The sequence below is a fragment of the Sphingobium agrisoli genome (assembly GCF_041877245.1).
Lineage (GTDB): Bacteria > Pseudomonadota > Alphaproteobacteria > Sphingomonadales > Sphingomonadaceae > Sphingobium.
Map to the genome: position 1 here is coordinate 276,796 of NZ_JBHDJI010000004.1, position 54,635 is coordinate 331,430.

General features: G+C 66.4%; 56 protein-coding genes (2 of these 56 only partly in view). 17 read left to right on the forward strand and 39 right to left on the reverse strand.

Annotated elements, in window-relative coordinates:
• A protein-coding gene (locus tag ACETPF_RS09605) for a helix-turn-helix transcriptional regulator (RefSeq protein ID WP_373934221.1) crosses the window boundary here: on the forward strand, positions 1-6 show its 3' portion. The gene continues 1,056 nt to the left of window position 1, outside the view; 6 of the gene's 1,062 nt are visible here — the last part of the coding sequence; the start codon falls outside the window, past its left edge; the stop codon is at positions 4-6.
• Between the two features lies 1 nt (position 7).
• On the opposite strand, the gene ACETPF_RS09610 is transcribed toward ACETPF_RS09605, so the two are convergent.
• Both ACETPF_RS09610 and pabB read right to left on the reverse strand, forming a co-directional pair.
• The gene (locus ACETPF_RS09610; RefSeq protein WP_373934222.1) at positions 8-631 is read right to left on the reverse strand and encodes an aminotransferase class IV; all 624 of its coding nucleotides are present in this window, start codon (positions 629-631) and stop codon (positions 8-10) included.
• A 26-nt stretch (positions 632-657) separates the two neighbouring features.
• Complete coding sequence (gene pabB, locus ACETPF_RS09615; RefSeq protein WP_373934223.1) at positions 658-1,830, reverse strand: aminodeoxychorismate synthase component I; 1,173 nt, start codon at positions 1,828-1,830, stop codon at positions 658-660.
• A gap of 138 nt (positions 1,831-1,968) precedes the next feature.
• Between pabB and ACETPF_RS09620 the strand changes: the two genes are divergently transcribed.
• Complete coding sequence (locus ACETPF_RS09620) at positions 1,969-2,340, forward strand: DUF983 domain-containing protein (protein WP_373934224.1); 372 nt, start codon at positions 1,969-1,971, stop codon at positions 2,338-2,340.
• A 3-nt stretch (positions 2,341-2,343) separates the two neighbouring features.
• Here ACETPF_RS09620 and ACETPF_RS09625 read toward each other — a convergent pair whose 3' ends face one another.
• Complete coding sequence (locus ACETPF_RS09625; protein ID WP_373934225.1) at positions 2,344-2,781, reverse strand: acyl-CoA thioesterase; 438 nt, start codon at positions 2,779-2,781, stop codon at positions 2,344-2,346.
• 207 nt (positions 2,782-2,988) lie between these two features.
• On the opposite strand from ACETPF_RS09625, the gene ACETPF_RS09630 reads away from it, so the two are divergent.
• From ACETPF_RS09630 to ACETPF_RS09640, 3 genes are all read left to right on the forward strand, one after another.
• Positions 2,989-4,221 carry a YceI family protein gene (locus ACETPF_RS09630; protein ID WP_373934226.1) on the forward strand — a complete coding sequence of 411 codons (1,233 nt, stop codon included), beginning with the start codon at positions 2,989-2,991 and terminating at the stop codon, positions 4,219-4,221.
• Complete coding sequence (locus ACETPF_RS09635) at positions 4,218-4,568, forward strand: Rap1a/Tai family immunity protein (RefSeq protein WP_373934227.1); 351 nt, start codon at positions 4,218-4,220, stop codon at positions 4,566-4,568. The genes ACETPF_RS09630 and ACETPF_RS09635 overlap by 4 nt, the downstream gene beginning before the upstream one ends.
• A gap of 98 nt (positions 4,569-4,666) precedes the next feature.
• Positions 4,667-6,037 carry a class II 3-deoxy-7-phosphoheptulonate synthase gene (locus tag ACETPF_RS09640; RefSeq protein WP_373934228.1) on the forward strand — a complete coding sequence of 457 codons (1,371 nt, stop codon included), beginning with the start codon at positions 4,667-4,669 and terminating at the stop codon, positions 6,035-6,037.
• Between the two features lie 179 nt (positions 6,038-6,216).
• Here the strand turns inward: ACETPF_RS09640 and ACETPF_RS09645 are convergent, their stop codons facing one another.
• Both ACETPF_RS09645 and ACETPF_RS09650 read right to left on the reverse strand, forming a co-directional pair.
• Positions 6,217-6,993 carry a TerC family protein gene (locus ACETPF_RS09645; RefSeq protein ID WP_373934229.1) on the reverse strand — a complete coding sequence of 259 codons (777 nt, stop codon included), beginning with the start codon at positions 6,991-6,993 and terminating at the stop codon, positions 6,217-6,219.
• 168 nt (positions 6,994-7,161) lie between these two features.
• Positions 7,162-8,400, reverse strand: coding sequence for a phospholipase D-like domain-containing protein (locus tag ACETPF_RS09650; protein WP_373934230.1), 1,239 nt, complete (start codon positions 8,398-8,400; stop codon positions 7,162-7,164).
• An 88-nt stretch (positions 8,401-8,488) separates the two neighbouring features.
• Here ACETPF_RS09650 and rpoZ point away from each other — a divergent pair, with 88 nt between their 5' ends.
• Entirely contained in the window at positions 8,489-8,833 is a 345-nt protein-coding gene (gene rpoZ, locus ACETPF_RS09655; protein WP_328276546.1) for a DNA-directed RNA polymerase subunit omega, read from the forward strand.
• Positions 8,834-8,918: 85 nt separating this feature from the next.
• Here the strand turns inward: rpoZ and ACETPF_RS09660 are convergent, their stop codons facing one another.
• From ACETPF_RS09660 to ACETPF_RS09690, 7 genes are all read right to left on the reverse strand, one after another.
• Positions 8,919-9,602 (reverse strand): Fe2+-dependent dioxygenase, encoded by a 684-nt coding sequence (locus tag ACETPF_RS09660; protein WP_373934231.1) that lies wholly within the window; start codon positions 9,600-9,602, stop codon positions 8,919-8,921.
• A gap of 58 nt (positions 9,603-9,660) precedes the next feature.
• On the reverse strand, positions 9,661-12,030 hold the full coding sequence (locus ACETPF_RS09665) for a TonB-dependent receptor (protein ID WP_373934232.1): 2,370 nt from the start codon (positions 12,028-12,030) through the stop codon (positions 9,661-9,663).
• A 77-nt stretch (positions 12,031-12,107) separates the two neighbouring features.
• The gene (locus ACETPF_RS09670; RefSeq protein WP_373934233.1) at positions 12,108-12,374 is read right to left on the reverse strand and encodes a ribbon-helix-helix domain-containing protein; all 267 of its coding nucleotides are present in this window, start codon (positions 12,372-12,374) and stop codon (positions 12,108-12,110) included.
• Entirely contained in the window at positions 12,374-13,096 is a 723-nt protein-coding gene (phbB, locus tag ACETPF_RS09675; RefSeq protein WP_373934234.1) for an acetoacetyl-CoA reductase, read from the reverse strand. The genes ACETPF_RS09670 and phbB overlap by 1 nt, the downstream gene beginning before the upstream one ends.
• Positions 13,097-13,117: 21 nt before the next feature.
• Positions 13,118-14,125, reverse strand: coding sequence for a ferrochelatase (gene hemH / locus ACETPF_RS09680; RefSeq protein WP_373934235.1), 1,008 nt, complete (start codon positions 14,123-14,125; stop codon positions 13,118-13,120).
• Entirely contained in the window at positions 14,122-16,389 is a 2,268-nt protein-coding gene (locus tag ACETPF_RS09685) for a molybdopterin cofactor-binding domain-containing protein (protein ID WP_373934236.1), read from the reverse strand. Before ACETPF_RS09685 ends, hemH begins: the two co-directional genes overlap by 4 nt.
• Positions 16,390-16,428: 39 nt before the next feature.
• The gene (locus ACETPF_RS09690) at positions 16,429-16,863 is read right to left on the reverse strand and encodes a CoA-binding protein (protein ID WP_373934237.1); all 435 of its coding nucleotides are present in this window, start codon (positions 16,861-16,863) and stop codon (positions 16,429-16,431) included.
• A gap of 154 nt (positions 16,864-17,017) precedes the next feature.
• Between ACETPF_RS09690 and ACETPF_RS09695 the strand changes: the two genes are divergently transcribed.
• From ACETPF_RS09695 to argC, 3 genes are read left to right on the forward strand one after another with little or no spacing between them, the layout of a single operon-like run.
• On the forward strand, positions 17,018-17,425 hold the full coding sequence (locus ACETPF_RS09695; protein WP_373934238.1) for a MarR family transcriptional regulator: 408 nt from the start codon (positions 17,018-17,020) through the stop codon (positions 17,423-17,425).
• The gene (locus ACETPF_RS09700) at positions 17,385-18,293 is read left to right on the forward strand and encodes a C40 family peptidase (RefSeq protein ID WP_373934239.1); all 909 of its coding nucleotides are present in this window, start codon (positions 17,385-17,387) and stop codon (positions 18,291-18,293) included. Before ACETPF_RS09695 ends, ACETPF_RS09700 begins: the two co-directional genes overlap by 41 nt.
• Positions 18,290-19,234 (forward strand): N-acetyl-gamma-glutamyl-phosphate reductase, encoded by a 945-nt coding sequence (gene argC / locus ACETPF_RS09705; RefSeq protein ID WP_373934240.1) that lies wholly within the window; start codon positions 18,290-18,292, stop codon positions 19,232-19,234. Before ACETPF_RS09700 ends, argC begins: the two co-directional genes overlap by 4 nt.
• A 4-nt stretch (positions 19,235-19,238) precedes the next feature.
• Here argC and ACETPF_RS09710 read toward each other — a convergent pair whose 3' ends face one another.
• On the reverse strand, positions 19,239-19,448 hold the full coding sequence (locus ACETPF_RS09710; RefSeq protein WP_373934241.1) for a hypothetical protein: 210 nt from the start codon (positions 19,446-19,448) through the stop codon (positions 19,239-19,241).
• 233 nt (positions 19,449-19,681) lie between these two features.
• Here ACETPF_RS09710 and ACETPF_RS09715 point away from each other — a divergent pair, with 233 nt between their 5' ends.
• Both ACETPF_RS09715 and ACETPF_RS09720 read left to right on the forward strand, forming a co-directional pair.
• Positions 19,682-19,849, forward strand: coding sequence for a hypothetical protein (locus tag ACETPF_RS09715; protein ID WP_373934242.1), 168 nt, complete (start codon positions 19,682-19,684; stop codon positions 19,847-19,849).
• Positions 19,850-19,892: 43 nt separating this feature from the next.
• The gene (locus ACETPF_RS09720) at positions 19,893-21,218 is read left to right on the forward strand and encodes a PQQ-dependent sugar dehydrogenase (protein ID WP_373934243.1); all 1,326 of its coding nucleotides are present in this window, start codon (positions 19,893-19,895) and stop codon (positions 21,216-21,218) included.
• A gap of 3 nt (positions 21,219-21,221) precedes the next feature.
• On the opposite strand, the gene ACETPF_RS09725 is transcribed toward ACETPF_RS09720, so the two are convergent.
• Positions 21,222-22,040, reverse strand: coding sequence for an ATP-binding protein (locus ACETPF_RS09725; RefSeq protein ID WP_373934244.1), 819 nt, complete (start codon positions 22,038-22,040; stop codon positions 21,222-21,224).
• Between the two features lie 99 nt (positions 22,041-22,139).
• Here ACETPF_RS09725 and ACETPF_RS09730 point away from each other — a divergent pair, with 99 nt between their 5' ends.
• Entirely contained in the window at positions 22,140-23,093 is a 954-nt protein-coding gene (locus ACETPF_RS09730; protein WP_373934245.1) for an L-threonylcarbamoyladenylate synthase, read from the forward strand.
• 3 nt (positions 23,094-23,096) lie between these two features.
• Here the strand turns inward: ACETPF_RS09730 and ACETPF_RS09735 are convergent, their stop codons facing one another.
• Both ACETPF_RS09735 and ACETPF_RS09740 read right to left on the reverse strand, forming a co-directional pair.
• Positions 23,097-23,360: a hypothetical protein gene (locus ACETPF_RS09735; RefSeq protein ID WP_373934246.1), complete on the reverse strand. Its 264-nt coding sequence runs from the start codon at positions 23,358-23,360 to the stop codon at positions 23,097-23,099.
• A 70-nt stretch (positions 23,361-23,430) separates the two neighbouring features.
• A complete protein-coding gene (locus tag ACETPF_RS09740; protein ID WP_373934310.1) occupies positions 23,431-25,374 on the reverse strand; it encodes a putative bifunctional diguanylate cyclase/phosphodiesterase in 1,944 nt (647 codons plus the stop codon).
• Positions 25,375-25,542: 168 nt separating this feature from the next.
• On the opposite strand from ACETPF_RS09740, the gene ACETPF_RS09745 reads away from it, so the two are divergent.
• Positions 25,543-26,229, forward strand: a complete 687-nt coding sequence (locus ACETPF_RS09745) for a GNAT family N-acetyltransferase (RefSeq protein ID WP_373934247.1) — start codon at positions 25,543-25,545, stop codon at positions 26,227-26,229.
• On the opposite strand, the gene ACETPF_RS09750 is transcribed toward ACETPF_RS09745, so the two are convergent.
• The 3 genes from ACETPF_RS09750 to groES all read right to left on the reverse strand — a co-directional run bounded on the left by ACETPF_RS09750 (position 26,219) and on the right by groES (position 28,792).
• The gene (locus ACETPF_RS09750) at positions 26,219-26,611 is read right to left on the reverse strand and encodes a DoxX family protein (protein ID WP_373934248.1); all 393 of its coding nucleotides are present in this window, start codon (positions 26,609-26,611) and stop codon (positions 26,219-26,221) included. The two genes, ACETPF_RS09745 and ACETPF_RS09750, sit on opposite strands and share 11 nt — an antisense overlap.
• Positions 26,612-26,760: 149 nt before the next feature.
• Positions 26,761-28,404 carry a chaperonin GroEL gene (gene groL / locus ACETPF_RS09755; protein WP_373934249.1) on the reverse strand — a complete coding sequence of 548 codons (1,644 nt, stop codon included), beginning with the start codon at positions 28,402-28,404 and terminating at the stop codon, positions 26,761-26,763.
• 100 nt (positions 28,405-28,504) lie between these two features.
• Entirely contained in the window at positions 28,505-28,792 is a 288-nt protein-coding gene (gene groES, locus ACETPF_RS09760) for a co-chaperone GroES (RefSeq protein ID WP_021243753.1), read from the reverse strand.
• A 302-nt stretch (positions 28,793-29,094) separates the two neighbouring features.
• On the opposite strand from groES, the gene yghU reads away from it, so the two are divergent.
• Entirely contained in the window at positions 29,095-29,979 is an 885-nt protein-coding gene (gene yghU, locus ACETPF_RS09765) for a glutathione-dependent disulfide-bond oxidoreductase (RefSeq protein ID WP_373934250.1), read from the forward strand.
• Positions 29,980-30,096: 117 nt separating this feature from the next.
• Here yghU and ligA read toward each other — a convergent pair whose 3' ends face one another.
• The 9 genes from ligA to truB form a co-directional block, all read right to left on the reverse strand.
• Positions 30,097-32,208 (reverse strand): NAD-dependent DNA ligase LigA, encoded by a 2,112-nt coding sequence (ligA, locus tag ACETPF_RS09770; protein WP_373934251.1) that lies wholly within the window; start codon positions 32,206-32,208, stop codon positions 30,097-30,099.
• Positions 32,205-32,396 carry a hypothetical protein gene (locus ACETPF_RS09775; RefSeq protein ID WP_373934252.1) on the reverse strand — a complete coding sequence of 64 codons (192 nt, stop codon included), beginning with the start codon at positions 32,394-32,396 and terminating at the stop codon, positions 32,205-32,207. Before ACETPF_RS09775 ends, ligA begins: the two co-directional genes overlap by 4 nt.
• A gap of 48 nt (positions 32,397-32,444) precedes the next feature.
• Positions 32,445-32,819 carry a putative quinol monooxygenase gene (locus tag ACETPF_RS09780; protein WP_373934253.1) on the reverse strand — a complete coding sequence of 125 codons (375 nt, stop codon included), beginning with the start codon at positions 32,817-32,819 and terminating at the stop codon, positions 32,445-32,447.
• Between the two features lie 140 nt (positions 32,820-32,959).
• The gene (gene recN / locus ACETPF_RS09785) at positions 32,960-34,624 is read right to left on the reverse strand and encodes a DNA repair protein RecN (protein WP_373934311.1); all 1,665 of its coding nucleotides are present in this window, start codon (positions 34,622-34,624) and stop codon (positions 32,960-32,962) included.
• 111 nt (positions 34,625-34,735) lie between these two features.
• Positions 34,736-35,521, reverse strand: coding sequence for an outer membrane protein assembly factor BamD (locus ACETPF_RS09790; RefSeq protein ID WP_373934254.1), 786 nt, complete (start codon positions 35,519-35,521; stop codon positions 34,736-34,738).
• A 55-nt stretch (positions 35,522-35,576) separates the two neighbouring features.
• On the reverse strand, positions 35,577-36,599 hold the full coding sequence (locus ACETPF_RS09795; RefSeq protein WP_373934255.1) for a sensor histidine kinase: 1,023 nt from the start codon (positions 36,597-36,599) through the stop codon (positions 35,577-35,579).
• 150 nt (positions 36,600-36,749) lie between these two features.
• The gene (gene pnp, locus ACETPF_RS09800) at positions 36,750-39,083 is read right to left on the reverse strand and encodes a polyribonucleotide nucleotidyltransferase (RefSeq protein ID WP_373934256.1); all 2,334 of its coding nucleotides are present in this window, start codon (positions 39,081-39,083) and stop codon (positions 36,750-36,752) included.
• A 308-nt stretch (positions 39,084-39,391) separates the two neighbouring features.
• A complete protein-coding gene (gene rpsO, locus ACETPF_RS09805) occupies positions 39,392-39,661 on the reverse strand; it encodes a 30S ribosomal protein S15 (RefSeq protein ID WP_373934257.1) in 270 nt (89 codons plus the stop codon).
• Positions 39,662-39,678: 17 nt separating this feature from the next.
• A complete protein-coding gene (gene truB / locus ACETPF_RS09810) occupies positions 39,679-40,632 on the reverse strand; it encodes a tRNA pseudouridine(55) synthase TruB (protein ID WP_373934258.1) in 954 nt (317 codons plus the stop codon).
• A 62-nt stretch (positions 40,633-40,694) separates the two neighbouring features.
• Here truB and ACETPF_RS09815 point away from each other — a divergent pair, with 62 nt between their 5' ends.
• Positions 40,695-41,390: an HAD family hydrolase gene (locus ACETPF_RS09815; RefSeq protein ID WP_373934259.1), complete on the forward strand. Its 696-nt coding sequence runs from the start codon at positions 40,695-40,697 to the stop codon at positions 41,388-41,390.
• A gap of 4 nt (positions 41,391-41,394) precedes the next feature.
• Here ACETPF_RS09815 and ACETPF_RS09820 read toward each other — a convergent pair whose 3' ends face one another.
• The 8 genes from ACETPF_RS09820 to rimP all read right to left on the reverse strand — a co-directional run bounded on the left by ACETPF_RS09820 (position 41,395) and on the right by rimP (position 49,291).
• Complete coding sequence (locus tag ACETPF_RS09820; RefSeq protein ID WP_373934260.1) at positions 41,395-41,973, reverse strand: thymidine kinase; 579 nt, start codon at positions 41,971-41,973, stop codon at positions 41,395-41,397.
• Between the two features lie 4 nt (positions 41,974-41,977).
• The gene (locus ACETPF_RS09825; protein WP_373934312.1) at positions 41,978-42,841 is read right to left on the reverse strand and encodes an alpha/beta hydrolase family protein; all 864 of its coding nucleotides are present in this window, start codon (positions 42,839-42,841) and stop codon (positions 41,978-41,980) included.
• Between the two features lie 97 nt (positions 42,842-42,938).
• Positions 42,939-43,337: a 30S ribosome-binding factor RbfA gene (gene rbfA, locus ACETPF_RS09830; protein WP_373934261.1), complete on the reverse strand. Its 399-nt coding sequence runs from the start codon at positions 43,335-43,337 to the stop codon at positions 42,939-42,941.
• A gap of 152 nt (positions 43,338-43,489) precedes the next feature.
• Complete coding sequence (infB, locus tag ACETPF_RS09835) at positions 43,490-46,060, reverse strand: translation initiation factor IF-2 (RefSeq protein WP_373934262.1); 2,571 nt, start codon at positions 46,058-46,060, stop codon at positions 43,490-43,492.
• A 67-nt stretch (positions 46,061-46,127) separates the two neighbouring features.
• Positions 46,128-46,790, reverse strand: a complete 663-nt coding sequence (locus ACETPF_RS09840; protein WP_373934263.1) for a DUF448 domain-containing protein — start codon at positions 46,788-46,790, stop codon at positions 46,128-46,130.
• 147 nt (positions 46,791-46,937) lie between these two features.
• Positions 46,938-47,171 carry an isomerase gene (locus tag ACETPF_RS09845; protein WP_373934264.1) on the reverse strand — a complete coding sequence of 78 codons (234 nt, stop codon included), beginning with the start codon at positions 47,169-47,171 and terminating at the stop codon, positions 46,938-46,940.
• 7 nt (positions 47,172-47,178) lie between these two features.
• Positions 47,179-48,753, reverse strand: a complete 1,575-nt coding sequence (nusA, locus tag ACETPF_RS09850) for a transcription termination factor NusA (protein ID WP_373934265.1) — start codon at positions 48,751-48,753, stop codon at positions 47,179-47,181.
• Positions 48,754-48,766: 13 nt separating this feature from the next.
• Positions 48,767-49,291: a ribosome maturation protein RimP gene (rimP, locus tag ACETPF_RS09855; protein ID WP_373934266.1), complete on the reverse strand. Its 525-nt coding sequence runs from the start codon at positions 49,289-49,291 to the stop codon at positions 48,767-48,769.
• Between the two features lie 234 nt (positions 49,292-49,525).
• On the opposite strand from rimP, the gene ACETPF_RS09860 reads away from it, so the two are divergent.
• Positions 49,526-50,662 (forward strand): PQQ-dependent sugar dehydrogenase, encoded by a 1,137-nt coding sequence (locus tag ACETPF_RS09860; RefSeq protein ID WP_373934267.1) that lies wholly within the window; start codon positions 49,526-49,528, stop codon positions 50,660-50,662.
• Between the two features lie 61 nt (positions 50,663-50,723).
• Complete coding sequence (locus ACETPF_RS09865) at positions 50,724-51,836, forward strand: NADH:flavin oxidoreductase/NADH oxidase (protein WP_373934268.1); 1,113 nt, start codon at positions 50,724-50,726, stop codon at positions 51,834-51,836.
• Between the two features lie 27 nt (positions 51,837-51,863).
• Here ACETPF_RS09865 and pyrG read toward each other — a convergent pair whose 3' ends face one another.
• The 3 genes from pyrG to tpiA all read right to left on the reverse strand — a co-directional run.
• On the reverse strand, positions 51,864-53,498 hold the full coding sequence (gene pyrG, locus ACETPF_RS09870; RefSeq protein ID WP_373934269.1) for a CTP synthase: 1,635 nt from the start codon (positions 53,496-53,498) through the stop codon (positions 51,864-51,866).
• Between the two features lie 85 nt (positions 53,499-53,583).
• On the reverse strand, positions 53,584-53,958 hold the full coding sequence (gene secG, locus ACETPF_RS09875; protein WP_373934270.1) for a preprotein translocase subunit SecG: 375 nt from the start codon (positions 53,956-53,958) through the stop codon (positions 53,584-53,586).
• Between the two features lie 146 nt (positions 53,959-54,104).
• Positions 54,105-54,635, reverse strand: the 3' portion of a protein-coding gene (tpiA, locus tag ACETPF_RS09880; protein ID WP_373934271.1) for a triose-phosphate isomerase. Its footprint extends 231 nt past the window's final position; the window shows 531 of its 762 coding nt (coding positions 232-762); the start codon falls outside the window, past its right edge — the gene reads right to left on this strand; the stop codon is at positions 54,105-54,107.

Below are 54,635 nucleotides of genomic sequence, written 5' to 3' on the forward strand. Positions count from 1 at the left end.
GGCTGAGCTACCGCGCCAACGTCGCGGCCACCATGCCGCGCGCCGCATTGCCGATGAAGAAGCCGCGCTCCAGGTCGGCGACGCGCAGATCGCCCTCGATCGCCTCGCCCATGTCGATCAGGCTCTGCCGCAGGATGCCGGGCAGCACCCCGCGCGACAGTGGCGGCGTCACCAGCTTGTCGCCGCGCTCGACGAAGAGGGAGGAGAAACATCCCTCGGTCAGATAACCGTCCGCGTCCTTCAGCAGCACCTCATAGGTGCCGCCGCGCTTCAGCGCGTCGCGATAGAGCGAGCGGTCGGTGGTCTTGTGCCGCAACCGGCCGTCGTCGGCGGGCGCATGGCGCGGCACCACGGCGACGGGCATGATCGCCTGTGGCCAGGTGCGATGATCGCGCACCTCGATCGCGATCGCCCCGCCGCGCGAGGCGAGCAGCCGAACCCGGCTCTTCGCGCGCAGGCGGAAGGTCGCAGCCTGAAGCTCGTTCCGCACCCCGTGCCGGTCGAACTGGAACCCCAGCGCATCGGCGCTCGCCTTCAGCCGAGTCAGATGCAGGTCGAGCAGCCTGATCCCCTCCAGGGGATCGAAGGCCATGGTTTCCAGCAGGTCGAACCGTCCGTCGGCAAAGGGCATGGGCCTTCCTTCCCGCCCCGCCGCGCTCAAGTCAAGCCGGTGAGGAAACGCGCCTTCGCCAGGCATTCGCGCCATTCGGCCTCGCCGACCGAATCCGCGACGATGCCGGAGCCGAGGCCGAGGCGCGCTTCCCCCTGCCCGTCGCGCAGCGTCAGCGTGCGGATCGCGACGTTGAAGGCCGCGTCCCCTTCCGGGTCGATCCAGCCCATGGCCCCTGTATAGACGCCGCGCGGAAACGGCTCGACCGCGTCGATAATTTCCATCGCCCGGACCTTGGGCGCGCCGGTGATCGACCCGCAGGGGAACAGCACGCGCAGCACGTCGACCGGCGCCAGCCCCGGCAGCAGCCGCGCGCGCACCGTCGACACGAGTTGGTGCACGGTCGGGAAGGTCTCGACCCGGAACAGGTCGGGCACCGTCACGCTGCCCGCGCGCGACACGCGCGAGAGGTCGTTGCGCAGCAAGTCGACGATCATCAGATTTTCGGCGCGCTGCTTGGCGTCGCTCTCCAGCCAACGGGCGATCGCTGCGTCGTCGTTCGCGTCTGCCCCGCGCGTCGCCGTTCCCTTCATCGGCCGCGCGGTGAGCTGCCCGCGCACCAGCGTGAAGAAGAGTTCGGGCGAAAAGGACAGGATCGTCTCGGCCCCGGTGCGGATGATTCCGCCATAGCCCGCCGCCGCGCGCGGCCGAAACGTGGCGTAGAGCGCGACGGGATTGCCCGCCAGTTCGACAGCGCAGGGAAAGGTCAGATTGACCTGATAGATGTCGCCCGCGCGGATATAGTCCTGCACCTGGGCGAAGGCGGCCCGATACTCGTCCTCATTCAGCGCCGGGCGCAGCGCGCCGACCCGCGCGCCGGCCGGATCGGGCAGCATCGGCGCAAGGTCGCCGGGCGGAATGAAACGCACCCCTTCATAAAGGCCGAACCACAGCAGCGGTCCTCCCGCTCCTTCGCGGCGCCGCGCTATCGGGGCAAGCCGCTCTTCCAGCGCCAGTCCGGCTTCATAGGCCATGTAGCCCGCCGCATGGAGCCCATGTTCGGCCGCCTCGGCCAGCCGGTCCAGCGCCGGCTGCACCTCCGCCATCGTCCTCGCGCTTACCACCCCCACCGGATCGCGATACAGCCGCGCGGGCGCGGGCGCATGGGCGCGCGCATCATCGAACAGGCAGTAGGGCTCGTCGCCGCCGGGCAGGTACATGGCGCTGTCTTAGAGAGGCGCGCGCGCCGGGGAAAGGGGTGACGCTTGCCTTACGCGCGCGCTATTCCTAGACGCTCCGTGTTCCGGCGAAAGCCGGAACCCAGTCCCGCCCTCACCCTCTTGCAGGACGCCTGCACCATGACCCAAGGCCGCCCCGACCGCCCGATCCGCCCCGCGATCCTGCTCGGCCTGCGCGGCCGCTGTCCGCGCTGCGGCGAGGGGCGGATGTTTGCGCGCTTCCTGAAGCCCGCGCCCTCCTGCGCCGCCTGCGGTCAGCCGCTCGACGTGCACCAGGCCGACGATCTGCCCGCCTATCTCGTCATCCTGCTGCTCGGCCACATCATCGTGCCGCTGATGATCGAGGTGAACGCCGCTTTCTCCGTGCCTCTGCTCTGGCAGGCGGCGATCTGGCCGGCGCTTGCGGGGGTTCTTGCCCTGGCGCTGATCCAGCCGGTGAAGGGCGCGGTCATCGCATTTCAGTGGAGCCGGCGCTTGGCGGGCTTCGCCTGACTCCTATCCGGGACGTCGCAGGAAGTTCAGCTCCATCGCCTCGCGCAGCGTCTCGTCGATCACGCGGCGCCCTTCCGGCCCATGGGTCACGACCGTCGTGTCGGCGGTGGCGACGCAGACGCCTTTCTGAAACCCGGCAGAGCTGATCGTCCAACTGGTCCGCCCGATATGCCCGATCGCGCAATGCACCTCGAACGGATAGGGGAAATGGGATTCCTCGATGAAGTTCAGGGACACCGCCGCCACGAGCCAGCGCACCCCCTGTTCCTGCGGATGGCGGCCGAGATGATGGTGGAACCGGATACGCGCGGTCTCGAAAATACCCGAGATCGCGACATTGTTGATATGGCCCATCGTGTCCAGGTCTTGAAACCGCGTGTCGATGCTGGTGACGAAGCTGTAGGCGTTCGGATCGAACCGCCAGGCGTCGGGTTTGGCCATGTCTCGTCCCTTTTTGTGGGGGTAATCCGAAACTCTTAGCCCGGTCGGAACGGGATGCAATCACATCGGCAATTATGCCGCGCTTCTGCGTCCTTTTCGCCACAGCATGGATTGCATTTGGCACCGCGACCTTTTCCGCGCGGTCGATGGACTTCGGCGTCGGCAAGGCATAGTTTCGCCGCCGACACAACATGCGAAGGATCGCCCATGCACCGCTACAGCCGCACCGCCATATTGCTGCACTGGGTGATCGCTGCATTGCTGGCATTCCAGATCGCGGTGGGATGGGCGTTGGAGGACCTGGGCGCGCGCGGCTTTGCCCTGTTCCAACTGCACAAGTCGGTCGGGATGGCGGTGCTGGCGCTGACCCTGCTGCGGATCGCGGTCCGCTATTGGAAACCGCGCCCGCCCAAGTTGGAAGGCGGCTGGCAGGGGACACTCGCCAGCGCCGTACATGCCGGCCTCTACGCCTTCATGCTGGGCGCGCCGCTGACCGGTTGGGCGCTCGTGTCGACCGCGAAGGTCAAGGTGCCAACCCTGATCTTCGGCGTCCTGCCCCTGCCCCACCTGCCGCTTTCCGCCGCCGCGCATGAGATTGCCGAGAATGGGCATGGCCTGCTCGCCTGGATCGGCATCGCCCTGCTCGCGCTCCACGTCGCGGGCGCGCTGCGCCACCATCTGCTGATGCGCGACGGCCTGCTCTGGCGGATGGTGCCGGGGCGATCGTCCTTGCTGCTGGTTGCCCTGCCCGCCTTGCTTCTTGTCGGCTTCGCCGCCGGCCGCGCCATCCTGCCCGGCGCTCAGCCGGCGCCTGCTGCCCCCGCGCCGATCGAAGCCGACGCGCCGGAAAATATCGCCGAAGCCGAGCCCGCCAACCTCGCCGTCGCCGACAATGCCGCCGCCAACGCCGCCGAACCGGCCGCCGAGGAAGAGGAGCCCGCCGGCCCGCCCCCGGCCTGGACCATTCAGCCCGGCGGCCGCGTCGGCTTTTCGGTCGGCAATGATGGCGAAACGATCAGCGGCACCTTTTCGAAATGGACCGCCGCGATCGTCATGGACCCCGACCATCCCGAAAGCACGGACATCAAGGTGACGATCGACGTCGGATCGGCCAGCGTCGGCGACGCCTACAAGGACGGGATGCTGCCGGGCGACGAGTTTTTCGCCGCCGCCGCTCACCCGACCGCGACCTTCGTCGCCAAGGGCGCGCAGGCGGCTGGCCCCGGTCGCTATCGCGCCAGCGGCACGCTGACGCTGAAAGGCGTGTCGAAGCCGCAGACGATCCGCTTCACCCTGGCGGGCAAGGACGCCACCCGCACCGTCTCCGGAAGCGCCACCGTCGCCCGCGCATCCTTCGGCGTCGGCAATGGCGACAGCAGCAAGGGGCTTGGCCCGCAGGTCGCCGTCACCTTCGCCTTCACCGCAAAGAAAAAGGAATGACCCGCACGCTCCTCTTCTGCGCGCTGCTCGCGGCCGCCACGCCCGCCCCCGCGCCGGCGCAGACCTACATGTTCGAGACCGGCGACACGCTGCGCGCCAAATGCCGCAACAAGGCGCCCGAATATGCGCTTGCCTGCACCGCCTATATCGTCGGCGTGGTCGACGGCATCCGCAAGGACATGTTCATCGGCCGCGCCCGCCCGGTGTGCTGGCCCGACCGCATGGGCGCGGACGAAGCGCGCGCGACCGTCCTTGCCTATCTCGACCGCTGGCCCGACCAGCGCAAGGCGCCTGCCTCCGTCCTCGTCAGCGTCGCCCTCAACGAACGCTGGCCCTGTCAAAAATAGCCGATCGTTTCGCTCGATCGCGGGCCAACCGCTATAAACTTGCCTAACGCCCATCGAAAGCGTAGGTGCGCCCCCTATTTTCGTGAAGGAGACTCGACGTGGCGGCGAAGTGGACGCCGGATAGCTGGCGCAGCCATAAGGGCATTCAGATGCCCTTCTATCGGGATGCCGACGCGCTCGCGTCGGTGGAGGCCCAGCTCAGCCAGTTTCCGCCGCTCGTCTTCGCGGGCGAGGCGCGGCATCTGAAGGCCGACCTTGCCAAGGTCGCGGCCGGCGACGCCTTCCTGCTCCAGGGCGGCGACTGCGCCGAAAGCTTTGCCGAGTTCCACCCGAACAACATCCGCGACACGTTCCGCGTGCTGCTCCAGATGGCGGTGGTGCTGACCTTCGCGTCGAAGCTGCCGGTGGTGAAGGTCGGCCGCATGGCGGGCCAGTTCGCCAAGCCGCGATCGGCCGACACCGAGACGATCGGCGGGGTGGAGCTGCCCAGCTATCGCGGCGATAACGTCAACGATATCGCCTTCACGCCGGAAGCGCGCGAACCGGACCCGGAGCGGATGGTTCGCGCCTACAACCAGTCGGCCGCGACGCTCAACCTGCTGCGCGCCTTCTCGACCGGCGGCTATGCGTCGCTCGACCGGGTGCATGGCTGGATGCTCGACTTCATGGGCCGATCGCCCTGGGCCGCCAAGTTCGAACAAATGGCCGACCAGATCGGCCAGGCGCTTGACTTCATGCGCGCCTGCGGCCTCGATGCCGACAGCGTGCCGCAGCTGGGCGGCACCAGCTTCTACACCAGCCACGAAGCGCTGCTGCTCCCCTTCGAGCAGGCGCTGACCCGGCAGGACAGCCTGACCGGCGACTGGTTCGACACCAGCGCGCACATGCTCTGGATCGGCGACCGTACCCGGTTCGAGGGCTCCGCTCATATCGAATATCTGCGCGGCATCGGCAATCCCATCGGCATGAAGTGCGGCCCTTCGCTGGAGCCGGACGCGCTGATCCGCCTGCTCGACGTGCTGAACCCGTCACGCGAAGCCGGCCGCATCACCCTCATCACCCGATATGGCCATGACAAGATCGAGGCGGGCCTGCCGAAACTTGTTCGCGCGGTGCTGCGCGAAGGGCATCCGGTGGTCTGGTCGTGCGACCCGATGCACGGCAACGTCATCAAGGCCGCTAACGGCTACAAGACCCGCCCGTTCGACCGCATCCTGGCCGAAGTACGCGGCTTCTTCGCGGTGCACCGCGCCGAGGGAAGCTTTGGTGGCGGCATCCATGCGGAAATGACCGGCCAGAACGTGACCGAATGCACCGGCGGCGCGATCGCCATCACCGACGAGGGGCTGGCCGACCGCTACCACACCCATTGCGACCCGCGCCTCAACGCCGCGCAGTCGCTGGAACTGGCCTTCCTTCTCGCCGAAATGCTGAACGAGGAACTGAAGGAACGCCGCGCCGCGGCATGACGCCTGATCCCTCTCCCTTGACGGGAGAGGGCTGCGAAGACTTGGCAGCGTGCTGCCTAGTCGTAGCTGGGTGAGGGTGAAGCCACGTCACGGCGGCGTCCCAACGTCCCCTCATCCAGCTCCGCCTAGCCGCTGCGCGGCAAGGCTCCATGTCCTTCTCCCCCAAGGGGAGAAGGACGCTACCTCCCCCCCGTCGCCCGCCGGGCAAAGATATTCAGCACCTCGACCAGCGTCGAGAATGCCATGGCCGCGTAGATATAGCCCTTTGGCACATGCACGCCGAAGCCGTCGGCGATCAGCACCGCGCCGATCATCAGCAGGAAGCCCAGCGCCAGCATCACGACTGTCGGATTGCGCGCGATGAAGTTGGCAAGCGGGTCGGCGGCGATCAGCATAACCGTCACCGCCACGATCACGGCGATATACATGACCGCCAGGTTATCGGTCATCCCCACCGCCGTCAGGATCGAATCGAGCGAAAAGATCATGTCGAGCAGGATGATCTGCACGATCGCGCTGCCGAAGGTCAGCGTGGCGACGCTTTTCTTGTCCAGCACATCGTCGTCGCCATGCGGATCGACATTGTGATGGATCTCCTTGGTCGCCTTCCAGATCAGGAACAGTCCGCCCGCGATCAGGATGAGGTCGCGCCAGGAAAAGTCGGTCTCGAACGTCGGCGCGCCATGCTGGTCGGGCGGCCCGCTGAACCCCAGGTCGAACACCGGCTGGGTCAGCCCCACGATCCACGCGATCATCGACAGCAGCACCAGCCGCATCGCCAGCGCGAGACCGATGCCGATCTTCCGCGCCTTGGGCCGCTGCGCCTCGGGCAGCTTGTTGGTCAGGATCGAGATGAAGACCAGATTGTCGATCCCCAGCACCACCTCCATCACCACCAGTGCGACAAGCGCGGCAATGGCGGCCGGATCGGTGAAGGCGGCGATAAGGCTGTCCATATGTCTCCCCTGCATATGCCGGCAAATCGGCACGGCATCGAAACGGAAATCGTGCATCCCGGTTCCGCCCGGCCCTCAGCCAGACATGCTTTGTCACATGATGCCAGATCGCTTCGTCCGAAATGCGGCCGTCACCCTCCTTCGCCGATGCCTCGAAATACTTCGGCGTCAGTCCGCGTCCGGATTGCGGAAGTTCAATCGCCGCGTGACCGTATAGTCGAGCACGCCGACCAGCAGATAGCTGATCCATTGCTTGACGAGGGTCGGGAACGAGCGGTCGGCGCGATAGGTGGCCAGATCGATGGCGCGGCTGTGCGCGGCTTCGGTAGCGACAAAAGCGCGGACCTGTGCCGCGAAGTCAGAATCGTCGATCCGCAGCATGAGTTCGAGATTGAGGAACAGGCTTCGCATGTCGAAATTGGCCGAGCCGACATAGACGGCGTCGTCGATGACGAGCAGCTTCATGTGGAGCTTGCACGGCTGATATTCGTGGATTTCCACGCCGCGCTTGAGCAACGGGCCATAGAGCAGCCGCGCCGCCGAAACCGTCGCGAAATTGTCGGATTTCGCCGGAAGGACGAGCCGCGCGCCATCCCGCTGCGCGGCGCGGGCGATGCGCTTCAGCATCCCGCGCCCCGGCGAGAAATAGGCGGCGATCATGTCGACCCGGCGCGCCTGTTCCAGGTCGTGCTTGACCAGCTTGGCCCAGGGGCTGAAGTGTCGGGTCGGGCCGCCGATCAGCCAGCGGAAGGGGCTTGCCGGGTCGCGCGGCCGGGGCGGACGCCAGCGGCGGACCAGACGCCGCAGCGCGCGGAAGCCCTGGCGTTTGGAGGAGACCCAGCGCCACATATGTCCGAACCAGTTGCTCATCGCGCGCACCTCCGCCCCCTGCAACAGGAGACCGAGATCGCGCCAGCAATCGTCGGGCGGGATGCCGAAATAGCCGTCCTCGACATTGAAGCCGCCGATCAGCAGCGTCGCGTCATCAGCGATGGCCATCTTCTGATGGTTGCGGATGAGGTAACGGGTCGAGCGGCGGGTTCCGAAGCGGCCGAAATGCGCGCCGGCCTCGACCAGCGGCGCGAAGAAGCTGGCGGGCGTGTCCGCCGAGCCGAAGCCGTCAATCATCAGGGTGACGGCGACGCCGCGTCGCCGCGCCGCGATCAGGGCGTCGCGGATGCGGGCGCCGCTGTCGTCGGCGGCGAAGATGTAATAATAGAGTTTGAGGCTGACCCGCGCGCCGTCGATCAGGGCGAGAAGCGCGTCGCGCAACGCTTCGCCCCGCACGATCAGCCGCAGAGCGTGGCCGGCGATGTCAGCGCATATATCGGCGGCGTCGGCGTTGCCGGACTGTGGCTGGAGGGTCGCCATGGGGCCTAACTGCCGCATAAGCGTGCGCCATGCCATCGCTTTATGGCCTTTTATTGACTCCCGCCGGGCCGGCTGCTAGGCGGCGCTTTCACGATTTTCCATCCGCAATATCAGGAGGCCCTGTTTGGCCCGCGTTACCGTCGAAGATTGCGTCGACAAGGTTACCAACCGTTTTGACCTCGTCCTTCTCGCCGCCCAGCGCGCGCGGGAGATTTCCGGCGGCGCCGAACTGACGATCGATCGCGACCGCGACAAAAACCCGGTCGTGGCGTTGCGCGAGATCGCCGAGGAAACGGTGTTGCCGGACGAACTGCATGATTCGCTCGTCGGATCGCTGCAGAAGGTGCAGATCGACGATGACGACACGCCGGACGAGATCGGGTCGATCGCCCAGTCGGCCGAAGCGCTGCGCCTGACGGCCGCCGCGCCGCCGCGCAACCAGAATATCGGTGGCGACTACGACGGCTGACGGTCCACGCGCCTGACGAGCTTGGAGAGGGAAAGAGGCCCGGCCCGCGCGAGTGGGACCGGGCCTCGACCGTTTTGAGGCAGGATCACGCCTCCGCCCAGCGGCGCAGGAGATTGTGATAGACGCCGGTGAGGCGGATCACGTCGGCATGATCCTGGCCGAGTTGCGCCGCGAGGCCCTGCACGCTGCGGTCCAGGTCGAACAGCATCTGGCGCGCGGCGTCGTCGCGGATCATCGACTGGAGCCAGAAGAAGCTGGCGACCCGCCGCCCGCGCGTCACCGGCTCGACCCGGTGCAGCGAGGAGGACGGGTACAGGACCGCATGGCCAGCGGGGAGCTTCACCTGCTGCACGCCGAACTGGGTTTCGACGGTCAGTTCGCCGCCGTCATAGGCTCGCGGATCTTCGAGGAATACGGTCATCGACAGGTCTGAGCGGACCCGGAAGCCGGTGCCAGGCTGGATGCGGACGGCATTGTCGACATGGACGCCGAACGCTTGCCCCCCGGCATAGCTGTTGAACAGTGGCGGGTAGATTTTGAGCGGCAACGCAGCGGCGATGAACAGCGGGGACCGTCCCAGCGCGTCGAGCACGATCTGGCCGGCCTGTTTCGCGGCGGCGCTGTCTTCGGGCAATTGCAGGTTGCGCTTGGCAAGCGCGGACTGCGGGCCGGAGGTTGCGTTGCCGTCGATCCAGTCGGCCGCGTCGACCAGCTCACGGACGGAGGACACCCCGGCGGGGTCGAGCAGGTCGGGGATGGCGATCAGCATGAGCGAGGAATAAGCGAGCGGGGGAGGACGGGCAACCGCCCTGCCCCCGCCCCCAAAATCAGAAGCTGTAGAAGAGGCTGAGCCGGGCGGCGCGCCCTTCGCCCGGAGCGGCCCAGCCGCCCGAGACGACGCCGTTGGTCGCGCTGATATTGTTACGGATGCCGGTGTAGTAGGTCTTGTCGAACAGGTTCTGGACGTTGATCTGCGCGGTCAGGCCGTTGTCGAAGGCCCAGGACAGGAAGGCGCGGTGGACCCAATAGTCGTCCGACCGATATTGCGTCCGGTTGAAGAGGTTGGACTGGTTGAGCGCGAAGCTGCCCTGATAGGTGACGCCATAACCGAGTTCGAGGCCGAAGGGCAGGCGGTAGCTGGTATAGAGGCTGCCCGAATGTTTCGGCGTCTGGATGAGAGCGTCGCCCTTCGATGGATCGGGCAGCGCGGCGCTGTTGGAACAGGCGGCGCGGGGATTGGCGATGCAGCTGTCCGACGTACCCTGCACGATCTTGCCGTCAAGATAGGTGTAGTTGGCGAAGATCAGCCATTGCGGCGTGATATTGCCGGTGAGGCCGAGCGCGACGCCATCCACCCGAGACCGGCCGTCGAGAACCTGGAAAGTCGCGTTGGTGGCGGGATCGTTGGTGGGTATGCGGTAATTGGTGCGTTCGTTGCGGAAGAGCGCGGCGGTGGCGAGCAGCTTGCCGCCCATCAGGTTCGCCTTTGCGCCGATTTCGTAGCTGCGCGCGGTTTCCGGCGCGACGTCGCAGAAATTGACGAAGGTCGCGCCCGATCCGGTCGTGCAGCCGGCGCGCACGGTCGCTGACGAAGGCGTCTTGCTGTTGGCGAAGGCGGCGTAGAGGCTGACATCCTGTGTCGGCTTGAACACCCCGCCGACGCGGTAGGAGAAAAGGCTTTCCTTGCTGCGCTGGACGATGCCGGGCGTCGTGCCGCCGCCGGCCGCAGGCAGCGCGACGGTGTCGGCGCGGAAGATGTTGCGGACATCTTCGTAGCGCAGGCCGCCGTTCAGCTCGAACTGGCCCAGCTCGATGGTGTCGAAGGCGTAGATGGCGAGATTGCGGCTGTCGCCATAGCTATGACCCGAGACGATCCGATTCACCGCGCCGGTCCAGTTGGTGTTGGGGCTGGCGAGGCTGATGTCGGGCTCCGCCACGGTCGCGCCGGCGGCGGTGCGGAGAAGGTTCGCGCTGGTCAGGCGATAATCCTCCTGCGTTGCCGATGCGCCGACGACGAGCGTGTTGCGGATGCCGCCCGCGTCGCCGCTGACGATGCGGAGGTCGGTCTGGGCATAGAAAAGGTCATTGAGTTGGTCGCGGACGAGCCCGCGCGGACCGGAAGGGCGATAGGTGCCGGCCGCCATGCCCGCCGAACAGGCGAGCGGGGTCGTCAGATCGGTGGCGGTCACCGGTTGCACCCCGCTGGCGAGGCAATAGGTGCCCTGCGGCGCGCTGGTGATGCTGTCCTGGCGCACGCGCTGCCAGCGGCCCAGCGTTCGGAGCGAGACGGCGTCGCTGAACTGATGCGCGAAGATCGCGGTGAAGCGGTCGATGTCGATATCCTGCCGGTCGAGATTGGCGATGCCGAAATAATCGCTGTCATCGACACCGGGCAGCGGGCCGTCATTGATCGCGTTCTTGAAGAAGGGCACCCCATAGACCGGCGTGTTGCGGTCCTCCTGATGGAAATAGGAGAGGCTGAGGCTGGTCGGGCCGTCCATGCCGAGCTTGACGGAAGGAGCAACGGCCCAGCGCTTGAAGCGCTCGACATCGCGTCCCGGCAGGTCGTTGCGGTGGACCATGGCGTTCAGGCGGATGCCGATGAAGTCCGACGCGCGGATATTGCTGTCCACCGTGGCGCGATAATAATCATCGGTGCCAACACCTGCTTCGAGGATGGTCAGGTTTTCCGCCTGCGGCGCCTTCGACACGAGGTTGATCGTGCCGCCGACCGAGCCCGAGCCGTTGTAGACCGAGTTGGCGCCATTATAGACCTCCACCTGCTGCATGTTGAACGGGTCGGTGCGGCTATATTGGGCGCTGTCGCGCACGCCATCCTGGGTGATGTCGTTATTGGCCGAATAGCCGCGCAGGTTGATGCTGTCGCCATAGCCGCCGCCACCCTCGCCCGCGCCGAAGGTGATGCCGGGGACGGTCGTCAACACGTCGCGCAGGGTGAGCAAATTCTGCTTCTTGATCGTCTGGTCGGAAATGATCGTGATGGTCTGCGGCGTGTCGAGCACAGGGGCGGTATTTTTGGGGTTCACCGTCTGGTCGGCGTAGATCTGTCCGGTCACGACGATGGAATCCTGCGCCGTCACTGCTGCGGGCGCATCGGCGGCCAGGGCAGGCCCGCTCGTCAGTGCACCGACGCAGCTGAGCGCGAGGAAGGATGCGGATTTTGCGGTAACGGCCATGATGGTCCCCCTGTTCGGTTGGTGGGACCGCTATTGCGAATCGTTCTTACTGTCAATGCTAATGCGAATAATTCCTATCAGCGATAGCCGCACGCTCGATCGAAGAGCCAGCAGCGGATCGCACTTGCGAGATTGGGGGTGGGGTCGACGGCAAGACGCGCGACATCGATGCGCGCTATCAGTGCGTTGGTCGGGAGGTTTTCCGCCGCCGCCGCGGCGCGCAGCGCGTCCCAGAATATGGGTTCGAGGCTGATCGCGGTCTGATGACCTGCGATGGTGACGCTGCGCTTGACCGGCGGCGCAAGGGACGGCCCCGAGGGCTGGTCGGAGCCGTCCCTGTTCATCAATACATATGCTGGCCGCCGTTGATCGACAGCGTGCTGCCGGTCACGAAGCCGCCATCCTCGCTGCAGAAGAAGGCGACGCCTCGCGCGATTTCATGCGCCTGGCCGAGACGGCCGACCGGGATTTTGGCAACGATCTTCTCCAGCACTGGCGCGGGCACGGCGGCAACCATGTCGGTGTCGATATAGCCGGGCGCGATGGCGTTGACGGTCACACCCGATTTTGCGCCCTCCTGCGCCAGCGCCTTGGTGAAGCCATGGATGCCCGATTTGGCGGCGGCATAGTTGACCTGGCCGTACTGGCCCGCCTGACCGTTGATCGAGCCGATATTGACGATCCGGCCCCAGCCACGCTCGCGCATTCCGCCGAAGGTCGCCTTCGCCATGTTGAAGCAACCGCCCAGGTTGATCCGCATCACCTCGTTCCAGTCGTCGAAGCTCATCTTCGCAAGCACGCCGTCGCGGGTGATGCCGGCATTGTTGACGACGATATCGATCGGGCCGAGCTGTTCGGCGACCTGCGCGCAGCCGTCGAGGCAAGCCTGATGATCGCCGACATCCCATTTGAACGCCGCGATGCCGGTTTCGTCGGAGAAGGCCTTCGCCTTCGCGTCATTACCGGCATAATTGGCCGCGACGGTGTAGCCCATGTCCTTCAGCGCCAGGCTGATCGCCTCGCCAATGCCCCGCGTCCCGCCGGTTACGATCGCCACTCTCGACATTCGGCTTCCTCCTTCAAAGGGTCAGTCGATCCAACCCGAAAGTTCACGGCTGATTAGCCTGTGATAGAGGGTGATAGCTTCGCCCGAGGCATTTAGACAGGGCAAATAGGCGAATTTCTCTCCGCCTTTTGCCAGAAACACCTCTTTCGCCCGCAACGCGATTTCCTCCAGCGTTTCAAGGCAGTCGGCGGAAAAGCCTGGTGTCACAACGGCAACATTCCTGACACCTTCGTCCACCATCCGGGCCAGGGTCGATTCCGTCTCCGGCTCCAGCCATTTGGCGCGGCCGAAGCGCGACTGGAAGCTCATATGGACGGGAAGCGCCAGCGCCTCGCGCAGCAGGCGGACGGTCTTGACCGACTGGCAATGATAGGGATCGCCGAGGCGCAATGTCCGCTCCGGCATCCCGTGGAAGCTGGCGAGAAGCGCTTGCGGCGCGAAGTCCAGCGCGGCGATGCTGCGCTTGATCGAGGCCTTGAGCGCGGCGATATAGGCCGGGTCGTCATGGTAGGGCGGCAGGGTGCGGATGGCGGGCTGCCAGCGCATCGCGGCGAGCGCGGCGAAGGCGGCGTCGTTGGCGGTGGCCGTCGTGGCGGCGCTATATTGCGGATAGAGCGGCGCGAGCAGGATGCGGTCGCATCCTGCCGCCTTCATCGCGGCGAGCCGGCTGGCGATGCCGGGATTGCCATAGCGCATCGCCCAATCGACCACGACCCCCTCCCCCATCGCGGCTTGCATCGCCTGCGCGGTGACGCGGGTGTGGACGGCGAGCGGGGAGCCTTCGTCGGTCCAGACCTGCCTGTAGGCATGGGCGGACTTTTTCGGGCGGGTGGTGAGAATGACGCCGCGCAGGATCGGCTGCCATAGGAGCGGCGGAATTTCCACCACGCGGCGGTCGGACAGGAATTCGGCCAGGTAACGCCGCACCGATTTGGGATCGGGGCCATCGGGCGTGCCGAGATTGATGAGCAGCACCCCGACCTTGGGCGACGGGATGGCGGGGTGATCGGCGGGCTTGGCGGTGGTCATGCGCTTCCCACTAGAGGCAGGCTGCGCAGGCGCTGACCTGTCCATGTGTACAGGGCGTTGGCGACGGCCGGGGCGACCAGCGGCGCGGCGAGATCGGTGACGCCCGCCGCATCGGCGGTGCTGCGGATCAGTTCGACCGTGACCTCCCCGATGTCGGCAAGGCGCGGCAGGTTCATGCGGCCAAGGATGGCGCGGGTGGGCAGGCCGCGTTCGTAGGGGACGGACGCGCCCATGGCGAAGGCGAGGCCGTAAAGCAGCCCGCCCTCGATCTGTTGTCGGGCGATGTCGGGATTGACCTGATCACCGGCGTCGACCGCCGCGACGATCCGCCCGACGCTGAGCGCGTCGCCGTTCATCGCAGCTTCGACCATGACGGCGGCATACGCCCCGCCCATCTGGTGCGCGGCGATCCCCTGCCCGCTTCCGGCCACCCCGCCCTGCCATCCGCCCATCGCCGCCGCCGTCGAAAGGCAATGGGCGAGGCGCGGATTGCCGCCGAGCATCTGGATGCGGAAGGACATGGCCTCCATCCCCGCGAGATGCGCGAGTTCATCGACGAAGCTTTCGGTGAAGAATGCGCCGTGGAGATGCGCGTTGCCACGGGTGAAGCCGAGGGGGAGGCCGACATCGCAAGGGTAATGGTCGATCGCCCAGTTGGGAATGGCGTAGGGCGGCGCCATGCCGGCGACGGCGAGGCGCGACGGGGTATCGGCGGCGGCGGCCGCAGCTTCATACGGCAGCTTGCGATCCGCGATCCGACCCCATGTCTGCGTCATCGCGCAGGGGGTGGCGACCTTCGCCAACCACCCTTCGATCGCGCCGTTTCGGCCGAGCTTGGCGGCCATGCGGGCATGGGCGGGCGCGCCGGGGCGGTCCTGAACCACATCCTCCAGCCGCGACCAGAGGAGTTGCACCGGGCGGCCCATGTCGCGGCTGATGAGCGCGGCCTGCACGCCCGCCTCCCAGTCCATTTTACGGCCGAAGGAGCCGCCGGCATGAAGCGGATAGAGGGTGACGGCGCTTTCGGGCAGACCGAGCGCGGCGGCGATGGCGTCCCGCGCCAGCGCAGGGGCCTGGGTGGCCAGCCAGACTTCCGCGCCATCTTCGGTGACCCGCGCGGTGGCGCAGAGCGGTTCAAGCGCGAGATGGAGACCGGGGTCGACCTGATATTCGCTGGCAAGGATGGTCGCGCCCTCGAACACCGGAGCCAAGTCGCCCTGGGAATAAACCCGGCGGCCGGCGGTGCTGGAGAAGGCCGCCTCCAACGCGGCATCGATGCTCTCGCTGCTGACCGGGGTTCCGCGCAGGGTGAAGACGGGATCGGCGAGGTCGAGCGCCTTGTTCGCCGCCCACCAGTTGCTGGCGACGGCGGCGACCCAACGCTCCTGCTTCACGAGCTTGAGGAATCCGGTGACGGTGGCGGGCGCGCGATCGTCGAGACCGCCAAGCGTCGCGTCGCCGATCGGCCCCTGCCGTATCGAGGCATAGACCATGTCGGGCAGGCGGATGTCGGCGGCGAAATTATGGCTGCCGTCGATCTTCGACGGGGTGTCGAGCCGGGGGAGATCCTGGCCGGCCAGGCGGTTCTCCTGCCCCTGGCGGTAGGGCAATATATCGGGCAGGACGAAGGTCATGGCCTCGCCGGCGACCTCGCCGATCCTCATCCGGCGCGCCGCGCCATCGGTGACGATGCCGCCTTGTATGTCGCAGCTTTCCCAGGGAATGCCCCAGCGCGCTGCGGCGGCCTTGCACAGCAGCACCCGCGCCGCCGCGCCCGCATCGCGATAGGCGTCGTGGAACATGGGGACGGAGGTGCCCCCGCCCGTCAGCATCAACGCGCCGCGCGTCGCATATTGCTCGATCGCCCAGTCCCCCGCGCCAACGATCAGCCGGGTCCAGTCGCTCGCCAGCCACTCGCGCGCCAGCAGCGTGTTGGCGTAGAGCGGGCTGACCGGCGCGCTCTGGACCGCCACCGTGCGCCAGTCAGCGCCGAGTTCGTCGGCCAATATCTGTGGCAGAAGCGTGGTGACGCCCTGCCCCGTTTCGGTCTGCGGCACGATGACGATGATCTGGCCGGAACGGTCGATCTTGAGGAAGGCGTTGACGATCGTCTCGTCGGGACCGGCATTGAGGTTCGGCTGGTAGCTACGCGGCCACGCGCCCCAGGCGAGCAGCAGACCCGCCGTCGCGCCGCCGCCGATGAGCAGGGTCCGGCGGTCGATGCCTTTCCGGCCTGTCGCACGTAGTCGCGGTGAACGCCCCATGGCTGCCCTGATAGGGACGGGCAGCCGCGATGCCTAGCGCTAATCGGCGGCGACGGGCGCGACGCCAAGACGCGGAACCTCGATCGCGGGGCAGCGGTCCATCACCACCTTAAGCCCGGCGGCTTCGGCGCGAGCGGCGGCGGCTTCGTTGACGACGCCGATCTGCATCCAGACCGATTTCGCGCCGACGGCAATGGCGTCGTCCACCGCCTTACCGGCGGCCTCGCTGCGGCGGAAGATATCCACCATGTCGATGGGCACGCCGATGTCGGACAGGCGGCCCCAGACGAATTCGCCATGGACATGCTCACCCGCGATCTGCGGGTTGACCGGCAGGACGCGATAGCCATGGCCCTGAAGGAAGGCCATGACCGAATAGCTGGCGCGGTCGGGCCGGTCGGATATGCCGACCAGCGCAATGGTGCGGGTTTGGGCAAGCAGGTCGGCAATGTCCGGGGCGGCGGTGAGCGGCATGGCGTGTCTCCTTTGTCCGTCAGATGGGGATGACGCGGGCGCGCGCAAAGCGTTCCCCTGCGCGCTTTGATGCGGCATCCGCTGGACCGGCTGGCACCGCGACTAGTGCCGCATCCGTTACGCAACCGGATTGTCAATCGTGCGTTAAGGCGGCATGAACGCGCACGCAGCCAATGGTCACGCCATCGAAGTCGAACGCCCGGGCATCCAGCCGCTCGGCCAATGGATGCGAACGCTTGTCGATTATGTCCGGTCAGGCAAGCCCGATCTGACCAACCGCCAGATGGCGCTGATGATGACCGTCTATATCGGCCAAGGGCCGCACACCGTACGGGGCCTTGCCGAAGCGCTGCATGTGTCCAAACCGGTCATCACCCGCGCGCTCAACAAATTGTCGGCGCTCGGCTATCTGCGGCGCGAGCGCGATGCGGCGGACCGGCGCAATATTTTCATCACCCGGACGCCCAAGGGGGCGGAATTTCTTGACGCCTTTCACCATTTCATCGCAGGAACCGCGCGCGATGAAAGGCACTCTCATATCTCAGCCGAACGGACCGTCTGAAAGAACCCGCTTCAAACTGGATGGCCGGTCGGTAGCGCTCGACCGCCGCGTCCATGCCGCGCGGGGCGACCTCGCCGACCTGTCGCTCGCCGGGATATTATTTTCCGCCCATTATGCGCGCGCGGTGCCGCTGACCTGCGTGGCGCCGGGCGCGGCGATCCTGGCGGCGGCCTCCCCCACGGCCGAAGCGGTGAGCCAGTTGCTGCGCGGCGAGGCGTTTCACGCGCTCGACGTCACCACCGACTGGGCCTGGGGCTTTTGCGGGCATGACGGCTATGTCGGCTATGTCCGGCGCGACGCGCTGGACGTCGCCGAAACGCCCACTCACCGGATCGCGGCGCGGGTCGCGCCTCTGTTCAGCGCCGCCGACATCAAGAGCCCGATCGCCGACTATTGGCCGGGGGGCGCGCAGTTCCTGGGCGAGGAGCAGGGTGACTTCATCGCCTGCGCCGAGGGCTTCGTTCATCGGCGCCATGCCGAGCCGGCCAATTTCCGGCCCGACGATTGGGTCGCGGTCGCGCAACGCTATCTGGGCCAGCCCTATGTCTGGGGCGGGCGTGGGCATCGCGGGATCGACTGTTCGGGGCTGGTGCAGGTGGCGCTGGGCCAGGCCGGCATCGCCGCGCCGCGCGACACCGACCTGCAATGCGAAGGGATCGGCAGCCCGATCGACAGCGAGGCGAAGTTGCGGCGCGGCGACCTCATCTTCTTCCCCGGCCATGTCGGCATCATGACCGATGAACGGACGTTGCTCCACGCCAACGCGCACTGGATGGCGGTGGTCGAGGAGCCGCTGGCCGATGTCGTCGCGCGGCTGGCTGCCCTGCACGAGCATCCCATCATCGCGCGGCGGAGGATCGAGGCATGAGCAGCCGGGTTTTCATCGACGGGGGCCATGGCACCACCGGCATCGAGATCGCCGAGCGGCTGGCCGGGCGGCCGGAACTGACGCTGCTGACGGTCGATGAGAAAGACCGCAGGGATGCCGGCGCGCGGCGCGAGGCGCTGAATGCCGCGGACATCGTCATCCTGTGCCTGCCCGACGAGGCGGCACGCGAGGCGGTGGCGCTGATCGACAATGACCGCACCCGCGTGATCGACGCATCGACGGCGCATCGCGTCGCCGACGGATGGACCTACGGCTTTCCCGAACTGGAGCCGGGGCATCGGGCGCAGCTGGCGGAGAGCCGCTTCGTCGCCAATCCGGGCTGCTGGCCTACCGGCTTTCTGGCTTTGGTCAGGCCGCTGGTGCTGGCGGGGCTGCTGCCTGCCGACTGGCCCGTGACGATATCGGGCGCGACCGGCTATTCGGGCGGCGGCAAGGCGATGATCGCGGAATATGAAGGCGCGGCGGGAGTCCCGAGCGCCTATCGCCCCTATGGTCTGTCACTGACGCACAAGCATCTGCCGGAAATGACGCGCTATTCGGGGCTGGCGCAGACGCCGATCTTTGCGCCGGGGGTAGCGAATGCCTATCGCGGCATGATCGTGGAGGTGCCGCTGCACCTGAACGCGCTGCCCGGCGCGCCGTCGGTTGGCGATGTTCATGCGACGCTCGCCGCCGCCTATGAAGGATCGCCGATCGTCAGCGTCGCGGCGCTGGAGGAGAGCGCTGCGATGACTGGCCTTGCGCTGGAGCATGTCGGCGCGACCGACCGTCTGGCGTTGTTCGTCTTCGCCAACGAAGCGACGGGGCAAATTCGGCTGGCGGCGGCGCTCGACAATCTGGGCAAGGGCGCGGCCGGCGCGGCGGTGCAGAACCTCAATATCCTTGCAGGGTTGCCGGAGACGGCGGGGCTGCGGCTTTAGCGCGTCAGTGGATCGTGCCCAGCGGCTGGTCGTAGGTCAGCAGTACGATCAGCCGCTCGATCTGCCGCCAGTGGCAGAAATGGATGTGATTGCCCTGATCGAGGCTGCGGTCGGCGCGCGCGGCGGCTTCATAGCCCGCGTTCGCGCCAAACGCCGCCATAAGTTCGGCGGCATCGTCATAGCTCTTGCGATTGGCAAGATATGGCAACTGCATGTGTGCGACCCCCCGCTTCTTATCCGGCGTGTTTGTGGGCAGACAGGTTCAACCGCCGTGCCATTTTCGCGCGATGGCGCAGGTGGCGGGCGACGAGGGTGAACGCTCCATTAGGCAAGTCCCGAACCGGGTCATTCGTGCCGGAACGGGACGGCGCGGTCCCTCTGCGGGGCACGCAAGGCCGCGGCGCAAAGAGGCTGGCATCGGTGGCGGGATGATGGCAAGGCGGGGCGATGACCAAAGGCAGCAAGACTCCGACCGGCGCGGGCGCGATTATCGCTCTGCTCATTCTGGGCGGCACGATCATCGGCGGATTGCTGGGGCAGCCGAGCATCGGATTGCTCACCGGACTGGCGCTGGGGATCGTCATCGCGCTGCTGCTCTATCTGCGCGAACGCTGATCGCCGCCTTGTCGCTGAACCGGCGGCGGCATAGATAGGCGGCATGAACAAACATATCATCGTCCTGCCGCTCGTCGCCCTGGCCCTTGCCGGCGGCGCTTTCCTCTATTTCGCGCAGGGCGACACCGCCCGGCTCCCCGCCGGGGCCGACACCGGGCGCGAGCCGGTCTTCACCAGCGCGCGCAGCGAGATGCTGCCCACCATCAATATCGCCGAGGTGAAGCCATGGGCCGCCGGCGCGAAGCCGGTGGCGGCGAAGGGGCTTGCCGTCGCGCGCTTCGCCGAGGGACTGGCGCATCCGCGATCGCTGCTGCGCCTGCCCAATGGCGACATATTGGTGGCCGAAACCAACAGCCCGCCCCGGCCCAAGGAAGGCATCGTCGACCGGGTCATGGCCTATTTCATGGACAAGGCGGGCGCGGGCGTGCCGTCTGCCAACCGCATCACCCTGCTGCGCGACGCCGATGGCGACGGGCGGGCGGAAACCAAGACCGCGTTCCTGACGGGGCTTCACTCGCCCTATGGCATGGCGCTGGTCGGCGACACGCTCTATGTCGCCAACACCGACGCCCTGATGGCTTTCCCCTATAAGGAAGGCGAGACCAGGATCAGCGGGAGGGGGCGCAAGATCGTCGATCTGCCAGCGCAGGGGCCGAATTATCACTGGACCAAGAGCCTGGCCGCCGGGCCCAATGGACTGCTCTATGTCGGCGTCGGCTCCAACAGCAATATCGGCGAGAAGGGGCTGGACCAGGAGAAGAACCGCGCGGCGGTGTGGGAGGTCAATCCCAAGACCGGATATAAGCGGGTGTTCGCGTCCGGCCTGCGCAACCCGGTGGGCCTGGCGTTCGAGCCGGAGAGCGGCGCGCTGTGGGGCGTGGTCAACGAGCGCGACATGCTGGGCAGCGACCTGGTGCCCGATTATCTGAGCCGGATCGAGTTCGGCGCATTCTACGGCTGGCCGTGGAATTATTGGGGCGGTTACGAGGACCGGCGGGTGCAGCCGCAGCGGCCGGAACTGCGCGAATATACCAAGCGGCCCGACTATGCGCTGGGCAACCATGTCGCGCCGCTGGGCCTGGCCTTTGCTGACGCGGTGAAGCTGGGCGCACCCTATGCGGAGGGGGCGTTTGTCGGGCTGCACGGAAGCTGGAACCGCAAACCAGCCGCCGGATATAAGGTCGTGTTCGTGGGCTTTGCCGATGGGGAAGCGGGCAAGGGCAAGCCGGTCGATGTGCTGACGGGCTTTCTGGACCGCGATGGCAACGCGCAGGGCCGGCCGGTCGACGTGACCGGCGACAAAAGCGGCGCGCTGCTGGTCAGCGACGATGTCGGCGGCGTGGTGTGGCGGGTGACGGCGGCCAAGTAGCGCTCAGAGCGCCAACCCGTTGCGGCCGGCCAGTTCGACCACATATTGCCAGGCGACACGGCCCGACCGGCTACCCCGCTGGGTCGCCCACTGGATCGCCTCCAGCGGATCGACATCAAGGCCCAGCGTTGCCGCATAGCCGCGCACGATCGCGACATAGGCGTCCTGGTCGATCGCGTGGAAGCCGAGGCTAAGCCCGAAACGGTCGGACAGCGCCATCTTGTCATCCACCACGTCGCGCGGGTTGATCGGATCGTCCTGCTCGGCGAGGTGGCGGGGGATGATGTGCCGGCGGTTGGAGGTGACGTAAAGACGGACATTGGCCGGGCGCGCCGCCGTACCGCCCTGAAGCAGCGAACGGAGCGCCCGCGCGTCCCCCGCTCCATGATCGTCGAAGCCGAGATCATCGAGGAAAAGGATGAAGGGGCGTGTTGTCGGGCGCAGCAGCGAAAAGAGCGCGGGCAGGCTCGCCAGTTCATCGACCGCGCATTGCAGCAGCGCGATGTCCTGCCCTTCACGCTGGAGCCGGGCGACGACGGCCGCGACAACCGCCGACTTGCCGGTGCCGCGCGCGCCCCACAGCAGCACGTCATGCGCGGCGTGGCCGGCGGCGTGGCGGCGGCTATTGTCCAGCAACGCCTGCTTCTGCGTGTCGATACCGCTCAGAAGGTCGTAATCGATTGGCGCGAACGCGTCGACCGAGGCGATGGCGCGGCCATCCCAGACATAGGCCGGCGCGACGGTGAGATCGGCGGGCGCGGCGGGCGGCGGCGCCAGCCGTTCGAGCGCTTCGGCAATGCGCGTCAGGAGAGCGTCGGTCATGGCGCGGGATTAAGGTGACGCCCGGCAGGGCGCAACCCTGTCATTCCCCTGTCGCAATGGCCTTTTACTCCGCTTGATCGGGGACTATAGCGCGGGGCCGTGACAATCGCCCATCCAGCCTTTTCGACCAGGAGCCTGCGCTATGGCGCGGACGCGCTGCGCGAGGCGGCGCTGCTGATCCGGGCAGGCGAGCCGGTCGCCGTGCCCACCGAGACCGTCTATGGCCTCGCCGCCGATGCGACCGACAGCAATGCGGTGGCGGCAATCTACAGCGCCAAAGGGCGGCCGAGTTTCAATCCACTGATCGTGCATGTCGCCGACCGGGAGATGGCCGAGGGGCTGGCGCTGTTTTCGCCGGTGGCGCGGTTGCTGGCGGAGCGGTTCTGGCCGGGGCCGCTGACGCTGGTGCTGCCGGCGCGCGGGACAAGCGGCCTGTCGCCGCTGGTGACGGCGGGTCTGCCCACCGTGGCGCTGCGACTGCCGGCCCATCCGGCGATGCGCGCGCTGATCCGCGCGGCGGGATGCCCCCTTGCCGCGCCGTCGGCCAATCGCAGCGGGTCGATCAGCCCGACGCGCGCCGAGCATGTGCTCACCAGCCTGGGCGGCAAGATCCGGCTGATCCTGGACGAGGGGCCGACCAGCGACGGCCTTGAATCGACCATCGCCGCGCCGGAAGCGGACAAGGTCCGGCTGCTGCGGCCCGGCCCGGTGACGGCGGCGATGCTGGAGGAGGCCACTGGCCTGCCGGTCGTCACGGCGGCGGACGGCAAGATCGAAGCGCCGGGACAGCTGGAGAGCCATTATGCGCCGTCGAAGCCGGTGCGCCTCGATGCGCTGCGGGGCGAGACGGACGAATATCTGATCGGCTTCGGCCTGATGCCGTGCCATATCAACCTCAGCGCCGAGGCGGACCTGACCGAAGCGGCGGGCAATCTGTTCGCCGCGCTCCACATCGCCGATGCGAGCGCCGCGCGGCGCATCGCGGTCGCGCCGATCCCGAACGAAGGGGTGGGCGTCGCGATCAACGATCGGCTGCGGCGCGCGGCTGCGTAACCCTCAGTCGCAATCCTGATAGCCAGCCTCGCGGCACTGGCGGCGGCGTTCCTTTTCCCGCTTCTTCATCTCGCGCCCCTCGCGCGCTTCTTGCTTGCGCATCTTGCGGCCATAATTGCGGTCGGCCTCATCCTGGCTGGTCGTGGCCCAGTCCGCCGCCTGCGCGCCCGCGCGCACCGGCATGGTCGCGATGTCGAGCGCGGTCTTGGCCACGCAGCCCGGCAAGGCCAACATGAGCAGCGGCGCGGCGATCATCATCCTGTTCATTGTCAGTCCCCCGGAAAAAAGATCGTGGCCGCCATGGCATAGGCAAGATTAACCGCAGCCTAAGCCTTTGTCAGGAAACGCGGCGTATGGGGCGGACGGGATCGGGCCGCTGCGTGCCGGCAAGGGGGCCGGCGGCAATCAATTCGGCGATGCGATCTCGCGTGACGGGCCGGCTGAAGAGATAGCCCTGCACATTGGTGAAGCCGGCTTCGCGCGCCCATTGCAATTGGTCGGGCGTCTCGATCCCCTCGGCAACCGTGTCCATCGCCAGGTCGCGGGCGAGATTGCCGATGGCGCGGACGATCGCCCGGTCCTCCACATTGGCGCTGACACCGGCCATGAAGCTCTGGTCGATCTTGAGCGTGTCGAAGCGGTAGGAGCGCAGATAGGAGAGCGAGGAATAGCCGGTGCCGAAATCATCGAGCGCCAGGCGCAGGCCGATCCGCTGCAATTCGCGCAGCACCGCGTTGGTCTGGCCGCTGTCGTCGAGGAAGATGGATTCGGTGACTTCCAGCTCCAGCCGGCGGGCGGGCAGGCCGCTGTCCAGCAGCGCTTTGATGACATTGGCGGGCAGGTCCACCGACTTGAGCGAGGCGGGCGAGATGTTGATCGCCATGCGCACGTCGCCTGGCCAGGCCATGGCGGTGGTGCAGGCTTCGCGCAGCACCCAGCCGGTCATCGCCTCTATCATGCCCATGCTTTCGGCGATCGGGATGAATTCCGACGGCGGGATCGGCCCGAGCACCGGATGGTCCCAGCGCATCAGCGCTTCGCAGGCGTCGATATGGCCTGTCTCCAGATCGACGATCGGCTGGAACAGCAATTTGAGTTCGCCCTGATCGAGCGCGCGGCGAAGGCCCGTCTCGATTTCGTGCACGCGGTTGAAGCGTTCTTTCAGCGACCAGTTGAACGTCGAGGCGCGGTTGCGGCCGTCGCGCTTGGCCTCGTAAAGGGCGAGGTCGGCATGTTGCATCAACTCGTCCATGTCGCGTCCGTCCTGCGGCGCGACGGCATAGCCGATCGAGGCTGTGACCTGGAGGTGGTTCTCGCCAAGGTCGAAGCCGTGGGCGAAATCGCCGAGTATCTCCTGCGCCAGCGCGGCGGCCGTCACCCTGTCCATGTCGGGGCAGATGATGACGAATTCGTCGCCGCCGAAGCGCGCGATGCGCCCCTGCCCCTGCACGATCTCATTGAGCCGCTCGGCGACGACCCGCAGCAGCTGGTCGCCGACCATATGGCCGAGAGAGTCATTGATTTCCTTGAAGCGATCCACGTCCATCCAGAGGATGGTGACGGCGTCGTTGCGTTTTTCGCTGGTCTCGAAAATGTCGCGCAGCCGCATCTGCATGGCCATGCGGTTCTCAAGGCCGGTGAGACTGTCGAAGCGGGCGAGCCGCTCGAACTTCTCGGCGAGCAGCGACTTGTCGCGCCGCCCCACCAGCGCCTGGACCACGATGCGGTGAATGGTCGAGCTGATTTCGGCGAGGCCCAGGACCATCATGACCATGGCGACGGCCAGGACGCGGTAGCCGGTCGATCCTTGCAGCCAAAGGCCGGTGGCGGTGGGCAGCAGAGTGAGGCAGACCTGCCCGATGGCGATCTGCACCCGACCAGCGTTGCGGCCCGATATGCCGCCGGCATAGCCGGTCGCCATCGAGACGCTGAGCATATGCGTCACCGGATCGCGCGACCCCAGCAGGGTGACAAACGCCATGAGGCCGAGCAGCCCGGAATAGCCCCACGCGCCCAGCTCGTAGGCCAGCTCCCAGACACGCGATGCGACCGCCGCGCCGCGGGTGAGCTGGCGATGGAAGAAAATGGCGGAGACGACGCGGAGCGACGCGACGAGGCAGAGGACCGCGACGACCCACTGGATCGGGCCGGTATCCGACATGCCGCTGATGACGAGCCCCACGGCCACCCCAGTGACCGCGCCGATCGTCAGCGATGCAGGCGAGGCATAGAGCGATTCGACGAGGCTGCGGCGTACATCGGCGTCATGCGCGGGGCGCATCGCCTTCAGCTTCCCCAGCAATGTCGTCAAAGCGCGCAAATGGCGGGTCTCCGATTCCCAACCCGCTGATCGCACGTTCGATTTAGCATCTGGTTAACGCTAAGCCGCGGCACCGCTGGCACTTGCCGGGCAGGATTGATAGGCGAAACGCCCATGATGGAGCCGCCAATGTCCCTTCTCGATCATCCTGTCTGGAACAGCTTGACCAGCGGCTGGGGGGCGCTGGCCAAGGGCGATGCGCGGGCGCGGCGGCTGGACCCGCGCTATGGGCCGTTCGCGGCGATGGCCGATGACGGCGACGCAAGCCAGGCGGCGCTGACGGCACTAATCTCGCCGGACGATGAATTATGGCTGGTTGGGGCGGATGCGCTGAGGCCCCCGCCGGGCGTCCGCGTCGTTCGCACCGCGATGCTGGCGCAGATGATCGGGCCGGCGGTGACGGGCGGCGGGGCTGAGCCGGACTGGACGGTGCTGGGCGAGGCCGATGCGCCGGAGATGCTGGAATTGGCGCTGCTGACGAAGCCGGGGCCGTTTCGCCCCCTCACCCATCGGCTCGGGCGGTTCATCGGGGTGCGGGAGGGCGGCAGGCTGATCGCGATGGCGGGCGAACGGATGCGGATGCCGGGCTTTGCCGAGGTGAGCGGCGTGTGCTCCCATCCCGACTGGCGCGGCCGGGGCATCGCCGGCGCGCTGATGCGGATCGTCGCGCGGGCGATGCTCGACCGGGGCGAGACGCCGTTCCTTCACGCCTATGCCGCGCATGAAGCCACGATCGCGCTATACCGGACGCTGGGGTTCGAGACACGGGCGGAACTGCCGATGATGGTGGTGACGCAGGCGCCGATCAGCGGCTGAGCCGCACCTTGCCCGCCAGGAGCGCCCACCAGCAGATGAAGGGCTGCGCGAAGAGGCGGGGATAATGATAGGCCCAGCCGAGCCCGGTGCCGGTCGACAGGTCGCGGACGGCATGCTGGATGTTGAGCGGATAGACGCATAGCGCATAAAGGGCCAGCATCACGCCCGCGAGCGCGCGCAACCGGGGCACGAACAGGGCGGCCGCGCCGGCGATTTCGGCCGCGCCGGTCAGCAGGATGACGGTGTGCGGCGCGGGAATGGCCGTCGGCATCAGCGGCGCGAACATGTCGGGCCGCAGCAGATGGACGACGCCCGCGACCAGATAAAGCGGGGCGAGCGTCAGGCGGGCGATTGTTGCCCTGCGATCGGGGGGGAGAGGCATGGGCGCATCATGGCGTGGCGCAGGCGGGTAGGACAGCCCTCGACCGGCAAAAAAGAAAAGGCCGGCGGATCGCTCCGCCGGCCCATCTTTCCAGTAGGCTTTCGCCTGGAGGCATGAGACCCCGGCCTGCGCCGGGGTGACACTACGTGTCAGAAGTCCATGCCGCCCATGCCACCCATGCCGCCCGGCATCGCGGGAGCAGCGGACTTGTCTTCCGGCAGCTCGGCGATGGTGGCTTCGGTGGTGATCAGCAGACCAGCGACCGACGCGGCGTTCTGAAGCGCGGTGCGAACGACCTTGGTCGGGTCGATGACGCCGGCGGCGACCAGATTTTCATAGGTGTCGGTCGACGCGTTGAAGCCGAACGACGTGTCGGTCTGGTCGAGCAGCTTGCCCGATACGACCGCGCCGTCATGGCCGGCGTTCGCTGCGATCTGACGCACCAGCGAGGTCAGCGACTTGCGGACGATGTCGATGCCGCGAGTCTGGTCGTCGTTGACGCCGGTGACGCCTTCGAGAACCTTGGTCGCGTAGAGCAGCGCCGTGCCACCGCCGGGGACGATGCCTTCTTCCACGGCCGCGCGGGTCGCGTGCAGCGCGTCGTCGACGCGGTCCTTGCGCTCCTTGACCTCGACTTCGGTCGCGCCGCCGACCTTGATGACGGCAACGCCGCCGGCCAGCTTGGCAAGACGCTCCTGGAGCTTCTCGCGGTCATAGTCCGAGGTCGTGGTCTCGATCTGCGCACGGATCTGCTCGGTGCGGCCCTTGATCGCTTCGGCTTCACCCGCGCCATCGACGATGGTGGTGTTGTCCTTGTCGATGGTGACGCGCTTGGCGGTGCCGAGCATGCCCAGGGTCACGTTCTCCAGCTTGATGCCGAGGTCTTCGCTGATGACTTCGCCCTTGGTGAGGACGGCGATGTCCTCCAGCATGGCCTTGCGACGATCGCCGAAGCCAGGCGCCTTGACTGCCGCGACCTTCAGGCCACCGCGCAGCTTGTTGACGACCAGGGTCGCCAGCGCTTCGCCTTCGATATCTTCCGCGATGATCAGCAGCGGACGGCCCGACTGCACGACCGCTTCGAGGATCGGCAGGATCGACTGAAGGTTGCTGAGCTTCTTCTCATGGATCAGGATGTAGGGGTCGGCGAGTTCGACCTGCATCTTTTCCGGGTTGGTGATGAAGTAGGGCGACAGGTAGCCGCGGTCGAACTGCATGCCTTCGACGACGTCCAGCTCGAATTCGAGACCCTTGGCCTCCTCGACGGTGATGACGCCTTCCTTGCCGACCTTTTCCATGGCTTCGGCGATCTTCTGGCCGACTTCAACGTCGCCGTTGGCGGAGATGATGCCGACCTGGGCGACTTCATTCGAGCCCGAAACCGGCTTCGAGCGCGACTTGATGTCTTCCACGACCTTGCCGACGGCGAGGTCGATGCCGCGCTTCAGGTCCATGGGGTTCATGCCGGCCGCAACCGACTTCATGCCTTCGCGCACGATCGCCTGGGCCAGGACGGTGGCGGTGGTGGTGCCGTCACCGGCGATGTCGTTGGTCTTCGAGGCCACTTCGCGCACCATCTGCGCGCCCATATTCTCGAACTTGTCCTTCAGTTCGATTTCCTTGGCGACCGACACACCGTCCTTGGTGATGCGGGGCGCGCCAAAGCTCTTGTCGATGACGACGTTGCGGCCCTTCGGCCCCAGGGTCACCTTGACCGCGTCGGCCAGGATGTCGACGCCGCGCAGAATGCGCTCACGCGCTTCACGCGAAAACTTTACGTCCTTCGCTGCCATGATCTTTACCTCTCTTGAGAATTGCGAAACGTGCGAAGTTCACACCGTCGCAGGTGTTGAAAATCCGCGGAAAACAGGAAACGGGTCCGGGTTCGCAGCTTTACGCGACGACGCCGAGAATGTCCGATTCCTTCATGATGAGCAGGTCTTCGCCATCGACCTTCACCTCGGTGCCCGACCATTTGCCGAACAGGATGCGGTCGCCGGCCTTGACGTCGAGCGGGGTCACCTTGCCATCTTCGGCCTTGCTGCCGGTGCCGACGGCGACGATCTCGCCTTCCTGCGGCTTTTCCTTGGCGCTGTCGGGGATGATGATGCCGCCAGCAGTCTTCTCTTCCGCTTCCACGCGGCGGACGAGAACACGGTCGTGCAACGGACGAAATGCCATGTTGATGTGCCTTTCCCTAGCTGTTCGGGAGGGGATGGACGACCGCCATTCAGCGCGCCGCCCTCAAGTCCTTCTCCCGATGAACTTCCTTCTGTTAGCACTCATTGATCGAGAGTGCTAGCGGCGCGAATATGGCTGCGTCGCTTTGTGCGTCAAGATGGGGATGGAACTTTTTTGCATGGGCATCGGCGCAGCGCGACCGGTGAGCGACGAAGCGGGCCAGCGGCCGGCCCGACGTCTTGTGGCCCTCGCCCTTGCTTCCTACCTGCACGGCATCGTTTCCATGCTGAAAGGATTGCCCGTTGAGCGATACCCCCTACACCCCGCCTGCGGTCTGGACATGGGACAAGGACAATGGCGGCGCGTTCGCCAATATCAACCGGCCGATCGCGGGACCGACCCATGACAAGGATCTGCCGATCGGCAAGCACCCGCTCCAGCTTTATTCGCTCGCGACGCCGAACGGGCAGAAGGTCGGCATCTTGCTCGAGGAGTTGCTGGCGGCGGGCGTGGCCGAAGCGGAATATGACGCCTGGCTGATCAGGATCGGCGAAGGCGACCAGTTTTCCAGCGGCTTTGTCGACATCAATCCGAACAGCAAGATCCCGGCCCTGGTCGATCACAGCGCGTCGCCGCCGCGCCGGGTGTTCGAATCGGGTTCGATCCTGGTCTATCTGGCCGAAAAGTTCGGCAAGTTCCTGCCCAAGGACGGGCCGGCGCGCACCGAGACGCTGAACTGGCTGTTCTGGCAGATGGGGGCGGCGCCGATCCTGGGCGGGGGCTTCGGCCACTTCTTTGCCTATGCGCCGGAGAAATATGAGTATCCGATCAACCGCTACGCCATGGAGGCCAAGCGGCAACTCGACGTGCTCGACCGGCATCTGGCGGATCATGAGTATATGGCGGGGGACGACTATACGATCGCCGACATCGCCATTTGGCCCTGGTATGGCGGGGTGGTGCTGGGGCGCAGCTATCCGGGGGCCGATGTGTTTCTCGACGGGCCAAGCTACAGGAATCTGATGCGCTGGGCGCGGCAGATCGACGCGCGGCCGGCAGTGAAGCGCGGACGCATCGTCAACAAGGCTAACGGCCCACTGGAAGAGCAGTTGCACGAGCGGCATGACGCCAGCGATTTCGAAACGAAGACGCAGGACAAGGTGCAGGGGACGGAAGGCGGCAAATAGGGTCCGACCTGCGGTGGGGAAATGATGCTCCTGCGGAAGCAGGAGCCCAGAGCGTCGAAACGCCGCGCCCAGAACCCTGGGCTCCTGCTTTCGCAGGAGCATGGTGGTGGCTTTCCCTTACCCTGCCGCCTTGACGATGTCGGCCCAGGCGGCTTCGTCGATCACCTCTATGCCGAGCGCGGCGGCCTGTTTCAATTTGCTGCCTGCGCCCGGCCCGGCGACGACGAGATCGGTCTTGGCGCTGACCGATCCGGCGGCCTTCGCGCCTAGGCGCTCCGCCTGCGCCTTGGCCTCGTCGCGGCTCATGGTTTCGAGCTTGCCGGTGAAAACGACCGTCTTGCCGGTGACGGCGCTGGCGGTGGTTTCCACGACATAGGGCGGCGGGGACACTTCGGACAGCAGGTCGTCCCATGCCTCGATGTTGTGCGGTTCGTGGAAAAAGTCGGCGAGCGCATGGCCCACCGCCGCGCCGACATTCTCGACGCCGATATGGTCGGCGATGGCCTTGTCGCGCTTGGGGATGCTGTCAAAGGGCTGATCGCGCAGGGCGATGATGTCCTGCGCCAGCGCGCGGATCGCGGGGAGCGTGGCATAGCGTTTCAACAGGTCGCGCGCCGTCACCGCGCCGGCGTGGCGGATGCCAAGGCCGAAGAGCAGGCGCGCGGCGTCGGGCTGGCGCTTCGCCTCGATCGCGGCGAGGAGATTGTCGACCGACTTTTCCTTCCACCCCTCGCGACCGAGCAGAGCGGCGCGGTGCGCTTTCAGGCGGAAGATGTCGGCGGGTTCGGCGATCCAGCCCAAGTCGAGAAACTCCTGGATCGTCTTTTCGCCCAGCCCTTCGATGTCGAGCGCGGCGCGGCTGACGAAATGGCGCAGGCGCTCGAAGCGCTGCGCCGGGCAGATGAGGCCGCCGGTGCAGCGTATGTCCACTTCCCCTTCCTCGCGCACGGCTTCGGAGCCGCAGACCGGGCAATGATCGGGGAAATGGAAGGGGTCGCGCGGTTCCTCGCGCGTGAGATTCTCGACCACCTGCGGGATGACGTCGCCGGCGCGCTGGACGACGATGCGGTCGCCGGGGCGGACGCCGAGGCGCGCGATCTCGTCGGCATTGTGCAGGGTGACGTTGGAGACGACGACGCCGCCCACGGTGACGGGGGTGAGACGGCCGACGGGGGTGAGCTTGCCGGTGCGGCCGACCTGGATATCGATGGCCTCCAGCGTCGTTTGCGCGCGTTCGGCTGGGAATTTGTGGGCGATGGCCCAGCGCGGGGCCTTCGCGACGAAGCCGAGGCGCTGCTGCCAGTCGAGCCGGTCAACCTTATAGACGACGCCGTCGATGTCGAAGGGGAGATCGGCGCGGGCGGCCTCGATCGCGCGGTAATGGGCGATAAGTGCTTCGAGGCTGTCGACGCGGGTGAGCATGTCCGAGACAGGCAGGCCCCACGCGGCGATCGCCTGCATGACGCCGCGTTGCGTGTCGGCGGGAACTTCGCTGTGCGCGCCCCAGCCATGGGCGAGGAAGCGCAACGGGCGGCTTGCGGTGACGGCGGCGTCCTTCTGGCGCAGGGAGCCAGCGGCGGCGTTGCGCGGGTTGGCGAACTGGCGCGCCTTTTCCGGGTCTTCGGCTTCGGCAAGCAGGCGGGCGTTAAGCGCCACGAAATCGGCCTTCGCCATATAGACTTCGCCGCGGACCTCGAACAGGTCGGGGATGTCCGGGCCTTTCAGCGTCTGCGGGATGTCGGCAATGGTGCGGACGTTGGCGGTGACGTCCTCCCCGGTCGTCCCGTCGCCGCGCGTGGCGGCGAGGACCAGTTCGCCCTTTTCGTAGCGGAGCGAGCAGGACAGGCCGTCAATCTTGGGCTCGGCGGTGAGCGCGACGGGCGCATCGTCGGGGAGCGCCAGGAAGCGGCGGACGCGGGCGAGAAATTCGGCGATGTCCTCGTCCGAAAAGCCGTTGTCGAGGCTCATCATGCGGACGGCGTGGGGGACTTTCTTAAGCGCCGTGCTGGGGGCCGCACCGACCTGCGCGTTGGGCGAGTCGGCGCGGATCAGGTGCGGGAAGGCGGCTTCCAGCGCGTTGTTCTCGCGGATCAGCGCGTCATAGTCGGCGTCGCTGATCTCTGGCGCGTCCTGATCATGATAGAGCCGGTTATGCCGCGCGACCTCCCTGGCGAGGCGCATCAGGCGGTTGGCGGCTTCGGCTTCGGAAAGGGTGGCGGGGTCGGTCATTTATTCAGGTGCTCAAACAAGGCGAGGAGAAAGAAGAATGTTACCAGTAATACGCTGACGATCAGGTAGGCTATTAAAAGTGGTTTGAGAGGGCGGCGTTTCAGCATCCCTACTAGGAAAAAGGGCAGGAACAGCACGCCCACCGTAACAGGGATCGAGAACAGGAACTGTGTCAACGTAAGTGGCATGAGTTACCTCCCCGATCCAAAAGCGTCGCTTCCGCCGCGCGAGCTAGATCATACCCCTGCCACCGGCACGGTCTCGAAGCTGTGCGGGAAGCCGGCGATGAGGGGGCGGGCCTTGGCGATGGCGGCGCGGACGGCGGGGAGTTGCAGGGACGCGGCGTGGCTGCCCTTGCTGTCCCAGACTTCGGTGATCCAGATCGCGTCGGGGTTCGTGGCGTCGAGCGCGACGACATAGGAGAGGCAGCCGGGCATCGCGCCGGTGGCGGCGGTCAGGATCGCGACGAGGTCGTCGCGCTTGCCCGGCGTGCTTAGCATCTGGCCGATGAGGCCATAGCGGGGCTTCCCTTCCTGCGCGGCGGCGGGGATGGCACCGGCGGCAAGCGTGGCGGCGGTGAGGCCCAGCATGTCTCTGCGGTTATGGGTCATATTTCTTCTCGTCCCTCCCGTTCGTCCTGAGCGAAATCGAAGGACGTGGCCGAACGAAGAGAGGCCCTTCGCTCCGCTCAGGGGAGGGCTTCGACTTCGCTCAGCCCGAACGGTATGGGAAATATGCTGTTTGGCAAGCCCTATGCCCGCTCCAGCAATCGTTCCGCCTGCGCTCTCGCCTCCGCCGTAATTTCCGCGCCCGACAGCATCCGCGCGATTTCCTCGCGGCGCTCGCCTTCGCTCAGCGCGTGGACGCCGGTGCGGGTGACGGTGCCGTCCGACGACTTCGCGATCAGGAGATGGCCCGCGCCGCGCGCAGCCACCTGGGGGCTGTGGGTGACGACCAGGATCTGGTTGCTTTGCGCGAGGCGCGAGAGGCGTTCGCCGATCGCGTCGGCGACAGCGCCGCCCACGCCCCGGTCGATCTCGTCGAAGATCAGCGTGTCGGCCCCGCCCCGCTCCGCCAGCGCCACCTTGAGCGCGAGGATGAAGCGCGAGAGTTCGCCGCCCGACGCGATCTTCGCCAGCGGGGCGAAGGGTGCGCCGGGGTTGGTCGAGATTTCGAACTCCACCCGGTCCATGCCCTGCGGGCTCCATTGCCCTTCGTCCAGCTGCGCGACGACCGTACGGAAGCGGGCGGCGTCGAGCTTCAGGGGTGCGAGTTCGCCGGCGACGGCGGCGTCGAGGCGACCGGCGGCGAGCAGGCGTTCGGCGGAGAGCGCCTGCGCGGCGGCGCGATAGGCGGTTGCCTTGCCCGCGACATCGGCTTCGAGCGCGGCGATATGCTCCTCCCCTCCCTCGATCGCGGCGAGCTTGGCCGCCATTTCGTCAAGCAAGGCGGCGAGATCGTCGGGCGCGACCTGATGCTTGCGGGCGAGGCCGCGCAGGTCGAACAGGCGGGTCTCAATGGCGTCGAGCCGGGCGGGGTCGAAGGACAGGGCTTCGGCGGCTTCGGCGAGGCGATCCTCGGCTTCGCCCGCTTCCGCGACAGCGCGGTCGAGCGCTTCGAGGACGGCGGTGAGCAACGGCTCTTCGCCAGCGATGCGGTCGAGCCGGCGGGCGGCCTGCCGCAACTGGGCGAGGCCGCCATCGGAGCCGGTGAGGCAATCGCCGACAGCGGCGAGATCGTCGGTCAGGCGCGCGCCCTTCTGCATCGTCGCGCGCTCGGTGGCGAGCGTTTCCTCCTCGCCGGGTTCGGGGGCGAATTTGGCGAGTTCCGCGACGGCGTGCGTGAAATAATCGCGGTCGCGCGCGGCGGTTTCGACGGTCGCGCGCGCTTCGTTGAGAGCGGCGACGGCAGCGCGCCAGGCCGTGTGGGCAGTCGCGACCGCGCTTGCGTCGCATCGGCCATAGGCGTCGAGCAGAGCGCGGTGGCCGCGCGCGTTCAAAAGGCCGCGATCATCATGCTGGCCGTGAATTTCCACCAGCGTGCCGCCCAGATCGCGCAGCAGCGCGGCCGAACAGGGCTGGTCATTGACGAACGCGCGGCTGCCGCCATCGGCTTTCAACGTGCGGCGGATGAGCAAAGGCTCGCCCGGCTCCATGTCGATGCCATTGTCAGTCAGCAGCGCGGCGGCGCGGCTGTCGGGCGCCGGGGCATCGAACGCGGCGGTGACGCTCGCCTGAGCCTCCCCTGCCCGCACGAGGCCGCTATCCGCCCGTGCGCCGAGCGCCAGGCCGAGCGAATCGAGGAGGATCGACTTGCCCGCGCCGGTTTCTCCGGTGAGGACGGAGAGGCCCGCGCCGAACTCCAGGTCCAGTGCCTCGATCAGCACGACATTGCGGATGGCGAGACTGGTCAGCACGACGATGTTCCGCAAACATCATCCCAGCGATGGCTGGGATCGCGCGCCCCGCAGCCGGACCAAGCCGCCTGAGACCCCGGCCTTCGCCGGGGTGACGCCGTCATGATGACGTCACGCCTTCCCGCCATGGCGCTCCATCAGCTTGTAGCTGCGCTCATACCATTCGGAGCCGGGATAGTTGCGGCCCAGCACGGCGGCGGCCTTTTGCGCTTCGTCGGGGATGCCGAGCGAGAGATAGGATTCGACGAGCCGCTCCAGCGCTTCGGGCGTGTGCGTGGTGGTCTGATATTTGTCCACCACGGCGCGGAAACGCAGCGTGGCGGCAAGCCATTGGCCGCGACGCTGGTAGAAACGGCCGACCTCCATCTCCTTGCCGGCGAGGTGATCGTTGACGAGATCGACCTTGAGCCGCGCGTCGGCGGCGTAGCGGGTGTCGGGATAACGGCGGATCAGTTCGCCGAGCGCATCCAATGCCTGCTGCGTAATCTTCTGGTCGCGGGTGACGTCGGCAATCTGCTCATAATAGCAGAGCGCGATCAGATAATAAGCGTAGGGCGCGTCCTTGTTGCCGGTGTGGATCGCCAGGAAGCGCTGCGAGGCCGAGATGGATTCGGCGTAATCCTGGTTCATGTAATAGCTGAACGCCGACATGAGCTGCGCGCGGCGCGCCCAGGGCGAATAGGGATGCTGGCGCTCCACCTCGTCGAACAAGGCGGCGGCGAGCTTGTACTGCCCGCGATCCAGCCGGTCCTTGCCGCTGTTGTAGAGGGTGGACACGTCGCGGGCGACATATTGGGTGTCCGCCTTGTTCTTCGACGTGGCGCAGCCCGACAGCAGGGCGGCGAGCAGAACTGGAGCGGCGGCGACGCCCAGGCGCGTCATGGTTTTCGTCAGCATGGGCCGGGTCATAGCCGAGCGACGGGCCGCCGCCAAGCGCCAGAATAGGGATGCGTCAGGTGGCGCCGCCGGGCGGCAGGTCGAGCCGGGCGATGGCGCCCCTTCGCGGTCCGGGCACCAGCGCGAAACTGCCGCCGAGCTGCGCCGCCAGCGCATTGGCGATGCGCAGGCCGAGCGATTTTGCGTTGCCGATCTGGAAATCGGGCGCGATCCCCCTGCCGTCGTCGGCGATCTGGAGCGAGAGCCGGCCGTCTTCGTCGACATTGAGGCTGACATGGATACGGCCGGCGCAATCGGGCAGCCCATGTTCGATCGCATTGCTGACGGATTCGGCGACCACCAGCGCCAGCGGCACGGTGATATTGGGGTCGAGCCGCAAGCCTTCGGGCGCGGCGACATTGACCGATACATCCTGCCGCCCGCTCGCTTCCATGATATCGGTGGTCAGGGTCGTGAGGAAGGTCGCGATGTCCTGCCCTGCCCCGCTGCCGTCGTAGAGCGCGCGGCTGATGCGGCCGACCAGCGCGAGCCGCGAGGAAGCATCGTCCAGCGCGCGGCGGGCGACCTCATGATCGACATGGCGGCGCTGGAGCGCGAGCATGGCGGCGACGACCTGAAGATTGTTCGACACACGATGCTGAAGCTCATGGAAGAGCAGCTCGCGGTTTTCGGCAAGCGCGCGGTTGCGCTCACGCTCCACGGCAAGGTTGAAGTTGGCGCGCTGCATGAAATGGATCAGCACGATGTCGGTCGTGACGACGCCGATATAGAAGAGCATCGCGACCGCGACTGCCGGGTTCAGCGCCAGCTGTCCGGACGGCGGGATGAAGAAATACCAGGAGACGAAGCCGCAGAGCACTGCCGCGAAAATGCCGGGGCGCACGCCGAAGACGAAGGATGACAGGATGACGGCGGGAAAGAAGGTGACAAAGGGATAGCCGCTAGGCAGCAGCGGCGCTGCCGCCTCTCGCAGGGCGAAAGCGGCGGCGCAGAAAATCAGGGTGACGATATAGGCATAGACGGGGCGGCCGGGCACGAGCGGCAGGCGCTCGACAAAACGCTCATTCTTCCGCTGCATGGCTTTCCCCGACCCAGGTTCTGACACCGTACCAGATAGTTTCGCAATCGCATTGATCGAGATTAGTGAATTGCATTGTCAAGAACGAAAAAGGGCGCATGGATCATCCATGCGCCCCTTTGCTAGCTTCGGTTAGGACGGAAAAGCGGATCAGTCCTGGGTCAGGAAGTCGGGCAGGCCGGCGTTCGAGCCGTCATCATCGCCCTTTCCGCCCTCGCTGCGCGGGCCGCGATCACGACGCGGGCCGCGATCCCCGCCCCGGTCGCCACCGCGTCCGCCACGGTCGCCGCCGTCACGGCGCGTGCCACGGCCGCGGTCACCGCGACCTTCGCCGCGATCACCGCGCGGTTCACGCGGTTCGCGAGCGGGACGGGTGTCCTCCAGTTCCTCGCCGGTTTCCTGATCGACGACGCGCATGGACAGGCGCACCTTGCCGCGCGGGTCGATCTCGAGAACCTTGACCTTCACTTCCTGACCTTCCGACACGACGTCGGTCGGCTTTTCGACGCGCTCATTCTTCATTTCGGAGACGTGGACGAGACCGTCCTTGCCGCCCATGAAGTTCACGAACGCACCGAAGTCGACGATGTTGACGACCTTGCCGGTGTAGATCTTGCCGACTTCCGCTTCCTCGACGATGCCGAGAATCCACTTCTTGGCGGCTTCGATCTGGGCGATGTCGGACGAGCTGATCTTGATGATCCCCTCATCGTCGATGTCGACCTTCGCGCCGGTTTCCGCGACGATCTCGCGGATGACCTTGCCGCCGGTGCCGATGACGTCGCGGATCTTGGACTTCTCGATCTGGATCGTTTCGATGCGCGGGGCGTGGGCCGACAGTTCGGTGCGGGTCGAGGACAGCGCCTTGCTCATTTCACCCAGGATATGGGCGCGGCCTTCCTTCGCCTGACGCAGCGCGACCTCGAAGATTTCCTGCGTGATGCCGGCGACCTTGATGTCCATCTGCATGGTGGTGATGCCCGCTTCCGTGCCCGCCACCTTGAAGTCCATGTCGCCCAGGTGATCCTCGTCGCCCAGAATGTCGCTGATGACCGCGAAATCCTTGCCTTCCAGGATCAGACCCATGGCGATGCCGGACACCGGACGCTTCAGCGGCACGCCTGCGTCCATCATCGAGAGCGAGCCACCGCAGACGGTCGCCATCGAGGACGAGCCGTTGGATTCGGTGATGTCGGACAGGACGCGTATCGTGTAGGGGAACTCGTCCTTGCTGGGCAGCACGGGGTGCAGCGCGCGCCAGGCGAGCTTGCCATGACCCACTTCACGACGGCCCGGCGCACCGAAGCGGCCGACTTCGCCGACCGAATAGGGCGGGAAGTTGTAGTGCAGCATGAAGTTTTCATAGTGCAGGCCAGTGAGGCCGTCGATCATCTGCTCCGCGTCCTTGGTGCCCAAGGTGGTGGTGCAGATCGCCTGGGTTTCGCCGCGGGTGAACAGCGCCGAACCATGGGTGCGCGGCAGGAAGCCGACCATCGCCTCGATCGGGCGAATCTGGGTGGTGGTGCGGCCGTCGATGCGCTTGCCGTCCTTGAGGATGGCGGTGCGGACGATTTCGGCTTCCAGCTTCTTGGTGAGCTTAATGCCGGCCATCACGGTCTGGGCGTCGAGGCCGTCCTTGGCGAAGCTTTCCTTCGCCTTCGCGCGGGCTTCGTTGAGCGCGTTCGAGCGGGCGGACTTGTCGGTCAGCTTGTAGGCGGCCGCGATGTCCTTGCCGATCAGCTTGGTGAGCTTCTTCTTGAGGTCGCCGAGGTCGTCGCCCTTGGCGATGTCCCACGGATCCTTCGCGGCCTTTTCAGCGAGGTCGATGATCGCGTTGGCGATCTTCTTGCTCGCTTCGTGCGCGAAAAGGACGGCGCCTAGCATCACGTCTTCCGACAGTTCCTTGGCTTCGGATTCGACCATCATGACGGCGTTGCCGGTGGCGGCGACGACGAGGTCGAGTTCGCCGGTCTTCACTTCCTCAAGGGACGGGTTCAGCTGATATTCGCCGTCCTTGTAGCCGACGCGGGCAGCGCCGATCGGCCCCATGAAGGGCACGCCCGACAGCGTCAGCGCGGCCGAGGCGGCGATCATCGCCACGATGTCCGGCTCGCTTTCGCCATCGAAGCTCAGCACCTGGGCGATGACGTTGATCTCGTTGTAGAAGCCCTCGGGGAAGAGCGGGCGGATCGGACGGTCGATCAGGCGGGAAACCAGCGTTTCCTTTTCCGTCGCGCCGCGTTCGCGCTTGAAGAAGCCGCCGGGGATGCGGCCGGCTGCCGAATATTTTTCCTGATAGTGAACGGTCAGCGGGAAGAAGTCCTGCCCTTCCTTCACCGACTTGGCGGCGGTCACGGCGCAGAGCACCACCGTTTCGCCATAGGTCGCCAGCACGGCGGCGTCGGCCTGACGCGCAATGCGACCGGTTTCGAGAGTCAGGGTTTTGCCTGCCAGCTCGATCGAAACTTTCTTTACATCAAACATGCTTTTTCCTTCGCCCGCCACGGCCCTATTGCCCGGCGGGGCCTCATCTGCGGGCTAACCGGCCCGCTGCGGCTTTGGGGCGTCGTGTGGCCCCGATTGCGAGGATCACGCCGGATTGCGTGACCTTCCCTTTGTCTTGCTCCCCATGGGGAGAAGGCGTTCAACCCGAACGCCCTATATCTGTTATCGTGCTCCGGCGAAAGCCGGAGCCCAGGGTTACGAAGGCTGCGCCCAGTCCCCTCGATCCCGGCCTTCGCCGGGATGACCTGAAACGTAAACGGCCCGCCGAAGCGGGCCGAACGATCAGGTCACTTACGCAGGCCCAGCTTGGCGATGAGGTCGGTGTAGCGGCCCTCATCCTTGCGCTTGAGATAGTCCAGCAGCGACCGGCGCTTGTTGACCAGCATCAGCAGGCCGCGACGGCTGTGGTTATCCTTGTGGTGACCCTTGAAATGCTCGGTCAGGTTCGAGATGCGCTCCGACAGGATCGCGACCTGGACTTCGGGCGAACCCGTATCGCCTTCGGCGCGGGCATGTTCCTTGATCAGCGCTTCCTTGCGCTCGGCAGTGATCGACATCGGGCTTCCTTTCATATCTAGAGATTGAAGCCGCGCACCACCCGGATCTCCGGGCCACTGGACTCCACCAGCGCGACGGGCGTTTCGCCCAACATCGCCAGCAGGAGACCGGTGTGCGGTTTCCCCATGAGCACCCTCCCCTGACGGAGAGCCAATGCTTCATCGGGAGTGACGGGAAGGGCCGGGATGTCGTCCAGCCCCGCCGTCAACGGCAGCATCACGCCGCCGAGGTCGCCGCCCATAGCAGCTTCGTCCAGTTTGTCCAGCGAAATCGCCGATTCGAGCGTGAACGGCCCGGCCTTGACGCGCCGAAGCATGGTGACATGGCCGACGGTGCCGAGCGCCAGCGCGATGTCGCGCGCGAGGGAGCGGATATAGGTGCCCTTCGAGACGTGGGCGGTGAGGGTGATAGACGAACATGCGCCCCCCTCCGTTCGGTTCGAGCCTGTCGAGAAGCCTTGCACCGGGTTCTCGACAGGCTCGAACCGAACGGGGGTGAGAGAGTGGATCGTCACCGCCCTCGCCTTCATCTCCACAGCCTCCCCCTTGCGGGCAAGGTCGTAAGCGCGCTGGCCGTCGATCAGGATGGCGCTGTAGGCAGGGGGAGCCTGTTCGATCGCGCCGGTGAAGCGAGGGAGGATAGCCTCCACTTCGGCGCGCGTCGGGCGATGGTCGCTGGTCGCGATGGCCTTCCCTTCCAGGTCGAGCGTGTCGGTCTGGACCCCGAACTGGACAGTGAATTCGTATATCTTGTCGCTGTCCAGCATCCGGCCGGCGAGCTTGGTCGCTTCGCCCACCGCGATCGGCAGCACGCCGGTCGCCAACGGATCGAGCGTGCCGCCGTGGCCGACCTTCCATTTGCCCGCGCCCCCCGTCACCTCCCGCTGTATGCGAAGCGCGCGCTTGACCGCGCTGACCGCTTGGGTCGAGCCGAGGCCATGGGGTTTGTCGAGGATGATCCAGCCGTGCATGGCGGCGGTCCGTATCCCCCCTGCCCTGTTCTGTCAGCCTTTTATGCGCTAACGGACGCGGCGTGACGATCCAGCTCATCTGCCTCGATGCCGACGACACGCTCTGGCACAATATGCGCCATTTCAACGCGACCGAGGACGCGCTGCTCGACATGCTGCGTCCGTTCGCCGATGCCGATGTGACGCGCGAGCGGCTGATCATGTGCGAAACGCGCAACCTGCCGCTCTATGGCTATGGCGCGAAGGGCTTCACCCTCTCGATGATCGAAACGGCGGTGGAACTGGCGGGCGACGCGCTGTCGGCGACGATGATCGAGCAGATATTGGCGGCGGGGCGCGCGCTGCTGGCGCATCCGGTGCAATTGTTCGACCGGGTGGAGGAGACGCTGCGGGCGCTCGCCAACATCGCCCCCCTCGTGTTGGTGACGAAGGGCGACCTGCTGCATCAGGAAAGCAAGCTGGCGGCGTCGGGCCTGGGCGACCTGTTTTCGGGGATCGAGATCGTCAGCGACAAGACGGCGGACACGTTTCGCACCCTGTTCACGCGGCATGATGTGCCCGCCGAAGCGGCGGTGATGGCGGGCGATTCGATGCGGTCGGACATATTGCCGGCGCTGGAGGCGGGCGCCTGGGCCGCGTTCATCCCGCAGGAGGGCGGCTGGGCGCATGAGCGCGCCCGCACGCCCTCCGATCATGCGCGCTTCGTGCAACTGGAGCGGCTGGCCGATCTGCCGGGCTGGATCGCAACGCTGGACTGAGGCGTCAGCGCGCCATCCGCTCGACGAAGTGGCGGCGGCACAGCGCGACATAATCGTCATTGCCGCCGATCTGGGTCTGTGCGCCCTGGTGGACGGGGCGGCCATCGGCGTCGACGCGCAGGTTCATCGTCGCCTTGCGCCCGCAGTCGCAGATCGTCTTGATCTCGCTCAGCGTGTCGGCGAGGCCGAGCAGATGGGCGCTGCCTTCGAACAGCGCGCCCTGGAAATCGGTACGCAGGCCGTAGCAGAGGACGGGCACGTCGAGGCGGTCGCACACCGCCGCCAATTGCCAGACCTGTGTTCGGGACAGGAACTGCGCCTCGTCCACCAGCACGCAGGACAGAGGAGTCGCGGCGTGCTGATCGCCGATCACGGCGAACAGATCGACCTTCGGATCGAACAGGTGCGCGGGCTGTTCCAGCCCGATGCGGGAGGCGATGCGCGCCGCGCCGTAGCGATCGTCGATGGCGGCGGTCCACAGCATCGTCGCCATGCCGCGTTCCTGATAGTTGAAGCTCGATTGCAGCAGGGTGGTCGATTTGCCCGCATTCATGGAGCTGTAGTAGAAATAGAGCTTCGCCATCGGGTCAGCGCATGGTCGGCGCGACGCCCGCGAGGAAGCGCAGCAGCGCGTCGGCCAGCGCGATCCGCTTGTCCGAAAAACTATGGTCGGTCGGCCAGACCATCAGCCGCGCATCGGGGTTCGCGCCCTGCGCATCGGCCGCGACCTTGCGCGCCTGCGCGCCGATGCCGCGCTCCGCCCCGATAATGGTGAGCGGGCGACGGGCATAGGCGGCGAGGCGGCGGCCGAGGTCGAACTTGGCCGTCTCGCTTTTGATCTCCGCGGTCAGGCTTTCATAGGTCGCGCCGGCGAGCGGCGGCAGGTCGCCGGCGACTTCGGCCTTCCAGCCCGCGTCGCCGTCGGGCGTCGCGAGCGAGGCGGCGGTCTGGGACGGATCCCAGGGGTCGATCAGAAACAGGCCGGCGACGCGCGGTTCGGCCGCCGCCGCGTCCGCCGCCATGAAGCCGCCCATGCTGTGCCCGGCCGCGACGATCGCGCTGGTGTCGATGCGGAATTTCGCGACGGTGGCGGGCTGTTGCAGATACTGGAGCGCGGTGAAGGCGTCCTCCGACGCATTGCCGAAGGAGAAGGCGCCGGGGCTGCCCCAACTGCCGCGATAATGGAGGGTCAGCACGTTCCACCCGGCGCGGCGGGCGGCCTGGGCGAGGTCGAGATTCTGCTCGTTGCCGGGGAAGCCGTGGAGCAGCAGAAGCGTCGGGTGCGTCCCGGACCCGGCGGCAGTGTACATGACCGCGTTCATCGCGCCATTTTCCGCCGGGATGACGAAGGCGCTCATCCCGGCGGGATAGGCGGCGTCTGGCGCGGGATCGGCGATGACGGCGGACAGCGGCCCGGAGTCTTTGGCGAGGGCGGGCACAGACAGAAGCATCAAGCCCGCCGCGATCCATGCCATATTGTTCATGCGCTGCCCCGATCCGGTTATAGTTCGGAAAGCTGTTAGCGCGCCGCCGGGCAGGCGTCGAAGGTTATTCGCCGTCCTGCTCCAGGTCTCGCGCTACCTTGGGATCGCGCAGCAGCTTGTCGATATGGCTGCCTTCGTCGAAGCTCTCGTCAGCAAGGAATTTGAGCTTTGCCGCATATTTGAGGCGGATGCGGTGCGCGACTTCGCGCTGGAGATAGGCGGTGTTGGTGCGCAGCGCCTTGAGCACCGCTTCCTCATCCTGTCCCAGCAGCGATTTCACGAACACGGTCGCATGACGCAGGTCGGGCGACATGCGGACTTCGGTGACGCTGACGACATGGCTGGCGAGCACATCGTCATGCACGTCGCCGCGCTGGAGGATGTCGGACAGGACATGGCGCACCTGCTCGCCCACGCGGAGCAGGCGGACGGAGGGGCCTTCGGGTTCTAAATGCTTAACCATCGTATAGATTTCCGACTTGCATCCCCACCGTCAGAACAACGAAAATCAGAAGCGTCCAGAATGGGACACACCCAAGGAGGTCAAGAGCGCAGCCGACTCGGGGATCCAATCCGCTGGATCCACCGTCGGCTGGCTCCTGACAGTTTCCTCGGTCACAGCGTGCGCTGGCGTTCCTCGACCTCGAACAGTTCGAGCGTGTCGCCGACCTTGATGTCGTTCGTATCCTGGAGCACCGCGCCGCATTCCATGCCGGCCCGGACTTCGGACACGTCGTCCTTGAAGCGGCGGAGCGAGGCGATGTTGGTGCGCGACACGATGACATCGTCGCGGGTAAGGCGCGCGGCCAGCCCCTTGCGGATGATGCCTTCCATAACGAGCAGCCCTGCCGCCTTGTCCTTCTTGCCCGCCGGGAACACCTGAAGCACCTCGGCGCGGCCGACGACCGTTTCGATGCGCTCGGGCGCGAGCTGGCCCGCCATTTCGCCGCGGACTTCCTCCAGCAGGTCGTAGATCACGTCATAATAGCGCAGCGAGATTTTCTCGCGCTCCGCCAACTGGCGCGCCTTCGCATTGGGCCGGACGTTGAAGCCGATCAGCGGTGCGCGGCTGGCGGCGGCCAGCGTAACGTCGCTTTCGGTAATCGCGCCGACGCCCGAATGCAGGATACGGACCTTGATCTCGTCGGTCGAGATGCGGTTCAGCGACGACACGATCGCTTCGACAGAACCCTGCACGTCGCCCTTCACCACCACCGGGTATTCGATGACGGTGGTGTTGAGCGCAGAGAACATATGTTCAAAGCTCGTCGGCGCATTGGTGGTGCGCTTCTTGGTCGCCTGTTCCTGACGATAGGCCGCGACTTCGCGGGCGCGCGCCTCATTCTCCACGACGGTGAGCTGGTCGCCCGCCATCGGAACGCCCGACAGGCCCAGCACCTCGACTGGGGTCGAAGGACCGGCGACCTTCACCTGCTGGCCCTTGTCGTTGATCATCGCGCGGACCTTGCCGCTTTCAGAGCCAATGACGAAGGTGTCGCCGATCTTCAGCGTGCCCTTGCGCACGAGAACCGTCGCGACCGCGCCCCGGCCCTTGTCGAGCTGCGCCTCGACCACATTGCCTTCGGCGGCGCGATCGGGGTTGGCGGTCAGTTCGAGCAGTTCGGCCTGAAGCAGGATCTTTTCGAGCAGTTCGTCGAGGCCGGTCTTCTTGAGCGCAGAGACTTCCACATCCTGCACGTCGCCGCCCATATCCTCGACCACGATCTCCTCGCTCAGCAGGCGTTCGCGCACCTTCTGCGGGTTGGCCTCGGGCTTGTCGACCTTGTTGATCGCCACGATCATCGGCACGCCGGCCGCCTTGGTATGGTTGATCGCCTCGATCGTCTGCGGCATCAGCCCGTCGTCGGCCGCCACCACCAGGATGACGATGTCGGTGACGTTCGCGCCACGCGCGCGCATCTCCGAGAAAGCCTCGTGGCCCGGCGTGTCGAGGAAGGTGATGGTGTCGCCGCCCTTGGTCTTCACCTGATAGGCGCCGATATGCTGGGTGATGCCGCCGCTTTCGCCCGACACGACGCTGGTGCCGCGCAGTGCGTCGAGCAGAGAGGTCTTGCCATGATCGACATGGCCCATGATCGTGACCACGGGCGGACGCGGCTGGAGCGTTTCGGGCGCATCGGCCTCGCCTTCCATGCCGATTTCGACGTCGGCGTCGGACACGCGCTGGATGCGGTGGCCGAATTCCTCGACCAGTAGTTCCGCCGTATCCTGATCGATCGGCTGGTTCAACGTGACGGCGGTGCCCATCTTGAACAGCGCTTTCACCAGGTCCGCGCCCTTTTCGGCCATGCGGTTGGCGAGTTCCTGCACGGTGATGCTTTCGGGCACTACGACATCGCGCGACTGCTTTTCACGCTGCTGCGCGCCGCCCGAATAATGGGCGCGCTTTTCCTTTTCGCGGGCGCGCTTCAATGCCGCGAGGCTGCGCGCGCGGGCGCTGTCGTCATCGGCGAGCGCGCGGGTTACGGTCAGCTTGCCGGACTGGCGGCGATTATCCTCGCCCTTCTTGGCGCGATCGGGCTTGGCCGGCTCGGGGCGCTTGACCGGCGCGACCGGCGTGAAGCGACGCGGCGGCGGCACGGTGGAAGCGGCGGGCGCGGGCGTCGCGTCCTCGCGCGGCTGGGGCGCGGCTTCAGCGGCAGGCGCTTGCTCGACCGGAGCAGGCGCTTCGGGCTCGGCCTGCGGCTCGGCGGCCGGCGCGCTGCCGGCTTCGGCGGCGAGACGGTTTTCCTCGGCGCGGCGCTTTTCTTCCTCGCTGGCGGCGAGACGCGCGGCATCCTCACGGCGGCGCGCTTCTTCCAGCGCCGTCATGCGGGCTTCCTCGGCCTCACGCAGCAGCTTGGCCTGCAATTCCTGACGCGACATCAGGCTCTGCGGTGGCGCCTGGCGCGGGGCAGCGGGCTGCGGCGCGCGAGTCTGCTGCGGCGCGGGCGCGGGCGCGGCGGGGCGCGGCGCGGGAACGGGATCGGCCTGGGGCGCAGCCGCAGGCGCGCCACCGGTCGTCTCGCCGGGCTTGCCCAGGACGCGGCGCCGCTTCACCTCAACCACGACCGTATTCTTGCGGCCATGGCTGAACTGCTGCTGCACCTGACCGGATTCCACGGTCCGCTTGATGCCCAGCGGCTTGCGACCCAGAACCGGCTTGTCTTCCTTGCTGTCACTCATACGATCGAACTTAACCCTTCACTTCCGCTCCGGCCGGAAAGGCCCGCCGGCGCCCTATTTTCAATGCCTAGCCGGAAACGCCCGGCGCATCGGTGGAGCCTTGCTCCCCTTGCGCGGGCGCTTGCGTAGCGCAACCCAGATAGCTTTCCAAGCGGCCTATGGCCGCGCGCAGACGCGACGCTGCACGCGAGTCGGTCACCGCGATATGGACGACATTATCCCGCCCCATTGCCATAGATAGGGCGTCGCGGTCCACAGGCAAGGTGATGCCCGCCAAATCCGTGCCTTCCGCTTCCTGCCCGACGCGCAGCGCCTGGTCGAGCTTGCGATTGCCGTCGGCGGCCGCGTCGGCGGCATGGAGCAACAACTGCACCTGCCCCTTGCGGCAGGCGACGTCGATCTTTTCCGAACCGGTGAGCAGCATCGACGCGCGCGCCTCCAGCCCCAGCCGGTCGAGCAGCGCGCGGCGCAGGCCATCCTCGATCAGCGCCGGCAGATCATCCGGGATGGCGAGGTCGCCGCCCTTGAACGCGCGGGCGAGCGCGCCGCGCAGCTTGCCCTTCGCCAGCGCGGCTTCAAGTTCGGCGCGGCTGACGCCGATCCATGCGCCGCGTCCTGGCGCCTTGGCGCGGATGTCGGGCAGCACCTGCCCCTCCGGACCGACGGCGAGGCGGATCAGCGTGTCGGGATCGGCCCGGTCGCCGGTCAGGATGCATTTGCGTTCGGTCATGCGCGGCCTCCGCCACCACAAGACCGTTCGGGTCGAGCCGGTTCGAGCCCGTCGAGAACCGACAGGTCGGTTCTCGACGGACGCATCTCGCCAAGCTCGATGCTGCTCGAACCGAACGGAGATAATGCTGTGGGGAGGGTCAGCCTCTCATCGGGGAGTGTCCGCAGCATGGGCGTCCTCCCTTGGCTGAGGCGTCGCGGCGCGGTCGGCGAGCAATGGCCCGCCAGCCGCGCGATTTTCGGCGAAGATTTGGGAAATCGCGATCCGGGCGGCAGCCGCCGGCTTCCGTCCGGGGGACGAAAGCAGACGCCACGCAGCGACCACCGCGGCTTTCTGCTCGCGGGGGGTGCTGTCGGCCAGGCGGATGTCCACGAAGGGCATGGGCTGCTTACGCTTCCTCTTCGTCGAACCAGTGGGCGCGGGCGGCCATGATGATCTCATTGCCCTGCTCGTCGCTGAGGCCGTAGGTGGCCAGGATGCCGCCCTTGTCCTCATTGCCGCTGTCATTCTTGCGGCGACGCTGATCGACGCGCTTCTTCTGCACCAGTTCGTCGGTGGCGAGATCGGCGAGGTCGTCCAGCGTCTTGATCCCCGCCTTGCCCAGCGTCACCAGCATGGCTTCGGTGAGATGCGGCATGTCGGCCAGCGCGTCTTCGACGCCCAATGCCCGGCGCTCTTCGCGGGCGGCGGCTTCGCGGCGGTCGAGCGCTTCCTGCGCGCGGCTCTGAAGCTCGGCGGCGAGTTCGTCGTCAAAGCCTTCGATGCTCGCCAGTTCGTCCACCTCGACATAGGCGACCTCTTCCAGCTCGCCGAAGCCTTCGGCCACCAGCAGCTGAGAGAGAGTCTCGTCCACGTCCAGTTCGTTCTGGAACATTTCGGAGCGCTGGATGAATTCCTTCTGGCGCTTCTCGCTGGCGTCGGCCTCGGTCATGATGTCGATCGCCTTGCCGGTCAGCTGGCTGGCGAGGCGGACATTCTGGCCGCGGCGGCCGATGGCGAGCGACAGCTGATCATCGGGAACGACGACTTCGATGCGCTCCTCTTCCTCGTCGATGACGACGCGGGCGACCTGCGCGGGCTGGAGCGCGTTGACGACGAAGGTCGCGGTGTCTTCGGACCAGGGAATGATGTCGATCTTTTCGCCCTGCATTTCCTGCACGACCGCCTGGACGCGGCTGCCCTTCATGCCGACGCAGGCGCCGACGGGGTCGATACTGCTGTCGCGGCTGATGACGCCGATCTTCGCGCGGCTGCCCGGATCGCGGGCGGCGGCCATGATGGTGATGACGCCATCGTAGATTTCGGGGACTTCCTGCGCGAACAGCTTCTTCATGAATTCGGGGTGCGCACGGCTGAGGAAAATCTGCGGCCCGCGATTTTCGCGACGGACGTTGAGCACCACCGAACGAATGCGGTCGCCGACGCGGACGACTTCGCGCGGGATCTGCTGGTCGCGGCGGATGACGCCCTCGGCGCGACCGAGGTTGACGACGACATGGCCGAACTCGACCGACTTGACGACGCCGGTGATGATCTCGCCCACGCGGTCCTTATATTCCTCATATTGGCGTTCGCGCTCGGCATCGCGGACCTTCTGGAAGATCACCTGCTTGGCGGACTGGGCGTCGATGCGGCCAAGGTCGATGGGAGGCAGCGGATCGACGATGAAGTCGCCGACCACGGCGTCCTTCTTCAGCTTCGCGGCCTGCTTCAAGTCCACCTGCTTGAAATAATCCTCCACCGTGTCGACCACTTCCACGACGCGCCACAGACGCAGGTCGCCGCTGTCGGGATCGAGCTTGGCGCGAATATCGTTTTCCGCGCCGTAGCGGGCGCGCGCCGCGCGCTGGATCGCGTCTTCCATCGCCTCGATGACGATGGCCTTGTCGATCATCTTCTCGCTCGCCACCGAATTGGCGATGGCGATCAGCTCGGCCTTGTTTGCGGAAATGGCGTTGGCCATGACTTATGAACCCTTATTCCTCGGTTTCAAATTCATCCGCCCCATCGGAAGAGAGCGGCATCGTAGCAGAAATCAGCTTGTCGGTCAGCAGCAGCTTCGCGTCATGGACCAGCGCAAAGGGGATGCGGACATCGCCCGCCTTGGCGTCGGCGAACAGGATATCCTCCCCCTCCACGCCGTTCAGCAGCCCGCGAAAGCTCTTGCGCCCCTCGACCAGTTCGGTCGCGGCGACCTTTGCCTCATGCCCGGCCCATTCCTGGAAGTCGTGCAGGCGGGTCAGCGGGCGATCGATGCCGGGCGAACTGACTTCGAGGCGATAAGCTTCCTCGATCGGATCGGCCTCGTCCAGCACATCCGACAGGCGGCGCGAGATGGCGGCGCAATCCTCGATGACGAGCTGCTTCGTCCTTGGGTCTTCGGCCATGATCTGAAGCGTATGATCGTCGCCCGATCCGAACAGCTTCACGCGCACGAGGTCGAAGCCAAGGGCCTTCACCTCGGGCTCGATCAATGCGGTCAGTTCGGCGATGTCCGCCATGCGGTCTCCAGATGCTCAAAAATGCGTGGCTTCCCGCGCCGCGAGCGATCCGCCCGCGACCCCGACATGTGTAACGATGTAAGGAAGCATTGCCGATATAGGCAGGGCGTCGATTTTCTGCAACAATTTTAATCCCTGCTCATTTCCGTTCGGGCTGAGCCTTGTCGAAGCCCATTTCTTCCTGAAGAAAAGCGCAGCCCTTCGACAGGCTCAGGGCGAACGGAGACACAAGTCATGCGGCGTTCACTGGCGACCACCCTCCCCCTCATCCTCATCGCCTGTTCGGCGCAGAACGCCACCGGGCAGAATGCCGCCATGGGCGCGGACAAGCCGTTCAAGACGTCGATCATCGCCGATTTCGATTCGCCCTGGGCCATGACCTTCCTGCCGGACGGGCGCGCGCTCGTGACGGAGAAGGCGGGCGAGATGATCCTGTTCGATCCGAAGAACGGCACGAAGATTCCGGTCGCGGGCATCCCGGCCGTCGACAGCGCGGGACAAGGCGGCCTGATGGACGTGGTCCCCTCTCCCACTTTTGCGAAGGACAAGGCGGTCTATTTCAGCTTCTCCGAGGCACGCGACGGCGGCAAGGGCGTGGCGCTGGCGAAGGGCACCTTCAACCAGGCGAGCGACGGCACGACCAAACTGGACGGGGTGCAGGTGATCTTCCGCGCCACCCCCTATGTCGAGGGGAACGGCCATTATTCGGGCCGCATCGCCTTCTCGCCCGACGGCAAATATCTCTTCTTCACCAATGGCGAGCGGCAGCAATTCGATCCGGCGCAAGACCCCAAGGCGACGCTGGGCAAGGTGCTGCGCCTGAACCTGGACGGCACGCCGGCGGCGGAGAATCCGCTGGCGGCGAAGGGATTCCATCCGGCGGTCTGGTCCTACGGCCATCGCAACCTGCTGGGCATCGCCTTCGACAAGGACGGGCGACTGTGGGAGCAGGAGATGGGGCCGAAGGGCGGCGACGAGGTGAACCTCGTCAAGCCCGGCCTCAACTATGGCTATCCGCTGGCGTCGAACGGCGACCATTATGACGGGCGCGACATTCCCGATCACAAGCCGGGCGATGGCTTCGAAGCGCCCAAAGTCTGGTGGAACCCGGTGATCTCGCCGGGCGGGCTGCTTTATTATTCGGGCGACATGTTCCCGCAATGGAAAGACTCGCTGTTCATTGGCGGCCTGTCGAGCAAGGCGCTTGTCCGCGTGAAGCTGGACGGCGAGAATGCGAGCAAGGCCGACCAGTGGGACATGGGCGCGCGCATCCGCGAGGTGGAGCAGGGACCGGACGGCGCGCTGTGGCTCCTGGAGGATGGCGGCGGATCGCAGGGGCGGCTGCTGAAGCTGACGCCGGCGGCGGGCTGACCCTTTTCGCCAGTGGTGGCGCTGCCTATCTGGAGCGCTTTCTTTGACCTGGAGATTGACCATGCCTGGTCCCACGCTGTTCCAGCCGTTCGACGTCGGCGCCCTGAAACTCGCCAACCGCATCGTCATTGCGCCCATGTGCCAATATTCGGCCGTCGATGGCGAGATGACCGACTGGCACCTCATCCATCTGGGACAGCTCGCCCTGTCGGGGGCGGCACTGCTGACGATCGAGGCGACGGCGGTCGTGCCGGAAGGACGGATCAGCTATGCCGATGTCGGCCTTTGGGACGATCGCACCGAAGCGGCGATGAAGCGGGTGCTGGACGGCGTGCGCCGTCATTCCGACATTCCGATCGCGATCCAGCTCGGCCACGCGGGGCGCAAGGCGTCGACCGAGGTGCCGTGGAAAGGCGGGGCACAGATCGCGCCCAACGACGCCCATGGCTGGCAGACGGTCGCGCCGTCCGCCCTACCCTTCACGCCCGGCACCCACGCCCCGATGGCGATGGATGCCGCCGCGATCGGTCGGCTGCGCGATGCGTTCGTCGCTGCGGCACGGCGTGCGGCCAATCTGGGGCTGGACGCGGTTCAGCTGCACGGCGCGCACGGCTATCTGCTCCACCAGTTCCTCTCGCCCCTCTCCAACCGTCGCGACGATGATTATGGCGGATCGCTGGAAAACAGGATGCGGCTGCCGCTGGAGATATTCGACGCGGTGCGCGCCGCCTTCCCGGCGGACCGGCCGGTCACGATGCGGGTGTCGGGCACCGACTGGGTCGCGGGCGGATGGGACATAGAGCAGACGATCGCCTTTGCCCAGGCGCTGGAGGCGCGGGGATGCGCCGCCATCCATGTGTCGAGCGGCGGGCTGGACCCGCGCCAGGCGATCCCGGTCGGTCCCAGCTATCAAGTGCCGCTCGCCCGCGCGGTCAAGCAGGCGGTGGACATGCCGGTGGTCGCGGTCGGCCTCATCACCGATTATGAGCAGGCGGAAGCGATCGTCGGCACCGGCGACGCCGACCTGATCGCAATCGCGCGGGCCATCCTTTACGACCCCCGCTGGCCCTGGCACGCCGCGGCCCATCTGGGCGCTTCGGTGAAGGCACCGCCGCAATATCTGCGCTGTCAGCCGCGCCAGTATCGTCACCTGTTCGACGCGCCGGCGGGGTGATGGCCGCCAGCCGGCAACGCTATCGGTTCAGACCAGCCGGCTCTGCTTGACCGCCGCCTCGATGAAGCTGGCGAAGAGCGGGTGCGGGTCGAAGGGCTTGGATTTGAGTTCCGGGTGGAACTGCACGCCCACGAACCAGGGGTGGTCCGGCCGCTCGACGATTTCGGGCAGAGCGCCGTCGGGCGACATGCCTGAAAAGATGAGGCCGCCCTGCTCAAGGCGATCGCGATAGCCGGCGTTGACTTCGTAGCGGTGGCGGTGGCGTTCGCTGATGTCGCTGGTGCCGTAGATGCCCGCGACGACGCTGTTGCCGGTGAGCTTGGCCGGATAGGCGCCCAGCCGCATCGTGCCGCCCAGGTCCGTTTCGGCGGTGCGCTTCTGCAAGCCTTCGGCGCTCATCCATTCGGTGATGAGGCCGACGACCGGCTCCGACGTCTCGCCGAATTCGGTGGTGGAGGCGTGGGCGATGCCCGCCATGTTGCGCGCGCTTTCGATGCAGGCCATCTGCATGCCGAGGCAGATGCCGAAAAAGGGCACGCCGCGTTCGCGCGCGAAGCGGACGCTGGCGATCTTGCCCTCCGACCCGCGCACGCCGAAGCCGCCGGGGACGAGGATGCCGTGCATCGGTTCAAGCCGCGCGGCGATGTCAGCCCCCTCTTCCTCAAACAGCTCGGCGTCGAGCCACTTGATGTTGACTTTCACCCGGTTGGCGAAGCCGCCATGGGTCAGCGCCTCATGCAGCGACTTGTAGGCGTCGGGCAGGCCGACATATTTGCCGACGACGCCGATGGTGACTTCGCCCTCGGGGTTCTGCTGGCGGTCCATGATGTCGGCCCAGCGATCGAGCGAGGGCGCGGATTCGTCGGCAATGCCGAAGGCGCGCAGCACTTCGCGGTCGAGCCCTTCGGCATGATATTGCTGGGGCACGGCATAGATGCTGCTGGCGTCGAGCGCGGGGATGACCGCTTCGGGCCGGACGTTGCAGAACAGCGCGATCTTGCGGCGTTCGCTGTCGGGCAGCGGCTGTTCGCAGCGACACAGAAGAATGTCAGGCTGGATACCGAGCGAGGTCAGGTCGCGGACGCTGCGCTGGGTGGGCTTGGTCTTCAGCTCGCCCGCCGCGGCTATGTAGGGCACCAACGTCACATGGACGAAGATCGACTGGCCGCGATCGAGGTCGTTATGCAGCTGGCGGATCGCCTCCATGAAGGGAAGCGATTCGATGTCGCCGACGGTGCCGCCGATTTCGCACAGCACGAAGTCGAGATCATCGGTGTCGGCGGTGGCGAAGGCCTTGATCTCGTCGGTGACGTGCGGGATCACCTGGACCGTAGCGCCCAGATAGTCGCCACGCCGTTCCTTCGTGATGATCGTCTGATAGACGCGGCCCTGCGTCACATTGTCGCTCTGCCGCGCGGAGACGCCGGTGAAGCGCTCATAATGGCCAAGGTCGAGGTCGGTTTCCGCCCCGTCGTCGGTCACATAGACTTCGCCATGCTGATAGGGCGACATCGTGCCCGGATCGACGTTGAGATAGGGATCGAATTTCCGGATTCGCACACGGAAACCCCGCGCTTGCAGCAGGGCTGCAAGGGATGCGGCCATCAGGCCCTTTCCAAGCGAGGAGACCACGCCGCCGGTGATGAAAATATACCGCGCCATGGGAGAGGAGGCTTAGCCTTTCGGAACGACAAAGGGCAAGCGCGCGAATCCACGCGCGCTTAAAAAAAGATCGAAGATCGACGGATCAGTTGGCGAGCGGGACCGCGCCGTTGGACGCGGGAGCCGCCGCATTGCCGGCCGCGCTGCCGAGCGGATCGGCGCTGCCGGCGGGCGCAGGCGCGCCAGTCGTGGCGGGGGCCTGCTTCACCAGCGAGGTGTCGATGTCGGTCGGCGCGTGGCGCACCGATGCGATGACCGCCATGACGATCGACAGCGTGACGAAGATCGTCGCCAGCACCGTGGTCGACCGGGTCAGGAAATCCGCCGCGCCGCGCGCCGACATAAAGCCCGACGGGCTGCCGCCCACGCCCAGCCCGCCGCCTTCCGACTTCTGCATCAGGATGACGGTGACCAGCATGGCCGCCACGATGGCCTGCACGACGAGGAGGAAGGTGAACATGCGACGATTTTCTGTCCGGTGATGGGATGCGTTGGGCGGCACATAGCGACGATGGGGCCGTGGGGCAACCGCACCTTTTCCTCCCCTCCCTCTCAAGGAGCGGCCCATCCCAACCCCTCCCCTGAAAGGGAGGGGCTTTATGCAGATCAAGCCGCCGCCTGCATCCTCTGGTCGGCCGCCTCGATGATGGGCGCGAATTTCGCGGCGGAGAGGCTCGCGCCGCCGACCAGGCCGCCATCGACGTCGGGCAGGGCCATGAGATCGGCGGCATTGTCGCCGTTCATCGACCCGCCATAGAGGATTCGCATCCTGTCCGCCTCCGCGCCGATGCGGCTGGCGAGCGCCTTGCGCAGCGCGGCGTGCATGGTCGCGACCGCCTCCATCGTCGGGATGCGGCCGGTGCCGATCGCCCAGATGGGTTCATAGGCGATCGCCAGCCAGTCGGCCGCCGCGCCATCGGGCAGCGATGCGAGCAGCTGGTCGGCGACGACCTGCTCGGCCTTGCCGGCGTCGCGCACGGCCAGCGTCTCGCCGACGCACAATATGACGTTGATGCCGGCCTGATGGGCGGCTTCCGACTTGGCGGCGATGTCGGCGTTGGTTTCGCCGCGTGCTTCGCGCCGTTCGCTATGGCCGGTGATGACCCAGGTCGCGCCCGCTTCAGCGAGCATGTCCGC

What these genes read in the sequence shown, in the direction of transcription:
- ACETPF_RS09610 (WP_373934222.1), bottom strand. Translation starts at nt 631, where the DNA reads ATGCCCTTTGCCGACGGACGGTTCGACCTGCTGGAAACCATGGCCTTC.
- pabB (WP_373934223.1), bottom strand. Translation starts at nt 1,830, where the DNA reads ATGTACCTGCCCGGCGGCGACGAGCCCTACTGCCTGTTCGATGATGCG.
- ACETPF_RS09620 (WP_373934224.1), top strand. Translation starts at nt 1,969, where the DNA reads ATGACCCAAGGCCGCCCCGACCGCCCGATCCGCCCCGCGATCCTGCTC.
- ACETPF_RS09625 (WP_373934225.1), bottom strand. Translation starts at nt 2,781, where the DNA reads ATGGCCAAACCCGACGCCTGGCGGTTCGATCCGAACGCCTACAGCTTC.
- ACETPF_RS09630 (WP_373934226.1), top strand. Translation starts at nt 2,989, where the DNA reads ATGCACCGCTACAGCCGCACCGCCATATTGCTGCACTGGGTGATCGCT.
- ACETPF_RS09635 (WP_373934227.1), top strand. Translation starts at nt 4,218, where the DNA reads ATGACCCGCACGCTCCTCTTCTGCGCGCTGCTCGCGGCCGCCACGCCC.
- ACETPF_RS09645 (WP_373934229.1), bottom strand. Translation starts at nt 6,993, where the DNA reads ATGGACAGCCTTATCGCCGCCTTCACCGATCCGGCCGCCATTGCCGCG.
- ACETPF_RS09650 (WP_373934230.1), bottom strand. Translation starts at nt 8,400, where the DNA reads ATGGCATGGCGCACGCTTATGCGGCAGTTAGGCCCCATGGCGACCCTC.
- ACETPF_RS09660 (WP_373934231.1), bottom strand. Translation starts at nt 9,602, where the DNA reads ATGCTGATCGCCATCCCCGACCTGCTCGACCCCGCCGGGGTGTCCTCC.
- ACETPF_RS09665 (WP_373934232.1), bottom strand. Translation starts at nt 12,030, where the DNA reads ATGGCCGTTACCGCAAAATCCGCATCCTTCCTCGCGCTCAGCTGCGTC.
- ACETPF_RS09670 (WP_373934233.1), bottom strand. Translation starts at nt 12,374, where the DNA reads ATGAACAGGGACGGCTCCGACCAGCCCTCGGGGCCGTCCCTTGCGCCG.
- phbB (WP_373934234.1), bottom strand. Translation starts at nt 13,096, where the DNA reads ATGTCGAGAGTGGCGATCGTAACCGGCGGGACGCGGGGCATTGGCGAG.
- hemH (WP_373934235.1), bottom strand. Translation starts at nt 14,125, where the DNA reads ATGACCACCGCCAAGCCCGCCGATCACCCCGCCATCCCGTCGCCCAAG.
- ACETPF_RS09685 (WP_373934236.1), bottom strand. Translation starts at nt 16,389, where the DNA reads ATGGGGCGTTCACCGCGACTACGTGCGACAGGCCGGAAAGGCATCGAC.
- ACETPF_RS09690 (WP_373934237.1), bottom strand. Translation starts at nt 16,863, where the DNA reads ATGCCGCTCACCGCCGCCCCGGACATTGCCGACCTGCTTGCCCAAACC.
- ACETPF_RS09695 (WP_373934238.1), top strand. Translation starts at nt 17,018, where the DNA reads ATGAACGCGCACGCAGCCAATGGTCACGCCATCGAAGTCGAACGCCCG.
- ACETPF_RS09700 (WP_373934239.1), top strand. Translation starts at nt 17,385, where the DNA reads ATGAAAGGCACTCTCATATCTCAGCCGAACGGACCGTCTGAAAGAACC.
- argC (WP_373934240.1), top strand. Translation starts at nt 18,290, where the DNA reads ATGAGCAGCCGGGTTTTCATCGACGGGGGCCATGGCACCACCGGCATC.
- ACETPF_RS09710 (WP_373934241.1), bottom strand. Translation starts at nt 19,448, where the DNA reads ATGCAGTTGCCATATCTTGCCAATCGCAAGAGCTATGACGATGCCGCC.
- ACETPF_RS09715 (WP_373934242.1), top strand. Translation starts at nt 19,682, where the DNA reads ATGACCAAAGGCAGCAAGACTCCGACCGGCGCGGGCGCGATTATCGCT.
- ACETPF_RS09720 (WP_373934243.1), top strand. Translation starts at nt 19,893, where the DNA reads ATGAACAAACATATCATCGTCCTGCCGCTCGTCGCCCTGGCCCTTGCC.
- ACETPF_RS09725 (WP_373934244.1), bottom strand. Translation starts at nt 22,040, where the DNA reads ATGACCGACGCTCTCCTGACGCGCATTGCCGAAGCGCTCGAACGGCTG.
- ACETPF_RS09735 (WP_373934246.1), bottom strand. Translation starts at nt 23,360, where the DNA reads ATGAACAGGATGATGATCGCCGCGCCGCTGCTCATGTTGGCCTTGCCG.
- ACETPF_RS09740 (WP_373934310.1), bottom strand. Translation starts at nt 25,374, where the DNA reads ATGCGCCCCGCGCATGACGCCGATGTACGCCGCAGCCTCGTCGAATCG.
- ACETPF_RS09745 (WP_373934247.1), top strand. Translation starts at nt 25,543, where the DNA reads ATGTCCCTTCTCGATCATCCTGTCTGGAACAGCTTGACCAGCGGCTGG.
- ACETPF_RS09750 (WP_373934248.1), bottom strand. Translation starts at nt 26,611, where the DNA reads ATGCCTCTCCCCCCCGATCGCAGGGCAACAATCGCCCGCCTGACGCTC.
- groL (WP_373934249.1), bottom strand. Translation starts at nt 28,404, where the DNA reads ATGGCAGCGAAGGACGTAAAGTTTTCGCGTGAAGCGCGTGAGCGCATT.
- groES (WP_021243753.1), bottom strand. Translation starts at nt 28,792, where the DNA reads ATGGCATTTCGTCCGTTGCACGACCGTGTTCTCGTCCGCCGCGTGGAA.
- ligA (WP_373934251.1), bottom strand. Translation starts at nt 32,208, where the DNA reads ATGACCGACCCCGCCACCCTTTCCGAAGCCGAAGCCGCCAACCGCCTG.
- ACETPF_RS09775 (WP_373934252.1), bottom strand. Translation starts at nt 32,396, where the DNA reads ATGCCACTTACGTTGACACAGTTCCTGTTCTCGATCCCTGTTACGGTG.
- ACETPF_RS09780 (WP_373934253.1), bottom strand. Translation starts at nt 32,819, where the DNA reads ATGACCCATAACCGCAGAGACATGCTGGGCCTCACCGCCGCCACGCTT.
- ACETPF_RS09790 (WP_373934254.1), bottom strand. Translation starts at nt 35,521, where the DNA reads ATGCTGACGAAAACCATGACGCGCCTGGGCGTCGCCGCCGCTCCAGTT.
- ACETPF_RS09795 (WP_373934255.1), bottom strand. Translation starts at nt 36,599, where the DNA reads ATGCAGCGGAAGAATGAGCGTTTTGTCGAGCGCCTGCCGCTCGTGCCC.
- pnp (WP_373934256.1), bottom strand. Translation starts at nt 39,083, where the DNA reads ATGTTTGATGTAAAGAAAGTTTCGATCGAGCTGGCAGGCAAAACCCTG.
- rpsO (WP_373934257.1), bottom strand. Translation starts at nt 39,661, where the DNA reads ATGTCGATCACTGCCGAGCGCAAGGAAGCGCTGATCAAGGAACATGCC.
- truB (WP_373934258.1), bottom strand. Translation starts at nt 40,632, where the DNA reads ATGCACGGCTGGATCATCCTCGACAAACCCCATGGCCTCGGCTCGACC.
- ACETPF_RS09820 (WP_373934260.1), bottom strand. Translation starts at nt 41,973, where the DNA reads ATGGCGAAGCTCTATTTCTACTACAGCTCCATGAATGCGGGCAAATCG.
- ACETPF_RS09825 (WP_373934312.1), bottom strand. Translation starts at nt 42,841, where the DNA reads ATGCTTCTGTCTGTGCCCGCCCTCGCCAAAGACTCCGGGCCGCTGTCC.
- rbfA (WP_373934261.1), bottom strand. Translation starts at nt 43,337, where the DNA reads ATGGTTAAGCATTTAGAACCCGAAGGCCCCTCCGTCCGCCTGCTCCGC.
- infB (WP_373934262.1), bottom strand. Translation starts at nt 46,060, where the DNA reads ATGAGTGACAGCAAGGAAGACAAGCCGGTTCTGGGTCGCAAGCCGCTG.
- ACETPF_RS09840 (WP_373934263.1), bottom strand. Translation starts at nt 46,790, where the DNA reads ATGACCGAACGCAAATGCATCCTGACCGGCGACCGGGCCGATCCCGAC.
- ACETPF_RS09845 (WP_373934264.1), bottom strand. Translation starts at nt 47,171, where the DNA reads ATGCCCTTCGTGGACATCCGCCTGGCCGACAGCACCCCCCGCGAGCAG.
- nusA (WP_373934265.1), bottom strand. Translation starts at nt 48,753, where the DNA reads ATGGCCAACGCCATTTCCGCAAACAAGGCCGAGCTGATCGCCATCGCC.
- rimP (WP_373934266.1), bottom strand. Translation starts at nt 49,291, where the DNA reads ATGGCGGACATCGCCGAACTGACCGCATTGATCGAGCCCGAGGTGAAG.
- ACETPF_RS09860 (WP_373934267.1), top strand. Translation starts at nt 49,526, where the DNA reads ATGCGGCGTTCACTGGCGACCACCCTCCCCCTCATCCTCATCGCCTGT.
- ACETPF_RS09865 (WP_373934268.1), top strand. Translation starts at nt 50,724, where the DNA reads ATGCCTGGTCCCACGCTGTTCCAGCCGTTCGACGTCGGCGCCCTGAAA.
- pyrG (WP_373934269.1), bottom strand. Translation starts at nt 53,498, where the DNA reads ATGGCGCGGTATATTTTCATCACCGGCGGCGTGGTCTCCTCGCTTGGA.
- secG (WP_373934270.1), bottom strand. Translation starts at nt 53,958, where the DNA reads ATGTTCACCTTCCTCCTCGTCGTGCAGGCCATCGTGGCGGCCATGCTG.